The sequence below is a fragment of the Nocardioides salsibiostraticola genome (assembly GCF_054783655.1).
In genome coordinates, this window is sequence record NZ_BAAGQD010000006.1 from 281,944 (window position 1) to 338,241 (window position 56,298).

Genomic DNA, 56,298 nt, shown 5'->3' on the forward strand with positions numbered 1-56,298 from the left:
CCACTACGGCGGCGACGCCGGGGTCGCCGCGATCGAGGCCACCATCCCGTTGGGCCGGATGGCCCGACCCGAGGAGGTCGGCGCAGTGGTGGCCTTCCTGGCCAGTGATCTGGCCTCCTACGTCTCCGGTGCGCGCGTCGCCTGCCACGGCGGCGGCGAACCACCTGTTTTCCTTTCCGCTGTTACCTCAACCACCTAAGGATCGAACCGTGACTGGACTACTCGACGGACGCATCGCCATCGTGACCGGAGCCGGCCGAGGCATCGGCCGGGCCCACGCTCTCGAACTCGCCTCCCACGGCGCCAAGGTCGTGGTGAACGACTTCGGCGTCTCCCTGGCGGGGGAGGGGACCGGTGAGTCGCCGGCCGAGGAGGTCGTCGGGCTGATTCGTGAGCGCGGGGGAGACGCCGTGGTCAACGGCGCCGACGTGGCCGACTTCGCTCAGGCCGAGGCCATGGTGGCCCAAGCGATCGACACCTTCGGTGGCCTCGACATCCTGGTCAACAACGCCGGGTTCGTGCGGGACCGGATGCTGGTCAACACCTCCGAAGAGGAGTGGGACTCGGTGATCCGGGTTCACCTCAAGGGTCACTTCGCCCCGTTGCGGCACGCCGGCGCCTACTGGCGCGCCGAGGGCAAGGCGGGTCGCACCCGGGCCGCCCGGGTCATCAACACCTCCTCCGGCGCCGGACTGCAGGGGTCGGTGGGGCAGGCGACGTACTCCTCCGCGAAGGCTGGCATCGCTGGTCTGACGCTGGTCGCGGCCCAGGAGATGGGCCGCTACGGCGTGACCGTCAACGCCATCGCGCCGGTCGCCAAGACCCGGATGACCGACGGTGCCTTCGACACCTCCGCCATGGCCCTGCCCGAGGACAACTCGCCGGTGGTCGCGTGGCTGGCCTCGGAGGAATCGGGCGACGTCACCGGTCGCGTCATCGAGATCGACGGCAGCACGATCACCGTCGAGAATGGCTGGGCCCACGGCCCCTCACGCGACGCCGGTCAGCGCTGGAAGGCCGCCGACGTGGGCGCCGCCCTGCGCGACATGTTTGCCGAGGGTCCTGCTCCTGAGCCTGTCTACGGCGCCTGAGGCGCCAGTTTCACCGGCCGGCCGGTGAAACTGGACCTTGGACGAGGAAACTTTCTCGTCCAAGGTCCAGTTTTCTCGTCCAAGGTCGGACCGGCGGGCCGCGGTCAGGCGGCAGTGGTCATCAACCGACGGGCGCGAAGCGCGAGTTCGTGGGGGCGATCCAGGTCCGTCCAGACGACGCGCAACATGGCGAATCCAGTCAGCTCTCGGAGGAGATCCTCGCGCGCCTTCTCCCGCATCACTGTCTCGTGCACCGATTCGCCGGGCCTGCGTAGACGCTCGTACTTGATGCGTCCGTCGAATTCGAGCATGAGCCGGTACTGCGGCCAGCACATGTCGACTCGTCCGGCGATCTCGCCGGAGCGGTACCTCACGACGAACTGCAGAAGCGGCTCGGGCAGGTGCGCGTCGCGGCAGGCGAGGCGGGTGCGTGTTTCGCCCACGGACTCGGCCCCGTAGCGGCTGAGCTGCAGCGTGTGATGCAAGGACAGGCTGTCGGGCCACTCCTTCTTGGCGACGAACTGGGCGTCGTACTGCTCCTGCGTGGCCAGGCCCCGACTCAGGAAGTCGTCGAGCACGCAGACTGCCGCGTCGCGCTTCAACGTGCTCGCAGTGTCGAGGGCGGTGCGCGCCGGTGAGGTGATCCAGTGACCGCCGAGACGAGTCACATCGTCCACTCGGCAGGTGCCGCGATGATGACGCAACCTCGCTGCGGTGCGCTCACCCTTCCCCTGCAGGCTGGTGACGTGGGCGGTGCGCAGGTCCTGACCCCAGGACGGACCACCTTGAAGTAGTAAGGCGGACGTATGCGAGGCAGCCACGTCGTCGCCGTACTGCTGCATGACTGCCTTGATCAGAAGGAGATGACGATCAACGGGATCCGATTGTCGCCAGATGTCGCCCAGGACATAGGCGCCCTGCCGTAGTCGCTCGATGTCGCCGCGTTTGGCCATGCGGGCCAACGCGTTGTCATCGACGCCTTCGATCAGGGCGTTGCGCCGCAGGAGAATGCCGTCCGAATCCACGAGATGTTCGACCATGGCGGAGACTGTGCCGTTTTCGGGTCTTCAGGGGTAGGGCCTGCCGCCGTACCTGTGGATAACTCAGGCGGCGAGGAGCCCGAGGCGGTCGACCTGCGGAGGTTGGACGAGAAAACTCATGCTTGGACGAGAAAGTTTCCTCGTCCAAGCATGAGTTTCACCGGCCGGCCGGTGAAACTGGCGCGGCGGCTGGAAACCTTAGATGCGCTCGATGATGGTGCCGGTGGCCATGGCGCCGCCGGCGCACATGGAGATCAGGGCCGAGGACTGGTCGCGGCGCTCGAGCTCGTGCAGGGCGGTGGTGATCAGCCGAGTGCCGGTGGAGCCGACGGGGTGGCCCAGGGCGATCGCGCCGCCGTTGACGTTGACCTTGTCCATGTCGACGTGGTGCTGACCGGCCCAGGAGAGTACGACGGAGGCGAAGGCCTCGTTGACCTCGAACAGGTCGAAGTCGCTGATCGAGCGGCCCGTGCGGTCGAGGAGCCGCTGGGTGGCGGCGATGGGACCGTCGAGGTGGTAGTACGGGTCGGAGCCGACCAGGCAGTGGCTCGCGATCCGGGCCCTCGGGGTGAGCCCCAGGGCGCGGGCCTTGTCCTCGTCCATGATGAGTACGGCGGAGGCGCCGTCGGAGATCTGTGAGGACGTACCGGCGGTGTGCATGCCGTCGGGCAGGACGCTCCGGAGGCCGGCCAGCCCCTCGAGGGTGGTCTCGCGCATTCCCTGGTCGGTGTCGACCACGCGCATCTCGCCGGTCGGCTTGCCGTCGGCGTCCAGGACGGGGGCCTCCATGGCGGCGATCTCGCGCTTGAAGTGCCCGGCGTCGACGGCGGCGCGGGCCTTCTGCTGGGAGGCGAGGCCGAACACCTCGAGGTCGGCGCGGGTCAGTCCCCGGTTCTTGGCGATCCGGTCGGCCGCCTCGAACTGGTTGGGCATGTCGATCGTCCAGTCCTCCGGACGCGGATCCCCGAGTCCGGCCGGCACGTTGCCGCCCAGCGGGATGCGGGACATCGCCTCGATGCCGCACGCAATACCCACGTCGATGGTGCCCGCGGCGATCATGTCGTGGACGAGGTGGGCCGACTGCTGACCCGAGCCACACTGCGCGTCGATGACCGTGGCGCCGGTGTGCTGGGGCAGACCCGCGTGCAACCAGGCCCGGCGGACCATGTCGTTGGACTGCTCTCCGGCCTGGGTGACGCAGCCGCCGACCACCTGCTCGACCAGTTCCGGGTCGACCCCCGAGCGCGTCAGCACCTCACGCTGAACGAAGCCCAACAGGTTGGAGGGGTGTACGCCGGCCAGCCAGCCCTTCCTCTTGCCGAGGGGAGTGCGGACTGCGTCGATGATCACCGGGTTACCCATGAGGTCAAAACTAGAACACGTTCTCGTATTCAGCAAGGTGGGGTCGCGACACGTGTCGAGAAAGCAATACGAAACTCTTTCATGTTAAGTCGACAGTATGTAGTCTGCCATCTAGAACACGTTCCAGATCCTGCCTGGGACTCACCCCTAACCGCCGTACAGAGGGAGCACACCGTGACCGCCACCGACGTCATCCCCGAAGGGTTCGACTTCACCGACCCGGAGACCAATGAGAAGTCGATCCCCCACGAGGAGTTCCAGGCTCTGCGGGACGCGTCGCCCATCCATTGGATCGAGCAGCCCCAGAGTTCTCGTGACGGCATGTCCACTGAGTCCGGCAACGGCTACTGGGCCCTGAGCAAGCACGCCGACGTCTCGGCGGTCAGCAAGGACAGCAAGAACTTCTCCACCGAGGAGAACGGCGCCATCATCCGCTTCCAGGAGGGTATGGAGCGCGAGATGGTCGAGATGCAGAGCGTCATCCTGATCAACCAGGACGCTCCGCACCACACGGCCCACCGACGCATCATCAGCCGTGGCTTCACCCCGCGGGCGATCAGTGCGCTCGACGAGATCATGGAGAGCCGTGCCAACCAGATCGTGAAGGACGCCGTCGCGAAGGGAACCGGCAACTTCGTCGAGGATGTGGCGGCCGAGTTGCCGCTGCAGGCCATCGCCGACTTCATCGGCGTACCCCAGGAGGACCGGCGCAAGCTGTTCGACTGGTCCAACGCGATGCTCTCCTACGACGACCCGGAGATCGAGGTGGACCCGGATGTAGCGGCAGCCGAGATTCTGGGCTACTCCATGGCGCTGGCCGCGGATCGCAAGGTGAACCCCCAGGACGACATCGTCACCAAGCTGATCAACGCCGACGCGGACGGCCGCGGCCTGACCGACGACGAGTTCGGGTACTTCGTCATCCTGCTCACCGTGGCCGGCAACGAGACCACCCGCAACGCCATCACCCACGGGATGAACGCGTTCTTCCACAACCCCGAGCAGTGGGAGCTGTGGAAGAACGAACGGCCCGAGACGATGGTCGACGAGGTCATCCGCTACGCCACGCCGGTCAGCTCCTTCCAGCGCACCGCGCTGGCGGACGTGCAGGTGGGGAACACCCTGGTCACCAAGGGGCAGCGGGTCGGACTCTTCTACGCCAGCGCCAACTTCGACACCGACGTCTTCGAGGACCCGTTCCGCTTCGACATCACCCGCAACCCGAACCCGCACGTCGCCTTCGGCGGCCACGGCGCTCACTACTGCATCGGCGCCAACCTGGCCCGCCAGGAGGTCAAGTTGATGTTCAACGCCTTGGCCGACCACGCGCCGGACATCAACATGGTCGCCGAGCCCCGCCGCCTGCGTCACGCGTGGATCAACGGCATCAAGGACCTGCAGGTCAACTACTCCTGAGGTCGGCGGCGGAGTCCCCGGTGAACCGGGGACTCCTGCGCCGGCTCAGACGAGGTTGGGCCGCTTGGTCAAGATCAGCGGCCCGTCTGCGGTGATGGCCACGGTGTGCTCCATGTGGGCACCCCGTGAGCCATCGGCGCTGCGCAATGTCCACCCGTCGGGGTCGGTGAAGATCTCATCCGTGGTGTGCATGAACCAGGGCTCGATGGCGATGACCAGGCCCGGCTTCAGCTTCGGCCCACGCCCGGCACGCCCGTCGTTGGGGACGTGCGGCTCACCGTGCATGGTGCGGCCGACCCCGTGCCCGCCGAACTGCAGGTTCACGCCGAATCCGGCGCCTTGGGCGACCTCACCGATCGCGTGGGAGATGTCGTAGAGCCGGTTGCCCGGCTTCGCCTCGGCGATCCCGGCCGCCAGGGCGCGGTCGGTGACCTCGATCAGGTCGAGGTCCTCCTGGCGCGGCGTACCGACCACGACGGAGTACGCCGAGTCCGCGACCCAGTTGTCCACGCTGACGGCGAAGTCGACGCTGAGCAGGTCCCCGTCGACCAAGGTGTAGTCGTGGGGGAGGCCGTGCAGGACGGCGTCGTTCACCGACGTGCACAGCACCTTGCCGAACGGCGAGCCGCCGAAGGAGGGGTGGTAGTCGACGTAGCAGGACGTCGCTCCGCGGTCGGAGATCATCTTCTCGGCGAGCTCGTTGAGCTCGAGCAGGTTGACGCCGACGTCGGCCTTGTCGGCCAGGGCCTCGATCACGGAGGCGACGAACTCGCCGGCGGGTCGCATCTGCTCGATCTGGGTGGGCGTGCGGAACTCGATCATGGGTGAAGCCTACGGAGGGTAGGCGCCCATGCGCGAAACGGACTCAACTCGCGGGCTTGTCCGCACCGACGACCCACATCGCGAAGAACTGGGAGCCACCGCCGTAGGCGTGACCCAACGCGCGACGAGCGCCGTCGATCTGATGCTCACCGGCGGCCCCGCGGACCTGAAGGGCGGCCTCGCCGAAGCGCAGCATCCCCGAGGCGCCGATCGGGTTGGACGAGAGCACCCCGCCCGAGCAGTTGACCGGAAGGACCCCGGTCATGGAGGTGCCGCCGCTCTCGGTGAGTTTCCATCCCTCGCCCTCGGCGGCGAAACCCAGGTTCTCCAGCCACATCGGCTCGAACCAGGAGAACGGAACGTAGATCTCCGCGGCGTCGATCTGCTCCAGCGGGTTGGTGATGCCCGCCTGCTTCCACAGGTACGCCGCAGCGTCGCGGCCGGCCTGGGGGTTGACCTGGTCGCGTTCGGCGGCCGAGGTCGCCTCCGATCGCATCGCCGTACCGTGGATCCAGGCCGGGTTCGGTGAGGAGGCTGCGGTGTCCTCGTCGACGATGACCAGCGCGCAGGCTCCGTCGGAGGAGGGGCAGGTCTCGTCGTACCGGATCGGGTCCCACAGCATCTGGGAGGCCAGGACCGACTCGACGGTCGTGTCGGGGTTCTGCAGGTGCGCATAGGGGTTCTTCAGCGCGTTCTGTCGGTCCTTGGCGGCCACGACGGCACCGACGTGGGTGGGTGCCCCCGAGCGGCGGATGTAGGAGCGCACGTGCGGGGCGAAGTAGCCGCCCGCGCCGGCGTGCACCGGCATGTTGAACGGCACCGGAACCGACAGGGCCCACATGGCGTTCGACTCGGACTGCTTCTCATAGGCGACGGTCAGCACCCGCTTGTGGACTCCGGAGGAGACCAGGGATGAGGCCACGATCGCGGTCGAGCCACCCACGGATCCGGCGGTGTGCACCCGCAGCAGGGGCTTGCCCACGGCGCCGAGCGACTCGGCCAGGAACAACTCCGGCATCATCACGCCCTCGAAGAGGTCCGGAGCCTTGCCCACGACGATCGCGTCGATGTCGTCGAGGGTCATCCCCGCGTCCTCGAGAGCCCGGTCGATGGCTTCGCGGCACAGGCCGGCCATCGAGACGTCCTCCCGCTTGGCGCGGTGGTGGGTCTGGCCGATGCCGATCACGGCGGCTGGTTGCTTACCCATCAGGCGCGTCCTTCCAGGGTGCAGACGAGGTTCTGCTGAAGTGCCGGGCCCGAGGTGGCGTGGGCCAACGTCTTGGACGCCTCGCCGGACCAGATGGCGCGGGCGGCCTCGCCGATCCGGATGCCGCCGGCGGAGAACATCGGGTTACTGGCCAGCGCACCACCCGAGGGATTGATCCGTACGTCGTCGCGCAGGCCCAGCTCGCGACGCAGGATTAGTTCCTGGTGGCTGAAGGGAGCATGCAGTTCGGCGATCTCCACCCCATCGGTCGACAGCGAGGCCGCTGCTCGGCGGGTCGAGGGGGAGGTGGTCAGGTCGCGGCTGCCGAGGCTCTGGGCGTCGACGTTGTGGGCGATCCCGGAGATCCAGGCCGGGTTCTCCCGCACCTCACGGGCCTTGTCGCCGGCGGCGAGGACCAGGGCACTTGCCCCGTCGGTGACCGGTGCGCAGTCGTGCTTGCGCAGGGGGTCGGCGTACAAGGGCCGAGCGAGCAGTTCGGCCACCGAGGAACCACCCTTGCGGATGGCGTACTCGTTGGTCTCGGCGTCAGTGAGCGACCGTTGGACGACCTCGGCCATCGCTGTCTCATCCCACACGCCAGCGTCGAGGCCGGCGCGGGCCTGCAACCCCGCCAGCGACACGGTGTCGGGCCACAGGGGCATCAGCGTGTAGGGGTCGAGTTGCATCGACAGGGTTCGGCGCAGTTGACCGGCGGAGCTCTTGCCGAAGGCGTAGACCACGGCGGTGTCGACCTCACCGGTCTGGATCTTCAACCAGGCTTCGTACAACGCCCAGGCGACGTCCATCTCGACGTGGGACTCGTTGATCGGGGGGATGACCCCGATCGCGTCGACCGCCTGGACGAACGAGAACGACCGCCCGGCGAGGTAGTCAGAAGACCCCGAGCACCAGAACCCGACGTCGTGCCGGGTCCATCCGGTCTGCTCGTAGATCTCGGCGAACAGGGGAACGAGGAGTTCGACACAGGTCGGTGACCCGTCGAAGTCCGCCATTTGTCGCTGGGCAAAGCCCACGACCGCAACGTCACGCATCGGTGTCTCCGCTCAGAGGTGCTGGCTGTAGGTGGCGTACTCGGCGTCGGGTTCGCCGGTCGGTCGGAAGTGGCTGATGTTCTCGATCGTGGTGCCCCACTCGTCGCGGGGCTTCCACACCGCCTCGACCCGCATCCCCATCCGGACCTCCTCGGCCGGAACGTCGAGGATCAGGTGCAGGAAGGCGATGTCGGCACCGTCGAGCAGCACGTACGCCGAGACGTAAGGGGGCTTGATCTTCTGTCCCAAGAAGGGCACGTTCACGATGCAGAACGTGGTGATCGTGCCGGTGTGGGAGAGCTCGATCTCTTCGGCGGTGGCCACCCCGTCCACCGGGCAGGCGCTACGTGGGGGGACGTAGACCTTCCGGCAGACGGGGCAGCGCTGCCCGAGAATCTTCCCCTCGAGGAGCCCACGGTAGAACGCTGATTCTTCGGGGGAAGCGGCGTAGAGATAGTCGAGTTCGACGGGGGTGACGATGCCAGTGACGGGGCCAGTAGCGGGCTCGGTCTCACCGGCCTGCTCCACCGCGACGACCGCGACGACATCGCCGGCGGGCTCGAGACACGCGATGTCGTTGATGTGCCCGACCCGCTCGGCGGCCCAACGGACCTGCACCCGCATCCCGGTCGTGACGTCGGCGGGGGAGTCGACGTCCAGGGCGTGGAGCATCGGGGCGTCCGCCCCGTCGAAGGTGACCAGGACGAAGGCGAACGGCTTGTCCAACGGTTGTCCCGCCACCGGCTCGGAGACCCACGACCAGGACGTCACCGTCCCGGTGGTGGAGACCTCGACGAAGTCCTCGGTTGCTCGGTGCGTGTCCGGGTCGTACTCCGGTGGGGGTACGACGACCCGCCCGCTCGACGTACGAGCACCGATCAGCTGACCGTCGCGCAGACCGGTCATGAAGCGACCGAGGGCGGGCCCGGTCGAGCGGGTGTAGTCGAAGGCGACGGTGACCGGCGCGGAAAGAGTTCGGGACATGACGCAGAAGTGAAACATGTTCTAGAAATGTCGGCAAGGGTCTGTAAGGGTGTGTCCATGAAACTTGGACTGCAGCTCGGCTACTGGGGCGCCCAGCCGCCCTCCGGAACAGCGGAGCTCGTCGCCGCCGCGGAGGAGGCCGGATTCGACGCGATCTTCACCGCCGAAGCCTGGGGATCGGACGCCTTCACCCCCCTGGCCTGGTGGGGACGCGAAACCTCGCGGGTCCGCCTGGGCACCTCCATCGTCCAGATGTCGGGCCGGTCGCCCACCTCGATCGCCATGCACGCCTTGACCCTCGACCACCTCAGCGGCGGCCGTGTCGTGCTCGGCATGGGCGTCAGCGGGCCCCAGGTCGTGGAGGGGTGGTACGGCCAGCCCTTCTCCAAGCCGCTGGCCCGCACCCGCGAGGTCGTCGACATCATCCGCCAGGTCCTGGCCCGGGAGGGCAAGGTCACCAACGACGGGCCCCACTACCCGTTGCCGTTCAACGGCGAGAACTCCGTGGGCCTGGGTAAGCCGCTGAAGTCGATCGTCCACCCGCTGCGAGCAGACATCCCCATCTGGCTCGGGGCCGAGGGCCCCAAGAACGTCGCCCAGACCGCCGAGATCGCCGACGGCTGGATTCCGATCTTCTACACCCCGAAGTCGGCGGGGATGTATCAACCCTGGCTGGACGAGGGCTTCGCCCGCGAGGGGGCACGACGCACCCGCGACGACTTCGAGATCGCAGCGACCTGCCACGTCCAGATCGTCTCCGACGCCGCCGAGAAGCAGCAGGTCATCGACGGTATGAAGCCGATCGTCTCGCTCTACATGGGTGGGATGGGGGCCAAGGAGCAGAACTTCCACAAGCAGGTCTTCGAGCGGATGGGGTACGCCGAGCTCTCCGATCAGGTGCAGAGCCTCTACCTCGAGGGCAAGAAGGACGAGGCCACTGCCCTGATCCCCGACGAACTGGTCGACGACATGCACATGATCGGCACAGCTGCCGAGGTCCGCGATCGTGCCGCGCAGTGGGAGGAGACCGGTGTGACCACCCTGCTGCTGAGCTGCCGTTCGGTCGAGGAGCTGAGGACTATCGCCAGTGTCCTCGCCTGACCGACCAAACTGCCGTTTCAAGCTCCTCCAGGGCCCCGAGATGTGATGATGTCGGCGCCATGATTCTGCTCCGAACCGCGCCCGTGACACTTCGACGACTGGCAGGACTTCTGCTGGGACTGGTGGTGACGCTCTCCATGCTGAGCGTGGTGCCCCAGGCTGCCGCGGCCCAGGTCAAGCCCGAACGGGACTTCCCTCGGCTGCCGCGAGTGTGTGCCACGCCCAAGGAGCAGATCCCGCGCAAGTTCATCTTCTGCCAGCTCACCGAGATCGACCCCAGCCGACAAACCGTCTTCCTCTGGGGCGATTCGCATGCGTTCATGATGGTCCCGGCCCTCCTGGAGGCGACCCGCGGTCGGGACGTCAACGTGGTGGCGTTCCTCCTGGGGGGTTGCCCGCCCACCCTGCCCACAGGTCGCAACGGCAAGCGTCGCGCACCGCGCAACGGGTGCGAGGAGGCCGGGGAGCTGGTCCTGGCGAAGCTGCGACAGTTCCGCAAATCGGCTCCAGAACCCCAGGTGATCCTGGGTATCAACTGGGACTTCTACCTGACCGCCAACGAGGCTCGTCGGCAGGGGAAGCCTGCGTTCAACGGCTACGTCGCGCAGACCGCCGCATCGTTCTTCCGCGGCACTCCGCGCCTGTTCGATGTGCTGGGCCGGATGGGCGTCGATGCCGACGTCCTTGCCCCGGTCGGACAGGTCCCGCAGAGCAGGCGCAGTTGCGAGGCGGGGTCGAAGCCCTACCGCTGCTCATTGCCGCGTTCTCGGGTGTTGAACAAGGAGGGCCATCGAGCGTCCTACGCCCGTCGGATCACCCGAAGGCTCGCAGGGAGTCCACGGCTCATCGAGGTGAACGACGCGTTCTGTGGGGTTCGGCGATGCCAGGCCATCGTCGATGGCACCTTCACCTTCTACGACGATCTGCACATCAGCGCCACGATGGCGCGCACGCGGATGGCTGAGTACTTCGTCGAATCGGTGCCCTGACGCTCTAAGGGGTGGCACCAAACTGGAACACGTTCTAGTCTCTGCGCATGGTCGATGAGATGCGTACCGGAACCCACAACGGCAACCTGATGGTCGCCGCCCTCAAACGGCACCGTGACAAGCCGGTGATGTACCTCGGTGACACCACGCTGACCGGGGGCGAGGTCGCCGAGCAGATGAGCCGTTACGTGCAGGCCTTCGAGTCGCTCGGGGCTGGCTCGGAGACCTCCGGGGCGTTGTTGGCGCTCAATCGTCCCGAGGTGCTGTTCATCCTGGGTGCCGGACAGACGCAGGGCTTCCGGCGTACGTCGCTCCACCCGCTCGGCTCGGCCGACGATCACGCCTACGTCATCAACGACGCCGGCATCACCGTCCTGGTCGTCGACCCCTACTTCGTCGAGCGCGCGGTGGCGCTGTTGGAGAAGTGCCCGAACCTCACCCAGGTGCTCACCATCGGCCCGGTGCCGGCCGAACTGGCGCATGTCGGCACCGATCTGGTCGCCACCGCCGCCACCTTCGACGCCGTACCCCTCGAGGCCAAGACCCTGCCGCCGGATCACATCGTCTCGATCACCTACACCGGTGGCACCACCGGGAAGCCCAAGGGTGTCATCGGAACCTCCCAGGCGATGGCCACGATGGCCCAAGTGATGCTCGCCGAATGGGAATGGCCCGAGAACCCCCGGTTCCTGATGTGCACTCCGCTCTCGCACGCTGGCGCGGCCTTCTTCACCCCCACGGTGATCAAGGGCGGGTCGCTCTACGTGCTGGCGCGGTTCGATCCCGCCGAAGTGTTGCGGACCATCGAGGAGCAGAAGATCACCGCCACGATGCTGGTGCCCTCCATGCTCTACGCCCTGATGGACCACCCGGACTCACGCACCCGCGACCTGAGCTCGCTCGAGACCGTCTACTACGGCGCCTCGGCGATCAACCCGGTCCGGCTGAAGGAGGCCATCGACCGCTTCGGCCCGATCTTCGCCCAGTACTACGGCCAGTCCGAGGCCCCGATGGCGATCACCTACCTGCCCAAGGCCGACCACCTGACCGGTGGAGACGCGCGACTGTCCTCGTGCGGTCGTCCCTCCGCCTTCGTCCGCACCGCGCTGCTCGACGAGGACGGCCACGAGGTCGCGGTCGGGGAGCCCGGCGAGATCTGCGTCGCCGGAAGTCTGCTGGCCGGTGGCTATTGGAACCTGCCCGAGGAGACCGCCGCTACCTTCAGGGACGGGTGGATGCACACCGGAGACATCGCCCGCGAGGACGAGGACGGGTTCTGGTACATCGTGGACCGGACGAAGGACATGATCGTCACCGGCGGCTTCAACGTCTTCCCCCGTGAGGTCGAGGACGTCGTGGCCGAGCACCCGATGGTTGCCCAGGTCGGGGTCATCGGTACGCCGCACGAGAAGTTCGGCGAAGCGGTCACCGCCATCGTGGTGCTGCGTGAGGACGCCCCACGCGACGATGCCTCGATCACCGCCATGACCGCCGAGATCCAGGATTCGGTGAAGGAGCGCAAGGGGTCGGTGCAGGTGCCCAAGCAGGTCATCGTGGCCGACTCGCTGCCGCTGACCGGTCTCGGCAAGCCCGACAAGAAGGCCCTGCGGGCGACCTACTGGACCGGGGACCGCAGCGTCGGTTGAGCTGGGGTCGACGCCGAGGTGGGTGCGTCGGCGGTTGTGCCGCGTCGAGAGTCGAGCGACCGGCGTACGGCAGTATCCAGGCGCAGCCCGCCCCACAACAGCACGAGGGCGACCGCGCCGTCGAGCCACCAGTGATGACCGGTCGCCGACACCACGATCATCGTGATGACCACGTGGAGCAGGAAGAACCACCGCCATCGACTCCTGGTCGCCGCGAAGATCCCGAACGACACCACCGCGGCCCATCCGACGTGGATCGAGGGCATCGCGGTGAACTGATCGGACACGCCGGTGCCGACCTCGCCGTAGACCGAGGGGCCGAAGAGTTCCGAGAGGTCCTGATAGCCCAGATCGGTCAGGTAGCGCGGGGGAGCGACCCGCACCCAGCGGATGGCCAGGCAGCCGGCCGTGAGCAGGGCCAGCCCGTTGCGCCAGTGGGGGTAGTGCTCACGGTGCCGGACGAAGAGCCACACCATGAACGCGAGCAGCGCCGGGACATGCAGGATGCCGTAGTACGCCGAGACGAGCCGCCCGAGCCAGTCGTACTGAAGCACGAACTGCTGCACGGACAACTCCGTGGGCAGGTGGAGGTAGGTCTGGAACTCCACGATGCTGCGGGCTCGTTCGATGGCCCCCTCGTCGTTGCCCAGCGGGATCTGCTTGGCCAGGCGCCACGCGGTGTAGAGCCCTGAGACGAGCGCGAACTCGTAGGCGGCTGGAGCAAGACCTCGAGGATCGCGACCTCGGGAGAGCACGAAGCCGACCAGCACACTCACCAGGGCGCAGACGCCCGCTTGCTCCCAGGTCGGCCACGGCACGACGAAAGTGTCTCAGACGCCGGTGAAGTTCGGCTTCCGCTTCTCCGCGAAGGCGCGGGGGCCCTCCTTGGCGTCCGCTGAGGCGAACACCGCAGCCCCTACCCGGGCGTCGTCGGCCCAGCAGTCGTTCTCGTGCTTGCCTTCGGAGTCCCGCATCGTCTTCAAGATGGCCTGCACGGCGATGGGTCCGTTGGCCGCGATGGCGCTGGCGATCTCGTGCGCCTTGGCCAGGGCCTCACCGTCGGGGACCACGTGACCGATGAGACCGACCTCCTTGGCCTCGGGGGCCTTCATCTGGCGTCCGGTCAGCAACAACTCGGCGGCGACGGTGTAGGGCATCTGGCGAGGCAGGCGCACCGCCGACCCACCCATCGGGTAGAGGCTCCAGCGGGCCTCGGCCACCCCGAATCGAGCCGACTCGCCGGCCACTCGAATGTCGGTTCCCTGCAGGATCTCGGTCCCGCCGGCGATGGCGGGACCCTCGACAGCGGCGATGAGGGGTTTGATCAGTCGGAACCCCTTGAGGAGTCCCTTGATCGTCGAGGGGTCGTACTCCCCGGACTCGAAACTCTCCGACGGCGGCTTCTTCGACATCGACTTCAGGTCTGCGCCGGCGCAGAAGTACCCACCGGCTCCGGTCAGGATGCAGGCCCGTACGTCGTCGTCCTCGTTCACCCGGTCCCAGGCGTCGGACATGATCGCGAGCATCTCTCCGGAGAGCGCGTTGCGCGATTCCGGGCGGTTCATGGTCACCACGAGGGTGTGATCCACCATCTCCACGAGGCAGTGGGGGGCGTTGGGCGCCTCGTCGGAGGGGAGGCTCTGGGTCGACTCATCGTTGCTCATGGTGAGAACGCTAGCGAAAAACAAGAACGTGTTCTAGTCTCGCGTTGTGGCTATGAACATTGCTGACCTCTTCGAACACGCCGTCGATGCCGCCCCGGACAACCCTGCCTTGAAGGTGGGGGACCGGACGGTCACCTATACCTGGTTGGAGGCGGAGTCCAACAAGTTGGCTCACTTCCTCTCCAGTCGAGGGATCGGGTCGGGTGATCACGTGGGGCTGTACGCCAAGAACAGCATCGAGCACGTTGTCGCGCTGCTCGCGGTGCTCAAGGTGCGTGCGGTGAGCGTGAACGTGAACTTCCGCTACGTCGAGGGGGAGTTGAACTACCTCTTCGAGAACGCCGACCTGGTGGGCCTGATCCACGACCGGCCCTACGCGTCCCTGGTGGCCGCCTGCGCCCCGAAGCACGACGCCCTGCAGACCATCATCGCCATCCCCGACGCCATCGAGCCCGCCGACGCCAGCGATGTCTCCGCCTACGACGGGGTGTTGCTCGCCGACGCGCTCGAGGGACAGAGCGAGGCCCGGGACTTCGACGAACGCAGCCCCGATGACCTCCACATCATCTACACCGGTGGCACCACCGGCTTCCCCAAGGGCGTCATGTGGCGCCAGGAGGACTTCTGGCGGGTCCTGGGCGGCGGCATCGACTTCATGTCGGGCGAGGCGCTCGCTGAGTTCGACCAGTCCGAGCAGGCCAAGCAGGACGGCCGGATGACCACTTTCCCGTTGAGCCCGCTGATGCACGGTGGCGCCCAGGCCGGACTGCTCATGCACCTGTTCGCCGGGCACCTGACCATCCTCGAGCCGAAGTTCGACGCGGTCCGCACCTGGGAGATCATCGAGGCCGAGGGTGTGCAACTGATCTTCATGACCGGTGACGCGATGGCCCGCCCCCTGATCGAGGCCTTCGAGGCCAAGGCGGCCACCGGGACGCCGTACGACTGCCCGAACCTGATTGCGATCTCCAGCAGCGCCGCCATCTTCAGCGCCGCCGTCAAGGCTCGCTGGATGGAGGCGTTCCCGAACTCCTTCTTCACCGACTCGATCGGTGCCTCCGAGACCGGGTTCCAGGGCACGGGCCTCCAGGACAAGGACCACATCTCCACCGACGGTCCCGTCGTGGCGCTCGGACCGGCCAGCGTCGTGATCGACGAGAGCAACCAGGTCCTCGACCTGGCCACCAACGTGGGCGTGACCGGCCGGCTGGGCCGCGGCGGCTCGGTCCCCATGGGCTACTACAAGGACCCCGAGAAGTCCGCCCAGACCTTCATCGAGATCGACGGTCAGCGGTACGCCGTGCCCGGCGACTTCGCGCGCATCGAGACCGACGGCAAGGTCACCCTCCTGGGTCGCGGATCGAACTGCGTCAACACCGGCGGCGAGAAGGTCTATCCCGAAGAGGTCGAGATGGCCATCAAGGGCCACCCCGGCGTCTACGACTGTCTCGTGGTCGGGATCCCCGACGAGAAGTACGGCCAGGCCGTGGCCGCCGTGGTGCAGCCCCGTGAGGGCCACAACGTCGAGCTCGAGGACCTGAAGTCCTTCTTGCGGCAGCACTTGTCGGGCTACAAGCTGCCCAAGACGTTGACCCTGGTCACCGAGATCCCCCGCAACGCGACCGGCAAGGCGCAGTACCCCCGCGCCAAGGAGATGGCGCTCGGCAACGCGGAGAGCGTCAAGGCCTGATGCGCACCGACCTGTGCGAGCTGTTCGGGATCGAGTACCCGATCTTCGCGTTCACCCCGTCCGAGCACGTGGCCGCCGCGGTCTCGCGGGCCGGCGGGCTCGGCGTGCTGGGCTGCGTCCGATTCAACGTCGCTGACGAGCTCGACACGGTCCTGACCTGGCTGGACGACAACACCGACGGCAAGCCGTACGGCGCCGACATCGTGATGCCGATGAAGATCCCCACCGAGGGGACCTCGGTGGATCTCGACGCGCTGATCCCCGAGGACCACAAGCGGTTCGTGGACGAGACGCTGCTGAAGCTGGGGGTGCCACCCCTGCCCGAGGGCGAGGGTCGTGACGGGGTCCTGGGCTGGTTGCACTCGATCGCCCGGACCCACCTCGACGTTGCGCTGAAGCACCGTCCGGTGATGATCGCCAACGCCCTCGGCTCGCCGCCGCTCGACGTGATCGAGCAGTGCCACGCCGCGGGGATCCAGGTCGCGGCGCTGGCCGGTGCCGCGAAGCACGCGCTGAGCCACGTGGCCAACGGGGTCGACATCATCATCGCCCAGGGCTACGAGGCCGGGGGCCACACCGGCGAGATCGCCAGCATGGTCCTGACCCCCGACATCGTCGACGCGGTCGGCGCGGATGTCCCGGTGCTCGGAGCCGGAGGTATCGGTTCCGGCCGTCAGATCGCCGCCTCCCTGGCCCTGGGTGCTCAGGGCGTGTGGATGGGTTCGGTCTGGCTCGGCACGTCGGAGTACCGCGAACTCACCGGTGGCATGAGCAGTGACGCCTGGACCACGGCCTTCACGCGGGCCACCAGCAGCGACACCGTCCGGACCCGCGTCTACACCGGCAAACCGGCTCGGCTGCTCAAGACCAAGTGGACCGAGGCCTGGGCCGAGGACGGCGCGCCGGACCCGCTCCCCATGCCGCTGCAGAACTTGCTGGTCGCCAACGCTCACAGCAGGATCAGTGCGGCCAACGACCCCGACGTCATCTCGATGCCGATCGGTCAGATCGTGGGTCGGATGAACGAGGTCCGCCCCGTCGCCGAGGTGATGGCCGATCTGGTCTCCGAGTTCGAAGCGACGACGGAGCGGCTCAACACCTACCGCTGATCGTCAGGGACGCGAGCAGGGCCCCGAGGCAGGAAGTCAGACCGGTTCGGCGGCCAGCGCCTTCCCGATAGTGAGCGCCTGGTCGGTCGAAGAGCCGAAGAGGAACTCGAAGCGCTTGGCCGAGGTGAAGTAGCGGTGTGCCTCCCCGTCCATGTCGATGCCCACGCCGCCGTGGACGTGGACCGTGGTGTGAGCCAGTCGGTGGCCTGCGTCGGCGGCCCACAACTTCGCGGTGGCGACCTCGACCTCGGCCGGCAGCCCTTCGGAAAGACGCCAGAACGCCTGCCACAGGGTCAACCGCTGAGCCAGGACGTCGATGTAGCCGTCCGCGAGGCGTTGCGAGACGGCCTGGAAGGTGCCGATGGGACGACCGAACTGTTCGCGGACCTTGGCGTACGCCGCCGTCAGTTTGAGGGCACCCTCGGTGACGCCGAGCTGCTCCGCCGCCGCGCAGGCGAGGAGCAGGTGGTGCAGACGGGTGACGGTCTCGCCGTCCATGGTGCCCACCAGTTCGGCCGTGGCCGAGGTGAACTCGACCCGGGCCACGAGGTCGAGGTCGCTGCTGTGCTGCTGGACGACGTCGACGCCGGTGGTGGCGGGGTCGACCAGGAATACGCCCACCCCGTCCGGGCCGCTCGCGGTCACCAGGAACCGGTGGGCCACGGTGCCGGCCCGCACGATCGCCTTGGAACCGTTCAGGGCCCAGGCGCCGTCCGACTGCGTGGCGGTGACGGTGGGGCGCGCGGGGAGGTGGGAGCGCTCCTCGGACACGGCCGCGGTCAAGATGAGCTCGCCGGAGGCGACCTGGGGGAGTAGGGCTCGACGTTGCTCATCGGTGCCGCACTCGGCCACGAGGAGGGCGCAGGGCCCGCTGACGGCGAGGGGGACCGGTGCCACGTGGCGACCGATCTCGACCAGCACGCGGGCCAACTCGATGAGGCCGAGCCCGGCGCCGTCGTACTCCTCGGGGACGGCCAGCGAGACGAGACCGGCCGCGGACAGCTCGCGCCACAGGTCGGCGTCGAACCGGTCACCGTTCTGCTCGACCGCCTTGAGGCGATCGTTGGTGGCTTTGTCGGTGAGGATCTGGGTCGCCAGCGAGGCGGCCTCGTCCTGCTCGGAGGTAAAGGTGAAGTCCATGGGAATCTCTCTTCTCGCCGTCAGCGCTTCGCGGCCGGGAGGCCGAGACCGACGTAGCCGATGATGTCGCGTTGGATCTCGTTGGTGCCGCCGCCGAAGGTCATGACCAGCGAGGAGCGGTAGTACCGCTCGAGCCGACCGGCGAGGACCGATCCGTCCGAGGCTCCGGTGATGGTCGCGTTGGGTCCGACGATCTCCATCAGCGCCCGATAGACCTCGGTGGCCAGTTCGGAGCCGTAGATCTTGGTGGCCGAGGCCTCAGCGGGGGAGAGGTCCACCCCGGCGTCTGCGTCGGCGGCCAGCTTCCAGTTGATCAGGCTGAGCGCCTCGATCCGGGCGTGAGCACGGCCCAGGGCGATCTGCACCCACTCGGTGTCGATGACTCGCTGCCCGTCGGGGTTCTTGGTCTGCTGCGCCCACTCACGGACCAGCTTCAACGAATGGATCAGGGGAGCGGCCGAGGTGAGGGCGACACGCTCGTGGTTCAGCTGATTGGTCACCAGGGGCCAACCGCCGTTGAGCTCGCCCACCAGGTTGCTTGCCGGCACCCGGACGTCCTCGTAGTACGTCGCGGAGGTGCCAACACCCGCCACGGTGTGCACCGGGGTGAAGGAGACCCCTGGGGCCTGCGCCGGAACCATGATCATCGAGAGGCCCTTGTGGCGGGGGAGATCGGCATCGGTCCGGCACGCCAGCCAGATCCAGTCGGCGTACTGGATCAGCGAGGTCCACATCTTCTGCCCGTTGATCACCCACTCGTCGCCCTCGCGCACGGCGCGGGTCTTCAACGAGGCCAGATCGGTTCCCGAGTCGGGTTCGGAGTACCCGATGGAGAAGTGCAGGTCCCCGGCGAGGATCTTCGGGAGGAAGTACTCCTTCTGCTCATCGGTGCCGTAGCGCATGATGGTCGGGCCCACCGTGTTCAGCGTGAGGTAGGGGATGGGCACCCCCGCGACGGCCGCGACGTCGGTGAAGATCAACTGCTCGATCATCGAGCGGTTCTGTCCGCCCCACTCCACGGGCCAACCGATGCCCAGCCAGCCGTCCGTGCCGATCTGACGGATGACCTCGCGGTAGACCCCGGCCTCGCCGAACTCGCCGGTGGCCGAGGCCAGACCCGCTCGTCGCTCGGGGGTCACCAGGGCGGTGAAGTACTCGGTCAGCTCCTCGCGCAGTGCGACATGCTGAGGTTCCAGGGCGACGTGCATGCGTGAACTCCTTGAGATCGTTGACGCCAAAACTATAACGTGTTCTTGTTTTGGTCCATGCTTCGTCCACGCCCCGATCAGTCAGGTTCTCCCATGACCGCACCAGCCAGTCCCACTCCGACGACCCAGACCCGCGTGGCCGTGGTGATCGGCGGTGCCTCCGGCATCGGCGCAGCCGTCGCCGCCCGCCTCCGAGCGGAAGGGTTGAACGTGGTCGTGGCCGACGTAGCGCCCGGCCCGTCGAAGGGGGATCCTGCCGCAGACGACCTTGCGGTGGACGTCAGTGACGAGGATTCAGTGTCGCGTCTGTTCGATCGAGTCGTCAGCGATCACGGTCGACTCGATGTGGTGGTGAACAGCGCCGGGGTCAGCACCTTGGGCCTGATCGAGGAGTTGGACGTCGCCGAGTTCCGGCGTGTCGTCGACGTGAACCTGACCGGAGGGTTCCTGGTCCTCAAGCACGCCGGGCAGCGCATGGGTCAGGGTGGTTCCCTCGTGTCCTTGACCTCGCTCAACGCCCGTCAGCCAGGAACGGGTATGGCGGCGTACTGCGCAGCGAAGGCAGGCCTGGCCATGCTCACCGAGGTCGCAGCCCTCGAGTGGGGCGCACGAGGCATCCGCGTCAACGCGGTTTCGCCCGGCTTGGTCATCACCCCGCTGACCGCACCCGCTCTCGACATCCCCGGAATCGAGCAGGACTACTTGGAGAACATGCCCCTGGGCCGGGCCGGGACGGTGGAGGACGTCGCCAACGCGGTGTGGTTCCTCTGTTCTGGTGAGTCCACCTGGATGACCGGCGAGGTCCTGGACCTCAACGGAGGGGCCCACCTCCAGCGCTACCCCGACATCTACGGGCACGTGATGCGGTCCCTCTCCTGAGGGTGCCCACCCAGCGTGGGCGGTCAACGCCGCCCCCATGGGAGTGCCGTGGTCGTCGGGGGGTGCCTGTCACCAATCGGTGCAGCAGCCCTCGGCACAGGCCGACGCCGCGAGACATTGCGATGGGCGGGTCCGACCGTGACTGATTGGCTAGCCCGCGAGTTCGACCGCGTCGTCGAATCCCTGCTCGTAAGCGTCGTCACAGGCCTCACTGTCCGTTCCGGGTGGGCAGTTCACGATTGCTGCCGGCAGGTCCTGGTAATAATCCGTCCCGTCCACGGAGTATCGGACACGTAGGCCTGCGCGCGAACCGATGCCGTCACGGGTGACGCGTGTCCCGATGATCAACAACCCCCCGGCTTCGTCAAGGGTCAACTTGGCGCCTTCTCCGTCGACGAGAGGCCCAAGGGCCTTCAAGGTCGGCGGATAGCGAGGGGTGAGTTGGACGGAACCGAACTTCCGCTTCTTACCCGCGACTTTGAGGCCGGTCATTTCGAAGTACCCATCGCCCCCGATGACTTCGACACTGCGTAGTGTCCCGGCGGCTTGTCCGGTAAGGATCACGCGCACGAAGGCATCTGAGAAGACGCGGCCCTGCTTGAACTCCGTGAGATACACGGCAGGGCTCTGGATCTTGACCGGACCCCCTTGAGTTTCTGTCGACCCCGCAGACCTGTCCGGCCCAAAACAGCCCGCGAGGAGGGTCAGTAGCATCACCAGACCCACGGGCCTGAGCAGTCGTCTTGACCGCCAAGCGTGGAGCAGTGATCGACGTCTCGGACCGGGTGCGCTGCTCAATACCGCATCTCCTTGACCAGCTTCGCGTCTATGGGTGAGCTGTCGTAGCCGCAGATCTTTGCGGGACGCTTGACGACTTTGCCGACGGTGAGTGCCTGACATTCCGCGTCCTTCCGATGTGCGTTCAACGTCACGCCGCCCGTGCTAACGAAGCCGCGCGGGTTCACGGCAGACTCCCGCCCCACGGTCGGCTTCCTGGTGACCATGTCGATATCTCTAGAGCGTTCCCAGCGGCATTAGCGGCTGTCGGCATTGCATCGGCTCCCACCAACGCCGGAGTGGCCGCTAGAAGTGCTAGGACAGCGACGGTCATAGCCGCGCAAGACAAAAATCGGTGCCGTGAATTCGTTTCTCATGAGTGCTCCAGCGTTCGAACGACGGGTACCGGGAATCCCTGGCGCAGAGGCAGCCGTCGCCGAAAACTGAAACTGAAACCGAGAGTGACTCGAACGTATCCCCGAAACTTTGAGGCCCACAAGGGGTAGCACTCCAATTCGGGAAGCGATCGGCTCCACCGTCGTTGCCGTGGCCTCGATGGCCCGACGTGCGCGGCGTGAGAGCCCGGGCCGCGACGGTTTGATCTGTGTGATCGCGTCGGAGCTAGCCCCTGAGCCTGGTTGTCGCGCGTCGTTCAGCAGTCGGTTCGGATGAAGCACCAGGCATCATCAAAGCGGCAGCGCGTCAGATCGCTTCGTCTCATCCAGACCTGTAGGTGCCGTCCACCGTGGAACCAGTCCTCATCAGTAAACTGACGTGGGTTCAGGTCAGCGAGCAGGACGTGACGATCGCCGTCGTTTAAGGGCAGGACCTCACGCAATACCTGCTCGTAGTCGGGGTTCGTTTCGCAGTCGGGGAAGCCTCCGAGTCGCGAGGTGGGCTCCACAGCGACGAAGTCTGGGGACCAGGGATTGCCTTGAAGTCCGTCGTCGCCATCTGAGTCAACCGATGCCCGTTGAATATTCCTGATGTAGGGCCACCAGTTCAGCAGATCCTGAACGCGCTCGTAGCGTTCGAAGTCTTCATCGCTCAGAGAGTCGTTGTCCAAGGGCGACGCGATCGTCGGGGTCACGTCAGCGTTGATGGGCACCGCCGCGAACCGTCGGTCGCCAGGCATGTCGTCCGGCCATGAGAGGAGACCCACCTCTCCTCGCAGCTGTCCCTCGCCATCGTCAAGCCAGCGCAAGGTCCACGCACCTGCCGTCTTGTCGCCGGGGTCCCCTGGAGAGGTGAGATCGTGGAATATCTGCAACACCCCGGTGCCAGGTAGTTCGAGAGCCTCGAAGTCGGGGACATTCATGGCTTCTTCGCTAAGGGCGACTTGTAGTACGTGTGTCAGGACCTTCCCATCCGAGCGTCGTGGCCACTGCGCGTCCGGAGAGCCCACGGGCCTGCCCGCGAACCAAGTCCACGGGTAGTCCAGGAGATCGTCGGTCGCTCCGTATTGGACCAACTGGTGGGCTATCGGCAGGGTCAGCGCCGGCCTGATCGGCATCACGTCCGGAGTGAATTGAACCTCAATTTGCGAGCGGAAGGCATCTTCGTGCTGCAGGGCGAAGAAGGCGTGCGGAGCTAGAGTTTCGCGAACGAAGTCGACGAACCCCACCGAGACAGCGAAGGGCTCCGAAACTCCACGGACCATGTCGCGCAGAGCGTCAAGAACTTCGTCATCTTCTCGGAGTATCCGCTCCAAGTCACCGCTCAGGGCTGAGTAGCGAGATCCTTCCTCGTCATCGCTGAGCAGGCTCTCGAGTTGAACGTGTGCTTCCCAGGCCCCGCTTATTCGCCGAATCTCGTCCTGCACCCGCTACTGCCCTCTCCTTGGCGATCACGCGCGTCGGTCAGCCACCATCCACCACGACCCCACCTCTAGTGAGGATCACTGATCCAGCCGAGTGCGCGTTGCGGAAACTAGGACTGTTGATCCTAGTTGTTCGCCTGACCTTTGGCGCGCCGGCGGTCACGTGGCTCGAAGTTTCTCTTGGCTCTCTCCGCGGATCGACGTGACCTGACCACGTCGGCCTGACACAGTCGCGGCCACCGTGCTGCTGGGCGGGCGGTCAGCGAGACACCGATGGCCCTGCGTCGGATAAAACTGTAACCTGTTCTTGTTTTGCGATTCTTCTTCTTGAGAGGCACACCATGAGCGACGCCACCGGATCCGTCAGGACACTGGACCACGGCACCCCACCCGAGCGCTTCGCCCGTGGGTGGTACTGCCTCGGACTCGCCACCACCTTCTCGGACGGGAAGCCGCACGGCATCGAGGCGTTCGGCGGGAAGGTCGTGGTGTGGCAGGACACCGAGGGCGGACTCAACGTGTTGGACGGCTACTGCCGACACATGGGGGGAGACCTGACCCAGGGCACGGTCAAGGGCGACGAGATCGCCTGTCCCTTCCACGACTGGCGTTGGGGAGGCGACGGCAAGTGCAAGGCGATCCCCTACGCCCGCCGCGTCCCGCTGCGAGCCCGCACGCAGAAGTACCCCACCGCCGTACGCAACGGTCAGCTCATGATCTGGCATGACGTCGAAGGCTCCGTGGCGGATCACGACCTGCTGCCCCCCGAACTGCCCGGCATCGAGACCGAGTACACCGACTGGACCTGGGAGGTCGTGCCGATCGAGAACTCCCACTGCCGCGAGTTGATCGACAACGTCGTGGACATGGCGCACTTCTACTACGTGCACCTGTCCTTCCCCACCGACTTCCGCAACGTGTTCGAGGGCCATATCGCGACCCAGTTCATGGAGTCCAAGGGCCGCCCCGACGTCGCCGGCGGGTACGGCGACGCGGAGATGTTCCTCAAGTCCGAGGCGACCTACTACGGGCCGAGCTACATGATCAACTGGCTCCTGGTCGACTACAAGGGCTTCGAGACCGAGGTCGTGCTCATCAACTGCCACATCCCCACCGGGCCCGACTCCTTCACCCTGCAGTACGGCATCGCGGTGAAGAAGCCCGAAGGACTCGACGAAGCCACCACGAAGTTCATCAGCGACAAGTACGCCGAGATGTTCGGCAGCGGCTTCTTGCAGGACGTGGCGATCTGGAAGAACAAGGTGCCCGTGCAGAACCCGTTGCTGTGCGAGGAAGACGGACCGGTCTACCAACTGCGTCGGTGGTACGAGCAGTTCTACGTCGACGCGGCCGACGTGAGTCCCGACATGACCGACCGTTTCGAGTTCGAGGTCGACACGACCAAGGCCAACGAGTACTGGCGCGAAGAGGTGGCACAGAATCTCGCTCGCAAGGCCGAGGAGGACGCGGCCGCCGCCGCGTCGACTTCCGCCTGATGGCGTCGTTCGTCCCGACCGACGAGGAGACTCTCGAGGATCAGCGGCTCTACACCCGGGCGCGGCTCACCGACGTGGCCTGCCTGGATTGTCTGGTCACAGTCGGGGTCAAGAAGAACAGCGAACAGCACACCTCCATCCAGTGGAGCGACGCTGCGCGACAGGGTTGTCCCGAGTTCGCGCGGATGGACCAGGCGCCCGGTGGGCGTGCGGTCCGCGCGGCCTGTTCTCGCCTCGCAGCCAGCATCGACGCCGCAGTTCGGGACGGCGCTCTCGCCATCGGAGCCCAGGACGGATACTGACCCCACCATGACTACTTCCTCCTTCGAACTCACCGTCCGTGAGGTCACCAAAGAGACCGCGGACGCGCACTCGATCACCTTCGACGTCCCGGACGGACATGCAGCGGACTTCGCCTTCAAGGCGGGCCAGTTCCTGACTGTGGCCGTGCCCAGTGACCAGACCGGGGTGGCTGCGCGGTGCTACTCATTGTCCAGTTCGCCCCTGGACACCGAGGCGCTGACCATCACCGTCAAGCGGACCGTCGAGGGGTATGCGTCGAACTGGATCTGTGACGGGGTCCAGCCCGGCGACCGCCTGCGGGTGCTTCCCCCCAGCGGCATCTTCACCCCCGCCTCGCTGGACGCCGACCTGCTGCTCTTCGCAGGAGGGAGCGGCATCACGCCCATGCTCTCCATCACGCGCACCGCGCTGGCGCAGGGCACCGGCCGAATCGTGTTGTTCTACGCCAACCGCGACGAGAACTCCGTCATCTTCGCTGACGCCCTGAAGGAACTCGCTGCCGAGCACCCCGAGCGACTGCGCGTGGTGCACTGGCTGGAATCGGTGCAGGGCCTTCCGAACGCCGCGCAGATGTCGGCCTTCGCGGCCGATCACCTCTCCTACGACGCGTTCGTTTGTGGACCGGCGCCGTTCATGAAGATGACGACGACGGCGTTGAAGGGCCTGGAGTTCCCACGGGAGCGACGTCACCAGGAGAAGTTCGTGTCGTTGGGCGGCAACCCGTTCGGCGATGACGTGGCCGTCGTGGAGGCGGAGACCGAGGCCGCCCCAGAAGCCGATCGAGAAGCAGGTCCACCGGCCCGTCTCGAGGTTGAACTCGACGGAGAGCACCACAGTTTTGACGACTGGGATCCCACCAGCACCATGCTGGACTTCCTGGAGTCGAAGGGGGTCAAGGCCCCCTACTCCTGTCGCGCGGGGGAGTGCTCGGCATGCGCTATCCGCCTGATCGAGGGCGAGGTGACGATGCAGTTCAACGACGTACTCGATGACGAGGACCTCGCCGATGGCATCCGCTTGGGCTGCCAGTCCCTTCCTGCCGCCGAGGTCGTCAAGGTCAGCTATTCCTAGGTCCGACCGGCGCGCCGAACGGGACTGATCGAATTACTTTGGTGTAGTTCATCGATGTCTGTTGTGTTACGGGTGTGACTGGTGTGATTCTGGTGCCGGCTTCGCGGGTCCTTGCCCCCACTTCCCCGAACGGCGCGCGGCCATCCCCCGTCGACCGACTTCGAAGGAGACCGCCGTGGCTTCCCCCACGACAGGCCCACGCACGTCTCGCCTCCTGTCCCACCTGACGACCCTGCTGCTCCCCATCGCGCTCGCGGTGGCGATGTTCGGTGCGCCCGTCGGTGGGTCGCTTGTCGGCTCCACGGAACCGGGATCGGTCGGCGCCACTGCAGCGCCCCTGCGACTCGTCGCTGGGACGAACCCGTCCCCGACCCTGCGCACCTTCACGCTGAACATCTGCTTCTGTCTGAACAAGACCAAGGCCCGCGACGACCTGCAGAAGGCGATGCGCACCCTGGGCGACGTCGGAGGCTTCCAAGAGATGTCGCAGCCCGAGGACCGCGCGTCGTTGATGGAGGTCGCCAATGCCGAGGACTGGGGCTGGTACATGCCCACCGACGGGGGAGAAGCCATCCCGATCGTCTGGGATCGTCAGCGCTTCCGCCTGATCGAGGGCAAGACCGTCAAGGTTCACGGCCCGGAGAACGGGGTGACCCCCAGCCGCTACATCAACTCGGTGCGGTTGCGTGAGTTGTCGAGCGGGAAGGTGTTCGGCTTCATCAACACCCACGTGATCTCCGGCGCCTCGCGGGATGCCCAGCTGTCCAACATGAAGCGGATCCCACGGCTACGCCTGCACCTGGAGCTCCTGCGCGGTGAGATCAAGCGACTGTTCACGCAGACCGAGCATGTCTTCATCAGTGGCGACCTCAACGTGAACTATCTCGCCGACCGGCGACGCAAGAACCCCGGACTTCCCACCGACCGCCTCGGTGATCTGGTGAACTTCGATATGCCGAACGAGGGGTCGTGGAAGCCGACCTCACTGCTGGACTACGGGATGACGATGAAGAACGACGGTGGGCTCCAACGCACCGGCGCCGCCATCGTCAAGGGGTTCAACTCCGACCACAGCGCCATCGCCTTCACCTACCGGGTGCTCGACCTCTTCGAAACCGGTCCGGTCCTCAACCGTCCCGACGGCAACGGGTACGACAAGCGCCGGGTCCTGGACCGCGTCGTACGGGCGGTTCAGGGAGCCGAGGGTGGCGCCACGATCAGGGTGGCCACTGCCCGGTTGGGTTACACGCCGCTCTTCCGGGCGTTGCGTGACGCCCACGCACGGGGGGTCAACGTACAGATCGTGCTCGGTGACGCAGAGTCCAGCCGTCAAGAGGTGTCGTTGCTCGAGATCCTCGGCGCCGACCGGTCCAGTTCCTCGTGGATCATGCGGTGCGCCGGCAGTTGTCTCGGCGGTAACGGCGAGACCTCGACGAACTTCGTCACCGTGGACGCCACCAACGGGACCCCCGATCTGACCCTGGTGTCCTCCACCGCCTTCACCGGCTCCAGCAAGAGGCGGTGGACCGACGTCTACCGCAACTCCTCGAGCAAGTACTACGCCGGTTTGAACCGCATCTTCACCCGCCTCGCGGCCGACACCACCGACAACGCACCCCGGCGCCGGGTCCGGTGGGGCAATCACCGCACCCAGCTCTACCCCGTACCGAACGTCGAACGCCGCGACCCGGTCCTGATGGCGCTCGAAGAGGTCGGCTGCACGCGGGCGCGTGGTCTGCGCACCGGGGACGGCCGCACCAACGTCCGCGCGGTGGTCGGACAGTGGGCCAACGGTCGTGGCCGACGGATCGCCACCGCTCTCGCCGACCTGAAGCAGGATGGTTGCGACGTGGCGATCGTGGCTGGACCCAACGTCAAGAACGGCATTCGCAGGATCCTGGAGCGGGCCGGAGTGCCCGTTCGCACCGCCTCGGTGGAGCAGAACCTGCTCGTCATCGACGGGCGGATCGGCAAGCGTCGCGGTTCGCGTCTGGCCCAGGTCGGGGGACCGGCGTGGACCACGCGGGGACTGGGCAGCGACGGCGCCGAGGTGATGAGCCGCGACAAGGGTGCGGTGAGCGCCTACCTCGACGGTTTCAGCTCGGCCTTCCAACACGGCTGATCCCATCTGCGAGGGTCGGTCGATCGGTCGGGAATGTCTGACCGATCGGGTGATGTTGGCTCGAGTCCGAGACTTCGGCCTGCTGGTCGTGCTTGGATTTGGTTGAAGCCAACCCCCAGGTGGTTCGGAACACCCCCCCACGTCACATCAGGTGACGCCGGTTCCGATGCCACCGTGTGGAGAGGAGGGGTCATGCTTTCCGTCCTCATCGTCATCGGACTGTTCGTGCTCGCCTGGCCGGTCGCCCGCGGAGCCTCACGCCCCGCATCCCGCACCAACCACCGGCGCAAGGCGGAGCGACGGGCACGCTATGTCGCCCGGAACCCCCACGAGGTTGACCTCGGCGACATCCGCCTGATGTTGCGTCGCGGCGGGCTCAACGCGGATCAGATCGACTTCGTGGCCACCCGTGCCACCGAGATGGGGATCGGACCGTTCACCATGTTGGTGTGGCTCAAGCGTTTCGACGCCCCGGCGTTGGCCACGGTGATCGCAGCCGACCTGTCGCACGACACGCTGATCGCCCACGTCTCGAACGGCACTGTTCCGGACCTGGACGGGTTGGAGGTCTTCGCCGAACTGAACGGGTTCGGGTTGGTGCCGGCCCCGACGAAGTGGGCCATGGAGAACGGCGTACCGGTCACCATGGAGACCCTCGGGATGTTCGACGAGATCGTGCCGAACGACGAACGCCCCCCGGGCAGAGACGACTTCGGTGCTGCTTGATGGGCCTGTTCGGCGCCCTGCTCGATGCGGTCCTTCCCCCACGGGAGAGCGCCCGACGACTGCGTGCCGTGGCGGACGATCCTGCCTCGGCCACGGCCGACGACATCGCGATGCTGCTGCTGGCTCACGGCGTGGGGGAGATCAAGGTGCTTGCGGTCTGTGACTACCTTGCCCTGACCGATATCGCCCCCAGCGTGGTGTGGGTCTGGGTCCTGGAGTTCGACGGGACCGAACTGTCGAAACTGCTGGCGTCCGACCTCACCCAGGCAGCGATCGTCGAACACCTCGAGCGTCGTACCCGCGCGTGCTACCGTGCGGCGTGAAATCGGACACACCTGACCACGTGGCTATCACCGCGTCCGTCACCGTTCGCGCCCGGAGCGTGGCCCTCTTCTTGGCCGGCTTCGCCGTCGCGTTGACCGTGAGCAGCTACGCCATGCACCTGGTCACCCGGGCGGCCGACATCGACACCATTGCCGCGCTGGACGTGGGCGACGAGGTGAGCGTCTCCACGTGGTTCCAGAGTCTGTTGTTCCTCGCCTCGGCCGTGGTGCTACTGATCGGTCGAAGCCGGGCCGCGGCATCGGGGACCCGGACCTGGGGCTGGTCGAACCTGGCGGCCGTCATGGTCCTGCTCTCGATCGACGAGGCCGTATCCCTGCACGAGCGGGCCGGGTCCGCGTTGCGCGAACTCCTGGACACCGGCGGTGTCCTCTATTATATCTGGGTGCTTCCCGCTCTCGCATTCGTGGCCCTGGTCTCGGCGGTCCAGTTCCGCTGGTGGACCGACTTTCCCTCGCGGACCCGCATGTGGTTGGGCCTGGCTGCGGTGATCTTCGTCGCCGGTGCCGCCGGGCTCGAGCTCGCTGCCGGCGTGGGCGACGAGGTCGACGGCACCGCCAACATGCGGTCCATCACCTTCAGTGCCGCCGAGGAGTTCATGGAGATGGTCGGCCTCTCCATCTTCGTGTGGGCCATCCTCGACCACCTACGTGGCCACGTCACCGAACTACGAGTGGCCCGCACCTAGTCGGATCCCCTCGAGGTCAGAGGCGGCTCACCAGCCCCGTTCGCGCCACTGCGGCAGGGAGTCTCGTTCCGCGCCGAGGGTCGAGTCGCCGCCGTGACCGGGGTAGAACCAGGTGTCGTCGGGAAGGCGGTCGAAGACCTTGCCCTCAACCTCATCGAGCAACTGCACAAAGGCCTTGTCGTCTCCGAAGGTGTTGCCGACTCCGCCTGGGAAGAGGGAGTCGCCGGTGAACAGGTGCGGATGGCCATGGGGTGAGGGGTCATCGAACAGGAGTGCGATGGAGCCGGGTGTGTGGCCGGCCAAAGCGATGACCTCGAGTTCGGTGTCGCCCACGGTGATGGTGTCGCCGTGGTCGACCCGCCGAGTCACCTCGACCCCCGTCTGCTCGGTGATCGCGCCCGCGTCGGGGGTCCCGGCGATCACCTGCGCCCCGGTGGCCGCGACGACCTCGGCGAGGGCCCGGTGGTGGTCCCAGTGTTGGTGAGTGGTGATCACCTGGGTCAACCCGGCGTCCCCGATGAGAGCGAGCAGGGTCTCGGGTGCCGCGGCCGCGTCGATGAGGACCTGTTCACCGCTGGTGCGGCAGGTCAACAGGTAGGCGTTGTTGGCCATGTCCGGGTCGACGGACACCTTGGTGATGCGTACAGAGGTCAACTCGCGCACATGCGGCTCGCCGCCGACCTGCACATCGCCGGTATAGGTCTTCGTCTCTCGATCCATGGCTGAAGTCTGCCGGATCACAGTCAAGCGCTGCGCATATGGTCCGGGAAGTCCCGATCACCGGCCCCCTGACACACTGGTGGCTGCGCGCGTCCCCCCGCCCCTCGGATCTTGTCAAGGGTTAGCATGGGGAACACATGTTCGAATGTGGCCGCAAGAACCAGCATCGAGCGAATCAGGACCGAACGAGGGATAGTAGGAATTGTCGTGATCGAAGAACTCATCGTCCGAGGGGCTCGGGAGCACAACCTCAAGGACGTCTCCATCGATCTGCCGCGGGACTCGCTGATCGTGTTCACCGGGCTGTCGGGTTCCGGGAAGTCCTCGCTGGCCTTCGACACGATCTTCGCCGAGGGTCAACGCCGCTACGTCGAGTCACTCTCCGCCTACGCCCGACAGTTCCTCGGGCAGATGGACAAGCCGGACGTCGATTTCATCGAAGGTCTCTCCCCAGCGGTGTCGATCGACCAGAAGTCGACGTCGAAGAACCCTCGATCGACCGTCGGCACCATCACCGAGGTCTACGACTACCTCCGGCTGCTCTACGCCCGCGCCGGCCGGCCGCACTGCCCGACCTGCGGGGCACCCATCGAACGGCAGACCCCTCAGCAGATCGTCGACAAGATGATGGCCTTCGAGGAGGGCACCCGTTTCCAGGTGCTCGCCCCGGTCATCCGCGGACGCAAGGGCGAGTACGTCGAGCTCTTCCGTCAGCTCCAGACCCAGGGCTTCAGCCGTGCCCGGGTCGATGGGGAGACCAACACCCTCGACGCGATCCTCGACGGGGAGAAGCTCGACAAGCAGAAGAAGCACACCATCGAGGTGGTGGTGGATCGGCTGGCCGTCAAGGAGTCCGCGAAGCGGCGGCTGACCGACTCGGTGGAGACGGCGCTCAACCTGGCTGGGGGCCTGGTCCTCTTCGACTTTGTCGATCTGCCGGCCAAGGACCGGGATCGCGAACTGCGGTTCAGCGAGAAGATGGCCTGTCCCAACGAGCACTCCATCGACACCGACGAGCTGGAACCACGCTCGTTCTCCTTCAACTCACCCTTCGGTGCGTGCACGGTCTGTAGCGGCCTGGGCACCCGGATGGAGGTCGACCCCGAACTGGTGGTTCCCGATCAGACGGCGACGCTGGGGGAGGGGGCGATCCAGCCGTGGAGCCAGGCTCACGTGGCCGACTACTTCCTGAAGTTGATGTCCGCCCTCGGAGAGGAACTGGGCTTCGACCTCAACACCCCCTGGGAGAACATCACTCCGGCCGCCCAACGGTCCCTGCTGGACGGTCACAGCACCAAGGTCCACGTGGTCACCCGCAACCGCTACGGCCGCGAACGCGCCTACGACGCCCAGTTCGAAGGGGTCCGCCGCTACGTCGAACGCCGCCACCGCGAGGCCGAGTCGGACACCAGCCGGGATCGTTTCGAAGGCTTCATGCGTCAGGTCCCCTGCCCCGCCTGCCGGGGAAGCCGGTTGAAGCCGGTCTCCATGGCCGTGCTGATCGGTGGCAAAAACATCGCCGAGGTCTGCGCGATGCCGATCAACGAAACGGCCGACTTCCTGAACAACCTGGAGCTGACCGATCGTGAGAAGCAGATCGGTGAACGCGTCCTCAAGGAGATCCAGGAGCGGCTCAACTTCCTGCTCGACGTCGGCCTCGACTACCTCTCGCTGAACCGGCCCTCGGGGTCGTTGTCCGGTGGTGAGGCGCAACGCATCCGCTTGGCCACCCAGATCGGTGCCGGCCTCGTGGGGGTCCTCTACGTCCTCGACGAGCCGTCGATCGGGCTGCACCAGCGCGACAACCACCGACTGATCGAGACCCTGGTGCGGCTCAAGGATCTGGGCAACACCCTGATCGTCGTCGAGCACGACGAGGACACCATCCGTCAGGCCGACTGGGTGGTCGACATCGGACCCGGCGCCGGCGAGCACGGCGGCCAGGTGGTCCACTCGGGGTCGGTCCAAGGACTGCTCGATCACCCCGACTCCCTGACCGGCCAGTACCTCTCCGGTCGCCGGGAGATCCCGGTTCCCGAGAGCCGGCGCCCCCGCACCAAGGGTCGGGAGCTCACCGTCCACGGCGCCCGGGAACACAACCTGGACAACGTCGACGTGTCCTTCCCCCTCGGCCTGTTCGTCGCAGTCACCGGGGTGTCCGGGTCCGGCAAGTCGACCCTGGTCAACGACATCCTCTACACCTCCCTGGCCAAGCAGCTCTACCGCTCCCGAGTGGTCCCCGGACGGCACCAGAAGATCACCGGCCTGGAGCACGTCGACAAGGTCATTCACGTCGACCAGTCCCCGATCGGTCGTACGCCGCGCTCGAACCCCGCGACGTACACCGGCGTCTTCGACCACGTCCGCAAACTCTTCGCGGCCACCCCCGAGGCCAAGATGCGGGGTTACCTCCAGGGCCGGTTCTCCTTCAACGTCAAGGGCGGCCGCTGCGAGGCGTGCTCGGGTGACGGGACGCTGAAGATCGAGATGAACTTCCTGCCGGACGTCTACGTGCCGTGCGAGGTCTGTCACGGGGCCCGCTACAACCGCGAGACGCTCGAGGTCCACTACAAGGGCAAGACCATCGCCGAGGTCCTCGACATGCCGATCGAGGAGGCCGTCGACTTCTTCGCCGCCGTGCCCGCGATCGCGCGCCACATGAAGACCCTGGTCGAGGTCGGGCTGGGCTACGTGCGCCTCGGTCAGCCGGCCACGACCCTCTCCGGTGGGGAGGCGCAGCGCGTCAAGCTCTCTGCGGAACTCCAGAAGCGGTCGACGGGACGCACGGTCTACGTGCTCGACGAGCCCACCACCGGCCTGCACTTCGAGGACATCCGCAAGTTGCTGCTGGTCCTGGGGCGTTTGGTCGACCAGGGCAACAGCGTCCTGGTGATCGAGCACAACCTCGACGTCATCAAGACCGCGGACTGGCTGGTCGACATGGGGCCCGAGGGCGGTTCGCGCGGTGGCCTGGTGGTCGCCGAGGGGACTCCCGAAACGGTTGCCGCACACCCCGACAGCTTCACCGGTCAGTTCCTGGCCCCACTGCTGAAGGGACGCGAGGCCAAGCAGCCGACCCGGATGCGGCCCGCGGCCGAGGCCCCTGTCGGACGGTTCTCACCGCTGAAGGCCGCGCCGAAGCCCGTCAAGAAGCCCGCGAAGAAGCGCCCGGCGAAGAAGACGGCGAAGACGTAGGCACCCGAGCCGACCGGTGCCCCCGTAGGCTCGAATCTCGAGTACCTCACGACCAGAGGAGTCCACCGGTGACCGCTCAACCGTTGAGTCGACGGCGCGCCTTAGGCGCAGCGGCCGGCGTCGGTGTCGGCCTGCCCGCGTTGGCCGCGTGTGCCGGAGAGGACCCGGCTCCGTCCGGGGACACCCAGGACACCCAGGACACCCCGGACGCCCCGGTCGAGGGCGGCGCGCTGACCACCGTGGGGGATGTGCCGATCGGCGGGGGAGTCATCCTGGGCGAGACCGAGATCGTGGTCACCCAACCCACCAAGGGCGACTTTCGGGGGTTCTCGGCGATCTGCACGCATCAGGGCTGCATCGTGCGGGAGGTCACTGAGACCATCGACTGCTTCTGTCACGGGGCGAAGTACTCCCTCGAGAGTGGGGAGCCCGTGTCGGGACCCGCCAACGTCGCCCTGGCCCCTCGCGATCTACGCATCGAGGGCGACGACATCCTGCTCGTCTGAGTCCGTTCGTCCCACCCACCCATCCGACCAACCCGGAGCGCCCATGACCCACCCCATCAATCCGCTGACCTCCCGTCGCATCGTCTTCCAGGGACTCGGCGCGCTGGGCGTCGCCGCTGCCCTGGCCGGCTGCGGGGGAGGCGGGGAGAGCGCGCCTGCTCCCTCGGCCGGGACGTCGTTGGCGTCCACCAGTGAGGTGCCCGTGGGCGGCGGCGTCATCTTGTCGGACCAGAAGATCGTGCTCACCCAGGCCATCGAGGGGGAATTCAAAGCCTTCACCGCCGTGTGCACGCACTCGGGCAACACCGTGACCGGGGTCAACGACTCGACGATCGAGTGCGACTTCCACGGGAGTCGTTTCGATGCGGCGACCGGCGCGGTCCTTAAGGGCCCGGCGAACGATGCCTTGGCGGAGATCGCCATCACCGTCGACGGCGACCAGATCCTGTCCGCATGACCGTCGGCGCCCCCTCGTAGGCTGCGCAGGTGCCTGTTGCCCGACCACCTCGCTCAGCGCGGGGCCCCCTGAGTTACCGCCCGGAGCCGGGGTCCATCCCGACCCAACCGGGCGTCTACCGGTTCCGTGACCCCCGCGGCCGGGTGATCTACGTCGGCAAGGCGAAGAACCTGCGGTCCCGGTTGTCGTCGTACTTCCAGGACATCGGCAACCTGCATCAGCGGACCGCCTCGATGGTGACCACCGCGGCCAGTGTCGAGTGGACGGTGGTCAACACCGAGGTCGAGGCCCTCCAGCTGGAGTACTCCTGGATCAAGGAGTTCGACCCGCGCTTCAACGTCAAGTACCGCGACGACAAGTCCTACCCCTGGCTGGCGGTGACGATCGGAGACGAGTTCCCCCGAGTGATGGTGGGCCGGGGGGCCAAACGCAAGGGCACCCGTTACTTCGGTCCCTACAGCCACGCCTGGGCGATCCGGGAAACCGTCGACGTGCTGCTCCGGGTGTTTCCCATGCGTTCGTGCAGCAACGGGGTCTTCACCCGGTCACGGCAGATCGGGCGCGCCTGTCTGCTGGGCTACATCGGCAAGTGCAGCGCGCCGTGCGTGGGGGAGGTCAGCGCGGAGGAGCATCGAGAGATCGTCGACGACTTCTGCGCCTTCATGGGTGGCCAGACCCGACCGTTCACCCGTCGCATCGAGAAGGAGATGTACGCCGCCTCCGACGCCCTCGACTTCGAGAAGGCTGCTCGTCTACGTGATGACCTCGGTGCCTTGGAGAAGGCCCTGGAGAAGCAGGCCGTCGTCCTGGGCGACGGTGCCGACGTCGACATCATCGCGATCGCCGAGGACCCGCTCGAGGTCGCCGTCCAGATCTTCTACGTCCGCGGGGGCCGGATCCGCGGTCAGCGGGGTTGGGTCGCCGATCGGGTCGAGGAGGGTGGACCCGACGTGCTCGTCGAGAACTTCCTCCTGCAACTCTACGCCGGCGACCCGGACACCATCCCGCGGGAGATCCTCGTCCCGACGCTGCCGACCGACGTCGAAACCTTCGAGGCGCTCCTGAGCGACCTGCGGGGCAGCCGCGTCGAGATCCGGGTTCCGCAGCGGGGAGACAAGAAGACCCTGCAGGAGACCGTCGCCCGCAACGCCGCACAGGCGTTGGTGTTGCACAAGACCAAACGGGCCAGCGACCTGACCACCCGCAACCAGGCGCTGGAGGAGATCCAACAGGCCCTCGAACTGGACGAGATCCCGCTGCGCATCGAGTGCTACGACGTGTCGAATCTCCAGGGCACCGAGGTCGTCGCCTCGATGGTCGTCTTCGAGGACGGATTGGCCCGCAAGAGCGAGTACCGCCGCTTCGTCATCAAGGGCGACGAGCAGCAGGAGGGTCCCCATGTGGGTCAGAACGACGTGGCCCACATGCATCAGGTGATCACCCGACGGTTCCGACGGCTCCTCGACGAACAGGCTCGCAGCCAGGAGATCGCCACCGAGAGCGGACCCATGCTCGTGGACCCCGAGACCGGACGGCCCCGCAAGTTCGCCTACGCCCCGGGTCTCGTGGTGGTCGACGGTGGCGCGCCCCAGGTGGCGGCGGCCGCCGCCGCGCTCCGCGAACTCGGCATCGACGACATCCCGGTCTGCGGTCTGGCCAAGCGTCTCGAAGAGGTCTGGGTGCCGCAGGAGGAGGATCCGGTGATCCTGGCCCGCTCCTCCGAGGGTCTCTACCTCCTGCAGCGCATCCGCGACGAGGCTCATCGCTTCGCGATCACCCACCACCGGTCCCGGCGATCCAAGACGATGGTCGAGAGCGTCCTGGACGACGTCCCCGGACTGGGGGAGGTGCGGCGCAGGACCCTGATCAAGCACTTCGGTTCGTTGAAGAAACTCCGAGGCGCCACGGTGGAGCAGATCGCGGAGGTGCCCGGGATCGGACCGCGCACGGCAACCGCGATCAGCGAAGCGGTCGCCAAGGCCGCCACAACCCGCAAGACTGTCAGCATCAACACCGCGACCGGGGAGATAGAGGAATCATGAGTGAGAGTGGACCCTTGGTCATTGTCACCGGGATGACGGGCGCCGGGCGCAGCACGGCCGCCAAGGAGTTGGAGGACCTCGGCTTCTACGTCATCGACAACCTGCCTCCGGGGTTGCTGCCCGAGACGGTGCGGATGGTCGACGATGCGCTCGGCAAGGATCTGCCGATGGCGGTCGTCATCGACGTTCGTTCCAGTTCCTTCTTCGGCACCCTGAACGAGCAACTCGCCAAGGGGGCCACCGACCGCGAGGTCACGTTGCTCTTCCTCGACGCGGCCGACGAGGTCCTCGTACGCCGCCAGGAGGCGGCCCGTCGACCGCACCCTCTCCAGGGTGATGGCCGACTGTTGGACGGACTTCAACGCGAGCGCGTGGTCCTGGCCGATCTGCTCGGGGACGCCGACCTGCTCATCGACACCAGCGCACTGAACGTGCACCAACTCACGGACCGGATCACCGAGGCCTTCGGCACCCCGACCTCCACGGCTCTGAAGGTCACCGTGATCAGTTTCGGTTTCAAGTACGGCATCCCGGTCGACGCCGACTTCATGGTGGACATGCGGTTCCTGCCCAACCCCTTTTGGATCCCCGAGCTGCGTGAGTTCAACGGTCGCGACGAACGGGTCGCCGACTATGTCCGCTCCCGGCCCGGTGCGGAGTCCTTCCTGGACGGCTACCTCCCAGTGCTGACGGGGGTCGCCGACGGCTACCTGCGTGAGGGCAAGCGCTTCATGCGCGTCGCCATCGGCTGCACCGGCGGCAAGCACCGCAGCGTCGCGATGACCGAGGAGATCACCCGACGCTTGGTCGAGCAGGGCTTCGACGCCAAGGCGGCCCACCGTGATCTGGGACGCGAATGAAGCAACAGCGGGCTCAGGCCGTGGTGGCCCTGGGCGGTGGACACGGACTGTCGGCGACGCTGTCGGGGCTGCGGCTTTTGGTGGACGACCTCACGGTCGACGAGCTCACCGCGATCGTCACCGTCGCGGACAACGGAGGTTCCTCGGGGCGCCTCCGGGGTGAGTTCGGGGTCCTTCCGCCCGGCGATCTGCGGATGGCGCTGGCCGCCCTGTGTGGGGACGATGACTGGGGTGATACCTGGGCCAGGGTGCTGCAGCACCGGTTCGCGGGTGACGGTGACATGAACGGCCACGTGGTGGGCAACCTGCTGATCGTGGGGTTGTGGGAACTGCTCGGCGACCATGTCGACGCCCTGGACCGGGTGGGTCGGCTGCTCGGTGCCAAGGGGCGGGTGTTGCCGATGGCGCTGGAGCCGATGGACATCTCGGCCAAGGTGCGCGGCGCGGGAGGCAACCCGCTGGAGCTGTCCTGGGTCCGCGGGCAGGTCGAGGTCGCGATCACCGACGGTCAGATCGTCGAGATCAGCCTGGACCCGCCGGACCCGGTGGTCAGTTCCGATGCCGTCTCAGCCATCCGCGGCGCGGACTGGGTGGTCCTCGGTCCGGGCTCCTGGTTCACCTCGGTGATCCCGCACCTCCTGGTGCCTGCCCTGCGCGAAGCGATCGTCCAGACCGACGCACGGGTCATCGTCGTACTCAACCTCTCCGAGCAGATCGGCGAGACGGGCGGATTCGGTCCTGCCGACCACCTCGCCGCGCTGGCCGAGCACGCCCCCGACCTGAAGGTGCACGCCGTACTCGCCGACCGGGGCCATGTGGGCGCCGATCTCGGCGACCTGCGCGAGATGGTGGCCGGGTACGCCGACCACCTGATCCTCGACGACCTCGCCATGGAGGACGGGACCGCGCGCCACGATCCGGTCCGGCTCGCGGGTGCCTTCGCCCGGCTCTTCGACGAAGACCTCACCGACAGCGTGGTTCGTTGACGCACGTGGCAGGATCAGCATCATGGCGATGACAGCACAAGTGAAGGCAGAGCTGTCGAGCATCTCGATCACCAAGGCGTGCTGCCGCAAGGCCGAAGTCGCCACCATGCTGCGATTCGCGGGTGGCCTGCACATCGTCAGCGGACACATCGTGGTCGAAGCCGAGCTCGACACCGGCGCGGCCGCAAGACGACTGCGCACCGACATCGCGGAGATCTACGGACACCAGTCCGATGTGGTGATGGTGCAGGGCAACGGCATCCGCAAGGGCAGCCGCTACATCGTCCGGGTCACCAAGGACGGCGAGGCGCTGGCCCGTCAGACCGGTCTGGTCGACCAACGGGGACGGCCGGTGCGGGGACTACCGCCCGCCGTGGTCTCCGGCGGCGCGTGTGACGCGGTGGCCGCGTGGCGCGGAGCCTTCTTGGCCCACGGTTCGCTGACCGAGCCCGGCCGATCCTCCTCACTCGAAGTCACCTGCCCCGGCTCCGAGGCGGCACTCGCCCTGGTCGGGGTGGCCCGACGTCTGGGCATCCAGAGCAAGGCCCGCGAGGTGCGTGGCGTCGAACGCGTGGTCATCCGCGACGGTGACGCGATCGGTCAACTCCTGACCCGACTCGGTGCCCACGAGGCGTTGATGGCGTGGGAGGAACGACGCATGCGCCGCGAGGTCCGGGCCACCGCGAACCGGCTGGCCAACTTCGACGACGCCAACCTGCGCCGATCGGCCCGAGCGGCCGTGGCAGCCGGGGCCCGGGTCGACCGGGCGATGGAGATTCTGGGCGACGAGATCCCCGACCACCTGAAGCTGGCCGGGACCCTGCGTCTCGAGCACAAGCAGGCCTCCTTGGAGGAGCTCGGGCAACTGCACGACCCGGTGCTGACCAAGGATGCGATCGCCGGTCGCATCCGTCGCCTGCTCGCGATGGCGGACAAACGCGCGGAGGATCTGGGTGTGCCGGACACCGAGTCCTCGCTTACCCCGGACATGCTCGCCGAGGACCACTGAGAATCTGAACGGTATGCACCAGTGGTCTGTTCGCGCTCTTCAGGGATATGGTCAACCCATCCTTCGTCATCGATCAGCAGGAGCACCCCAGTGACCGTTCGTGTAGGTATCAACGGATTTGGCCGTATCGGCCGCAACTTCTTCCGGGCCGTCCGCGTCCTGCAACAGCAGGGCGAGGCCGACATCGAGATCGTGGGGGTCAATGACCTCACCGACAACGCCGTTCTGGCTCACTTGTTGAAGTACGACTCGATCCTGGGTCGTCTCGACGCCGAGGTGAGTTCCACCGACGACGCGATCGTGGTGGGCGACCAGCACATCCGCGCCTTCGCCGAGCGCGACCCGGCCAACCTGGCCTGGGGCGACCTCGACGTCGACATCGTCGTGGAGTCGACCGGCTTCTTCACCGACGCCACCAAGGCCAAGGCCCACATCGACGCCGGCGCCAAGAAGGTCATCATCTCCGCGCCCGCGAAGAACGAGGACCTCACCGTCGTGATGGGGGTCAACCATGACCTCTACGACGGTTCGCAGCACCACGTCATCTCCAACGCCTCCTGCACCACGAACTGCCTGGCGCCGATGGCCAAGGCACTTCACGAGGAGTTCGGTCTGGTGAAGGGTCTGATGACCACGATCCACGCCTACACCGCCGACCAGAACCTGCAGGACAACATCCACTCGGACCTGCGCCGGGCCCGCGCGGCGGCGATCAACATCGTCCCGACCTCCACCGGTGCCGCCAAGGCGATCGGTCTGGTCATGCCTGAGCTCAAGGGCAAGCTCGATGGTTACGCCCTGCGCGTCCCGACCCCGACCGGCTCGGCCACCGACCTCACCTTCGAGGCCGGTCGCGAGACGACCGTCGAAGAGGTCAACGCGGTGGTCAAGGCCGCCGCCGACGGCCGCTACCTGCGCTACTCCGAGGCGCCCATCGTCTCCTCGGACATCGTGACCGACCCCGCGTCGTGCATCTTCGACGCACCGCTGACCAAGGTCCTGGGCAACCAGGTCAAGGTCGTGGGTTGGTACGACAACGAATGGGGTTACTCCAACCGCCTCGCGGACCTCATCACGCACATCAGCAAAACCCTCTGACCTGATGGGTGACTACCCCGGCCTCGGCGAGGTCGCCGGTCGACGAATCCTGGTCCGATCAGATCTGAACGTCCCCCTCGACGGGCAGACCATCACCGATGACGGCCGCATCAAGGCCAGCGCTCCCACCATCTCGGCGTTGGCCGGGGCCGGGGCACGTGTCATCGTGATGGCTCACCTGGGCCGTCCGAAGGGTGCACCGGATCCGGCGTACTCCCTGGCCCCGGTGGCTCGCCGCCTGGGCGAGGTGCTCGACCGTGGGGTCGGCTTCGCCGCGGACACCGTGGGTCCCGCCGCACGCGCCGCGGTGGACGCCCTGGGCGACGGTGACATCGTCGTCCTGGAGAACGTCCGCTTCAACGAGGGCGAGACCAGTAAGGACGAGTCGGTTCGTGGAGCCTTCGCCGACGAGTTGGCCAGCCTGGGCGATGCGTTCGTCTCGGACGGGTTCGGGGTCGTGCACCGCAAGCAGGCCAGCGTCTACGACCTGGCTCAGCGCCTGCCCCACACCAAGGGGGCGTTGGTGGCTGCGGAGATCGAGGTCCTGCGTCGCCTCACCGAGACCCCCGAGCGGCCGTACGTCGTGGTGCTCGGTGGGTCCAAGGTGTCCGACAAACTCGGAGTCATCGACAACCTGCTGGGCAAGGCCGACCGTCTGCTGATCGGCGGGGGCATGGTGTTCACCTTCCTCAAGGCTCAGGGTCACGAGGTGGGCGCCAGCCTGCTGGAGGACGACCAGCTCGACGTGTGCCGGGAGTACCTCACCCGGGCCGAGCAGTCCGGGGTCGAACTCGTGCTGCCGACCGACATCGTGGTCGACACCGTGTTCCCCTCGGGGGACCGGACCCCGCAACCACGGGTCGTCGCTGCCTCCGAGATCCCCTCTGACGCACTGGGTCTCGACATCGGGCCCGAGTCCGCGGCGGCCTTCGCCGCGGCGCTGGCCGACGCGAACACCGTCTTCTGGAACGGGCCCATGGGCGTGTTCGAGGTCGAGGCGTTCGCCGAGGGGACCCGAGCCGTCGCGCAGGCGCTCACCCAGATCCCAGGCATGTCGGTGGTCGGTGGTGGCGACTCCGCGGCCGCCGTACGCGCCCTGGGGTTCGAAGACGATCAGTTCGGTCATATCTCCACCGGTGGTGGAGCAAGTCTGGAATACCTCGAGGGCAAGGAACTGCCCGGCATATCGGTCTTGGAGGACTGAACCATGGCAACGAAGAAGCAAGGCCGCACGCCGCTGATGGCGGGCAACTGGAAGATGAACCTCAACCACGCCGAAGCCGTCGTGTTCGTGCAGAAGTTGGCGTGGACGCTGTCCGACAAGCGACACGACTTCTCGCAGGTCGAGGTCGTGGTCTGCCCACCGTTCACGGACCTGCGTTCGGTGCAGACCCTGGTCGACGGTGATCGCCTGTCGGTGAAGTACGCCGCCCAGGACGTCTCGACTCAGGACAGCGGCGCGTTCACCGGGGAGGTCTCGGCGGGCATGCTCGCCAAGCTCGGCTGCTCGTACGTCGTGGTCGGGCACTCGGAGCGTCGCGAGCACCACTCCGAGACCGACGAGATCGTCAACCAGAAGGCCCGCAAAGCCCTGGCCGCTGGCATGACCCCCATCGTGTGTGTCGGTGAGGGCCTCGAGATCCGTCAGGCCGGGGGACACGTCCCGCACTGCACCTCGCAGGTGGACGGTTCGCTGGTCGGCTTCACCGCCGAGGAGATCGCCGGCCTCGTGGTGGCCTACGAACCGGTTTGGGCCATCGGTACCGGTGAGGTGGCCACGCCCGAGGACGCTCAAGAGGTCACCCAGGCCATCCGGGCGCAGATCCGGGAGACCCACGGCGACGCTGCCGCGGAGGGTCTGCGGATCCTCTACGGCGGATCGGTGAAGGCCTCCAACGTCGCCGGCATCATGGCGCAGAACGACGTAGACGGCGCACTGGTGGGCGGAGCGAGCCTGCAGGTGGACGAGTTCGGCGGCATCTGCCGCTTCTACGACATGCCGGTCCTGTAGTAATCACCCCTCTGACGTAGGATTCCTCTTCGTGGACACTCTCTTCACCATCCTGTTGATCGCCTCGAGCCTGATCATGATTCTGCTCGTGCTCCTACACAAGGGGCGCGGCGGTGGCATGTCAGACATGTTCGGTGGCGGTGTTTCCAGCTCTCTCGGGGGTTCCTCGGTCGCCGAGCGCAACCTGGACCGCTTCACCATCGGTGTTGGCGTGATCTGGTTCGCCTGCGTTATCGCCTTGGGCCTGCTTCTTGCCTACTGATCTTGTGAGAAATCCCCCCGTGAGCACCAACGAAAGGACCGTTTGATATGGCTGGTGGAGGAAGCGCCATTCGCGGAAGTCGGGTCGGTGCCGGACCCATGGGCGAGGCCGAACGGGGTGATGCCGCGCCGCGTCAGGCGGTCACCTACTTCTGCTCCCACGAGCACCGCTCGGTGATCACGTTCGCCGTCGAGGCGACTGCCCCCGAGGCCTGGGACTGTCCCAAGTGTGGTCTGCCCGCCTCGATGGACTCGGACAACCCGCCGCCGGCTCCCAAGATCGAGCCGTACAAGACGCACCTCGCCTACGTGAAGGAGCGCCGCTCCGACAAGGAGGCCCAGGTCATCCTGGACGAGGCCCTACAGCTCCTGCGTCGTCGTCGTAAGTCCGGCGACATCATCTTCTGACGAGTCGGCGCAAGTTGACGCCGTTTCGGGCCTGAGTCGGCGCGTCTTTTTCAACTAGCGACGACTCGGCCGTTCGTCGGTTGGGAAAAGCGGCGACGGGACTCGGCTATCCCGTTCTTCAAGGTCTCATCGACGGTACGGCGTTGGCCGTAGACGTGGTCTCGTCGGAAACGTCAAGGAGCCAGCCGTCGTCGGCGACCAACGAGCGGCGCTCGGTGTCGTGCCGAACCTGCTCGGGGGATGAGTGCCACTGCTCGCCGTCGTACTCCGCGGCGTAGCGCAGCTCCTCGTGCCCCAGATCCAGAACCGCGATGAGTACGCCGTCCTGCCACACCTCGATCTGGAGTTGCGGCCACGGCAGCCCACAGTCGATCCAGCGCAACCGGAGGACCGACTCGCCCGGCGAGCCGGACCGACCGTCGGCGATCGGAGCCAACTCGCGCAGGCGGGTTATCCACCGCATGCCCTTGAAGCGCTCGACGCTCCAAACCAGTTCCGAGGACGAGAAGATCCCTAGCGCCAGCATGGAGTCCAAGCCGGAGATCGCTTGGTCACGACTGCGGACGCGCCCCAGGTCGCACGCCGTCCTGAGGGGAGAAGTGACAGGCAGGCCGTGCACCTCGACGATGTCGCTGGCGATCAGGTTCCGCTCGCCGCTGTCACACAGGTCGTTGCGCAGTCTGCCGTGTCCGGAGGGCCGGAAGACCGAGATCGGTCGCAGATCGAGATGCTCGCCGGGAGCGAGGATCATGTTGGCGCCGAGTAACCATCCCGCATGTCGGTCGCACACGACGTAGTCGCTGGGCACGACCAGGCCGAGGCAGCGGGCACGCAGTTCGGGGGAGTCCCTGACCTGACTGGCGACGTACACACCTCGGATCGGCCTGCGGAGCAGTCCCCGATCCACCAGTCGGCGAAGCCGAGCATCCGGGACCCCTTCGGCGCGGGCCTGCAGCCGGGTGAAAGGTCCATCGAGAGGCAAGCAGGAAGAGTCATCGAGGAAGGGTTGTTGTTCGTAGAATTCCGAGATCGTCATCTCGCGAGCATCACCCGCGAACGATGCTCACGCCACCGCCCGAACCGCCACCTGTGGATAAGGGCCCGCTTGTGGATAAGGGGTTGCCGAGTCGGCGCGTCTTTTCAAACTAGCGCCGAGTCAGGCCGTTTTCAGCGTCAATTAGCGCCGACTCGCGGTCAGAGGAGGGAGGCAGCAGGCTTGTCGAGGAACCAGGTGGTTTCGGACAGGCCCTCGACGCCTCGGGCTGGAGTGTCGATGACCTCACCCTCGAGAGCCAGCGCGGCCTCGACGGCCTCGGCCTTCTCCTCGCCGCTGACCAGGAACCACACGGCGGTGGCCCGGTTGAGGGTCGGGAAGGTCAGGCTGATCCGCTCCGGGGGTGGTTTGGGGGAGTCGGTGACGCCGACCGCGATCCGGTCGGACACCTCGAGCGCCAGGTAGTCCGGGAAGAGGGAGGCGACATGGCCGTCGGGGCCCACGCCGAGCATGACGATGTCGAACGGTTCATCACCCCGGCTCCGCAACTCGTCGGAGTACGCCGCAGCCCCGGCGTCGACGTCGACGGACGACACGGTGTCGGGCATGGGGTGGACCTGGGTCGCCCCGACCACGTCGAGAAGGTCGGCCCCGGCCTGGGTCTCGTTGCGGTCGTGCGAACCCGCCTCGACGAACCGTTCGTCACCCCACCAGATCACCACTCGCGACCAGTCGACGCCGGAGCCCGGCGAGAGCCGCGCGACCTCGGTGTGGATCGCCCGAGCGATGGTGCCGCCGGTCAGCGCGATGTGGGGGTCCCGACCGGTCCCCTGGATCTGGGCGATGCGGGACAGAAGTTCACCGGCCACCGAGGTGGCCAGGGTTTCCGGGTCGCGGTGCACCTCGACCCGGTGTGCGGGGTTGGTCATCGTTTCCTTCCGAGAGCGCGAATGGTGGCGGCGTACACGTCGTCCTCGTCCAGGCGACGCAACTCCTCAGCCAGGAGCGCGGGGCGGGTGCGACGCTTGAGGGCAATGGGCCTGTCCGGCCGATTCGGTGAGCTGAAGGTGGCCAAACGGCCGTCGCTGCGCGCGATCCGGATATCGCCCTCGGCCGTGTGCATCACCACCTCCGTGATCCCGGGCCCGGCCGAGCCGTGGCGTTCCACCTTGACCTTCAGCCGGTCACCCAGCCAGGCGCCGAGGAGGTCCGCGCTCGGGCTGACCCGTTCGGCGGTGACCGAGGCTCCGATCACCTTCAGCGGGTGCTGGTCCAGCGCAGCGGCGAGGAGGGCGCGCCACGGGGTCAGTCGGGTCCAGGCCAGGTCGGTGTTGCCAGCGACGTACGACGCGCACTGGACCGACAACGCCTTCGTCTTGCCCTTGGTGACCTCGGCGGCGTCGGTGATCCGGCGCCGGGCCAGGGCCCCCAACGGATCGTTCGCAGGATCCCTGGGTGGTTCGTGGGGCCACCAGATTGCGACGGGGGAGTCGGGCAGCAGCAACGGAAGCACGACCGATTCGGCGTGCTCGGCCACCTCGCCGGACAACCGGACGACGGCGTTCTCCCCGCCCGATCCCTGGCCTCCGCCGACCTGGGCGTTGACCACGGACTGCCCGCGACTGCTGCCGAGCACCACACCGATCAGTCGGGCGGGGTGTTCGTGGGTGGCCTTCCGGGCGATCCGCATCGACTCCTGAGCGGCGCCCTCGGAGACCACGATCACCAGGGTCATCACCATGCCCATTGCGGGGCTGCCCGCGCGGGTGCGCGACCGGACGAACTCGGCGGCGATCTCCGAGGCGTCGGTGTCGGTCAGCTCGATCATGGTCGCTTCCACGCCCGGCCCGAACGGGCCAGCATCGCATCGGCTCCCGTTGGCCCCCACGTCCCAGGGCCGTACTTCTCCGGCTTCCCCTTGCGCTCCCAGTGATCCAGGATCGGGTCAAGGATCTTCCAGGAGAGCTCGACTTCCTCGTGACGCGGGAACAGCGGGGGATCGCCGAGCAGTACGTCGAGGATCAGCCGTTCGTAGGCCTCCGGCGAGGACTCGGTGAACGTGCCACCGTAGGCGAAGTCCATGTTGACGTCCCGGATCTCCATCTGGGTGCCGGGGACCTTGGAGCCGAACCGCATGGTCAGCCCCTCGTCGGGTTGGATTCGGATCACCAGTGCGTTCTGCGTCAGGTCCTCGGTGGAGTTGGCCGAGAACGGCTGGTGAGCCGAGCGTTTGAACGTGACCGCGACCTCGGTGACCCGACGTCCCAGACGCTTGCCGGTGCGCAGATAGAACGGTACGCCGGCCCAGCGGCGGTTCTCGATCTCCAGGGTGATCGCGGCGTACGTCTCGGTGGTCGAGGTGCGCTTGATGCCCTCCTCCTCGACGAAACCCAGGACCTTGCGCCCGCCGGCCCACCCCGCGTCGTACTGGCCGCGGGAGGTGGTGAGATCAAGCCGTTTCGGGAGGCGGACACTGGCCAGGACCTTCTGCTTCTCGATCCGAAGGCTCTGGGCGTCGAAGGCGGTGGGCTCCTCCATCGCCACCAGCGACATGAGTTGGAGCAGGTGGTTCTGGATGACGTCGCGGGCGGCGCCGATGCCGTCGTAGTAGCCGGCGCGCCCGCCGATGCCGATGTCCTCGGCCATGGTGATCTGCACGTGGTCGACGTAGTTGGCGTTCCACAACGGCTCGAACATGGTGTTGGCGAATCGCATGGCCAGGATGTTCTGGACCGTCTCCTTGCCGAGGTAGTGGTCGATCCGGAAGATCGAACCCGGGACGAAGACGTCGTCGAGGATCCCGTTCAGTTCGCGGGCCGACTCCAGGTCGTGGCCGAAGGGCTTCTCCACGACCACGCGACGCCAGGTGCCCTCGGGACCCTCGGTCAGCCCATGCTCCTTGAGCTGTCCTGCGACGTCACCGAAGTAGCTGGGCGGGATGGCGAAGTAGAAGGCGTGGTTGCCGTCGGTCCCTCGGACCTGGTCCAGCTCCTCGATGGTCCGCCGGAGCTCTCCGAAGGCGGCGTCGTCGTCGAAGGTTCCCGAGACGAAGCGGAACCCCTCGGCCAGTTGGCTCCACACCTCCTCGCGGAACTCGGTGCGGGCGTACTGCTTGACCGAGTCGTGCACGATCTGGGCGAAGTCCTGTTGTGCCCAGTCACGACGCGCGAAGCCGGTCAGGCTGAACCCGGGAGGCAGCAGCCCCCGGTTGGCCAGGTCGTAGATGGCCGGCATGATCTTCTTGCGCGACAGGTCACCGGTGACCCCGAAGAGGACCATCCCGCAGGGCCCGGCGATGCGGGGCAGCCGCCGGTCCTGCTCGTCCCGCAGCGGATTCATGACAAGAGCTCGAACACCTGGTGGATCTCGTCGATGCTGCTCAGGTGGAGACGCAGGACGGGGCGACCACGATCGGCCAGCACCCGGCCGTCGCCGACCGCTTGCGCGGTGAGGAACTCGTCGAAGGTGAACGGACGATCCGGGACGGCCAGATCGGCGACCGGTGCCGCGGTGATCTGCACGTAGACCCCGGTGGTCGGGCCACCCTTGTGGTACTGCCCGGTCGAGTGGAGGAAGCGCGGCCCCCACCCGAACGTCACGGGTCGCTCGACCCGCTCGGCCAGGCTGTCGCGTACGTCGATCAGGTCGGTGTGGCGGTGGCGATCGAGGTAGGCCTGGACGGAGACGTAGCCGTGTCCGGCGTCGGTCTGGTCCAGCAGGGCGCTGATCGCGGCGTCGACCGAGTCGGTGCCGGCGGGGAGCCACCCGTCGTTGGCGTAGACCGTGAACGAACCGTCGGTGAAGAGGGCCTCCGGAGAGGTGCCGCCACCGTCGAGCATGTCGCGGGCCGCTGACTTGGCGCTTTCGACGTCGGGTTGGTCGAACGGATTGATGCCCATCACTCGGCCGGCGATGGCGGTGGCGTACTCCCAGAGGAGGATCTGTCCACCCAGGTCACCGCCGAGGACCGCCGACCATCCGCTGGGCGCGGTCTCGGGCGGCTTCGACGCGGAGGGATCGGCACCGAAGACGACCTGCACGGAGTCGGGGCTACCGGCGGCGACGTTCGGGTCCTCGGTGGAGGGTACGACGACCGGCAGGATCCCGAGCCCGTCCTTGCCGGTGGATTCCGCCACCAACTGCTCGACCCAGTCGCCGAAGCTGAAGAACTGAGCGTTCTCGTGCGGGGCGATCACCAGCTTGTCGACGCCGGCCCGGTGGGCTGCCCCCATCAGGGCGCCGAGGCGCAGGGCCGGGTTGTCGGTCGAGTCCTCCTCGACCTCCGAGCGCATGGCTTCGGCGTCGAGCAGGATCTGGGCGATGTCGACGCCGGCGAGGCCGCTGGGGACCAGCCCGAATGCGGTCAGCGCGGAGAAACGTCCGCCGACCTCGGGGTCGGAGAGGAAGACCCGGTAGCCGGCTTCGCGGGCAGACGATTCGAGCGGTGAGCCCGGGTCGGTGACCACGACGATGCGCTCGGCGGGGTCGATGCCAGCATCGGTGAAGGCCTTCTCGAAGGCGCGTCGTTGGCTGTCGGTCTCGACGGTTCCGCCGGACTTGCTGGAGACCACCACGACGGCGGCGTCGAGACGATCCTCCAGGGCTCCCCGGACGAAGTCGGGTTGGGAGGAGTCGACGACGGTCAACTCCATGCCGAGCCCGGCACAGATTACCTCGGGGCCCAACGAGGATCCGCCCATGCCGCACAGGACGACGTGGGTCAGTCCTTTCTCGGCGAACTCCGCGCGCAGGGTCTCGATATCGGAGACCAGGTCACGCGACGCGGCGGGGGACTGCACCCAGGAAAGCCGCTTGCCGGCCTCTTCCTCGGCTTCGGGCCCCCACAGGGTCGGGTCCTGAGCAGCGATCCTGCTGGCGACTCGATCGTCGTTGAGTTCTTGCAGGATGGCGTCGTACCCATCACCGTGTCGAAGTTCCACGCGGTACGACGAGGTCATGAGGCAGCCTGTTCCATCTGGGTTTCCACCGTTTCGACGAGTTCGTCCCATGACTTCATGAACTTGGAGACGCCTTCCTCTTCGAGGACCCGGAGCACGTCAGCGAAGTCTATCCCCACCTCGCCCAACTTATCCATCACCTTCTGGGCGTCCGCGGCGGTCCCGGTGACCTCATCGCCGGTCACCTCGCCGTGGTCTCCGAACGCGTCCATCGTCTTCTCGGGCATGGTGTTCACGGTGTCGGCGACGACCAGTTCGCTGACGTAGAGGGTGTCGGGGTAGTCCGGGTTCTTCACCCCGGTGGAGGCCCACAACGGGCGTTGGGCCTGGGCTCCCGACTTCTCCAGGGTCTTCCAGCGGTCGCTGTCGAGGACCTCGAGGAAGGCACCGTAGGCGATCCGGGCGTTGGCCAGGGCGGCCTTGCCCATCAGGGCCTTGGCGTCGTCGGTGCCGAGGTCCTCGAGGCGCTGATCGACCTCGCCGTCGACGCGGGACACGAAGAAGGACGCGACGGAGGCGATGGAACCGAGGTCTAGACCGTTGTCCCGAGCAGACTCCAGACCAGTCAGGTAGGCGTCCATGACCTCGCGGTAGCGGTCCACGCCGAAGATCAGGGTGACGTTGACGCTGATGCCCTGGGAGATCGCCGCGGTGATGGCGGCCAGTCCGGCCTGGGTGGCGGGGATCTTGATCAGGACGTTGGGGCGGTCCACGGCCTGCCACAGCTTCTGGGCCGAGGCGATGGTGGCCTCGGTGTCGTGGGCCAGATCGGGTTCCACCTCGATGGAGACCCGGCCGTCGGCGGGGGAGGAGTGGAAGGCCGGGGCCAGGATGTCGCAGGCGTTGCGGACGTCCTCGGTGGTGAGCTCGAAGATGACGCGGTCGGTGGTGGCACCCTCGGCGACCAGGCTCTTGACCTGGTCGTCGTAGCGCTCCCCATCAGCGATGGCACCCGCGAAGATCGTCGGGTTGGTCGTAACGCCGACCACCGACTTCTCCTGCATCACGTCGGCGAGGTTGCCGGTTTCGATGCGTTCGCGGGACAGGTCGTCGAGCCAGATCGACACCCCTGCTTGGGCCAGTTTCTTGAGGCGTTCGTTCATTGGTCGTCCTCTCGAGTGATCGTTGATGGGGAGTGCTTGGGGCTGGTTCAGTTGCCGGCCTTGACCGATTCCAGGCTGGCCTGAGCGGCCGCGACGACCGCTTCGGTGGTGATGCCGAACTCGGTGTAGAGCGTCTCGTAGTCCGCCGAACCACCGAAGTGGTCCAGGGACACGATGCGTCCGTGGTCGCCGACGATCTCGCGCCAGCCCTGGGCCACGCCGGCCTCGACGCTGACCCGAGCGCGTACGTCGGGGGCCAGGACGGAGGCGCGGTAGTCGGCGCTCTGGGCGTCGAACCACTCACGACACGGCATGGACACCACGCGGGCGTTGATGCCCTGCTCGCCGAGGGTGTCGCGGGCCTCGACGGCCAGTTGCACCTCGGAGCCGGTGCCGACCAGGATCACATCGGGGCGGCCGACGGTGTCGAGCAGGACGTAGCCGCCACGCTCGGCGTCGGAGGCGTTGCCCCAGCTCTGGCCGTCGACGTACCCGCGCGGGAAGGTGGGGACGTTCTGGCGGGTCAGCGCCAGACCGGTGGGACCGGAGTTGTTGGCGATGATGGTGCGCCAGACCGCGGCGGTCTCGTTGGCGTCCGCGGGACGGACGATGTCCAGGCCGGGGATCGCGCGCAGGGCGGCGAGGTGCTCCACCGGCTGGTGGGTGGGGCCGTCCTCGCCGAGCCCGATGGAGTCGTGGGTCCAGACGTAGGTGACCGGCAGCTGCATCAGGGCAGCGAGGCGTACGGCGCCGCGCATGTAGTCGGAGAACGTGAGGAACGTCCCACCAAACACACGGGTGTTCCAGTGCAGGGCGATGCCGTTCATGATCGCGCCCATGGCGTGCTCGCGGATGCCGAAGTGCAGCACGCGACCGGCGTACGGGTCACCGGTCCAGCTGTCCGTGGACCGAATCTCGGGGACGAAGGACGCGGCCTTCTCGATGGTCGTGTTGTTCGAGCCGGCCAGGTCCGCGGAGCCGCCCCACAACTCGGGGAGCTTCTCGGCCAAGGCGTTGATGACGGCGCCGGAGGCCTTGCGGGTGGCGACACCCTTCGGGTCGGCGTCGTACGACGGCAGGTCGGCGTCCCAGCCGCTGGGCAGGTCGCGGTCGTTGATCCGGCGCAGCAGCATGGTGCGACGGGGGTTCGCCTCGGACCATGCGGAGTACTGCTCGTTCCAGGCGGCGCTGGCTGCGGCGCCGCGCTCGAGGAGGCCGCGGGTGTGGGCCAGGACGTCGTCGGCGACCTCGAAGTTCTTGTCGGGGTCGAAGCCGAGGATCTTCTTGGTGGCCGCGACCTCCTCCTCGCCGAGCGCGGAGCCGTGGGAGGCGCCGGTGCCCTGGGCGGTGGGGGCGGGCCAGGCGATGATCGTCTCGAGCTTGATGAAGCTGGGTCGGTCGGTGACGGCCTTGGCCGCCTGGATGGCGTCCCACAGGGCGGGGACGTCCTCGCGGTAGCTGTCGTCCTCACCGCGCATGCCGTGGGTCCAGTCGACGGTCTGCACGTGCCAGCCGTAGGCCTCGTAGCGGGCAGCGACGTCCTCGGTGAAGGCGATGTCGGTGTCGTCCTCGATGGAGATCTTGTTGGCGTCGTAGATCACCGTCAGGTTGCCCAGCTGCTGGGTGCCCGCGATCGAGGAGGCCTCGGAACTGACGCCCTCCTGGAGGTCGCCGTCGCTGGCGATGACGAAGATGTTGTGGTCGAAGAGCGACTCTCCGGCCGGGGCCTCGGGGTCGAGCATGCCGCGTTGGCGGCGGGCGCCCATGGCCATGCCGACCGCGTTGGCGATGCCCTGACCCAGGGGACCGGTGGTGGTCTCGACACCGGCGGTGTGGTGGTACTCGGGGTGACCGGGGGTCTTGCTGTCCCAGGTGCGCAGCGCCTTGAGGTCGTCGAGCTCGAGACCCCATCCGCCGAGGAAGAGCTGGTTGTAGAGCGTGATGGAGGAGTGTCCACAGGAGAGGACGAAACGGTCGCGGGCGGTCCAGTTCGGGTCGGCGGGGTTGTGCCGCATGACCTTCTGGAACAGCAGGTACGCCGCCGGGGCGAGGCTCATGGCGGTGCCGGGGTGGCCGTTGCCGACCTTCTGCACGGCATCCATCGCCAGAGTGCGGGCGGTGTCCACGGCCTTGTCGTCCAGGTCGGTCCACTCCAGCCCTTCGGGCTGGTTCATTTCAGAAGTCACGCGATTCCTCTCAGTGCTTACGGGCGATCACGAGACTACTCAGGTGGACGGCTAGACTCATAAGTGCCAGTCCAGAGCCGCTTAGACATTGAGGTACCCGTGACCCATGTAGACGAAACGAGCCCTGCGCTCGAACCGTCCGGGGCCCCAGAGTCTTCCCTGCGTGACGTCGTTTCGGCGTACGTGGGGCTGACCAAGCCGCGTGTGATCGAACTCCTACTGCTGACCACGGTGCCGGTGATGTTCTTCGCCGCCCGGGGCGTCCCGGATCTTGGTCTGGTGGTGGCCACCGTGGTGGGTGGAGCCTTCTCCGCGGGGTCGGCCTCGGCCTATAACTGCGTCTACGACCAGGACATCGACGAGCAGATGCGGCGTACGCGCCGTCGGGCGCTTCCGCGCCACATCGTGACCACCCGGGCTGCACTGGTCTTCGCGACCGCTCTCGCGGTGCTGTCCACGGTGGTGTTGTTGGTCTTCGTCAACGTGCTGTCGGCCGGGTTGGCGTTGGTGGCCAACGCCTTCTACGTTTTCGTCTACACGATGCTGTTGAAGCGTCGGACCACGCAGAACATCGTGTGGGGTGGGATCGCAGGATGTTTCCCGGCCCTGATCGGTTGGACCGCGGTGACCAACGAGTTGTCGTGGATCCCGATCATCCTGTTCGCCGTGGTGTTCTTCTGGACGCCCCCGCACACCTGGGCATTGGCCCTTCGCTACCGCGAGGACTACGCCAACGTAGACGTCCCGATGCTGCCGGTGGTGAAGTCCGCCGAGGAGGTCGGGCGTCAGATCGTGGCCTACAGCTGGGTCATGGTTTTCGTCTCGCTGCTGCTGTGGCCGGTGGCCGACACAGGGTTGCTCTACCCGGTCGTCGCGGCCGTTCTAGGCGCGGTGTTCCTGGTGGAGGCCCACAAACTGTGGGCCCGGTCCAAGGGGACCGAGGACCTCAGCGTGATCCAGCCGATGCGGTTGTTCCACTCCTCGAATCTCTATCTGTCGCTGCTGTTCGTTGCGGTGGCGTTGGATCCGTTGCTGAAGATCTGACCGACTCGCGCACCTCCAGCAGGGCCCACGTGAGGGCCGCGGAGGTGAGGGCGGCGCCGAGCATGTGGAACCCGACGAGGATCTCGGGCAGGTCGGTGAAGTACTGCACGAAGCCGATGGTGCCCTGCCCGAGCTCGACGCCGAGCAGGACGAGTACGGCGCGGCGGGCGTGCGGTGCGGCGGCCAGGAGACCGATGGTCAGGCCGACGAAGAGGAACACCGCGTCGGTGTGGAGTTGGCTCATCTGCAGCGGGTCGAGGCCGTTACGGGGCGACTCCGCATCCCCGGCGTGGGGGCCCGAGCCGGTGACGACGGTGCCGAGGTAGAGCACGACCCAGCCGGCGGCGAACGTCCCCCAGGCCAGCGAGAGCGCGGCTCCCCGGTTTGCGGTCGTGGCCGGGTGGTCCAAGCGGCGCAGGAACAGTACGGCGACCCCCACGATGGCCATCGACACCAGCAGGTGTCCGCTGACGATCCAGGGGTTGAGGTCGGTGAGCACGGTGATGCCGCCGATGAGGGCCTGGGCGGGGATACCGAGGGCCATCAGGACGGACAGGCGGCGCAGGTCGCGGCGGCGGGTCTGGACGGCGGAGATGAAGGTGGCGATGGCCACGGCGACCAGGACGAAGGTCAGCATCCGGTTGCCGAACTCGATGGCGTTGTGGAAGCCGAGTTCACCGCGTGGGGTGAAGGCGTCGTCGGTGCAGCGGGGCCAGGTGGGGCATCCGAGGCCGGAGCCGGTGAGGCGTACGGCGCCGCCGGTGACCACGATGCCGATGTTGGCGACCAGGCTGGCCCAGCCGAGTTGGCGCACCCAGGGTGCGAGATTCACTCCCACTTGAAGGTCCTTGCCGTGAGAAGGGTGCCGGCAACCGCCCAGCCGGCGAGGACGAGCAGATCGCGGCCAGCGATCTGGCTGTCGATCAGGGCGTGCCGCATGGCGTCGCCGAGGGCCGCGGACGGGAGCCACTGCAGGACGTCACCGAGGCCGCCGTACGCACTGAGGGGCAGGACCACGGCGCCACCGGCCAGGAGCAGGAGGTAGACGAGGTTGGCCGCGGCCAGGGTGGCTTCGGCGCGCAGGGAACCGGCGAGAGCCAGGCCGAGGGAGGCGAAGGCGGCGGTGCCGAGGACGAGGGCGGCGAGGAAGCCGAGGATGTTGGGGTCGGGGTTCCAGCCGAGGATCAGGGCGACCAGGCCGATCACCACGACCTGGGCGACCTCGATGAGCAGCAGGGCGAGGACCTTGCCGATCAGGAGACCGGAGCGGGACAGCGGGGAGGAGCCGAGGCGCTTGATGACGCCGTACCGGCGCTCGAACCCGGTGGCGATGGCCAGGGAGGTGAACGCAGTGGACATGATCGCCAGGGCCAGGACGCCGGGGGCGATGGTGTCGACCGCGGGGCCGTCGAGGGCGATGCCCACCCGGTCGGCGCCGGCGACGCCACCGATCAGGACGATCACGGGGATGACCACGGCGAGGAGGAGTTGTTCGCCGTTGCGCACCATGAGACGGGCTTCCATGCCGGCCTGGGCGAGGACCTGGCGGTGGAGCGGGGCGGCTCCGGGGGCCGGGGTGAAGATGCTGGGGGAGGGGTGGGTACTCACGTGAGTTCCTGACCGGTGAGGGCGAGGAAGACATCCTCGAGGTTGCGTTGGCCCAGGGAGAGGGACTCGGGGACAACGCCCTGCTCGTCGCACCAACGGGAGACCTTGGACAGGGTGGAGGCGTCGGCGGGGCCGGTGACCAGCAGGCTCAGGGAGTCGAGCTGGCGGACCTGGGTGTCGGGGCCGAGGGCTGCCTTGAGGGATTCGGGGGCACCGACGGGGAAGGGTTTGGTCACGACGAGGCGGATCGTGGAGACCGAGCCCCCGCGCGTGAGTTCCAGCGGCGTACCGGAGGCGACCAGGCGGCCGCGGTCGATGATGTGGATCTGGTCGGCGAGGCGCTCGGCCTCCTCCATGTAGTGCGTGGTCAGCACGACGGTGACGCCGGCTTCCTTGACCTCCTCGAGCAACTCCCACGTCGTACGCCGGATCGCGGGGTCCATCCCGGCGGTCGGTTCGTCGACGAAGACGATCTCGGGGCGACCGACCAGGGCCATGGCGAGGCCGAGGCGCTGTTGTTGCCCGCCGGAGAGGCGCCGGTAGGGGGTCTTGCCGCAGTCGCCCAGTCCGAGGCGCTCGGAGAGGTCGTCGACATTGAGAGGGTGGGCGTGGAGTTTGGCGATGTGGGCGAGCATCTCGGTCGCGCGTACGCCGCTCCAGGCGCCGCCGGCCTGCAGCATGACGCCGATCCGGGGGAGGAGGTCGCGGCGTTGCCGGATGGGGTCGAGTCCGAGGACCCGGACGGTGCCCTGCTGGGGCTTGCGGTAGCCCTCGCAGGTCTCCAGCGTGGTGGTCTTGCCGGCCCCGTTGGGGCCGAGGACGGCGGTGATGGTGTGGCGGTCGACCTCGAGGCTGAGCCCGTCGACTGCGACTTTGTCGCCGTAGGCCATACGCAGCCCGTCGACGCGGACAGCGGGTTCGTCGGGCACGTGCTGATTCTAGGCGGTGCACCCGTACCCTCCGACTCATGGCTGCCCCGACGCGTATGACGGACCGCATCGAGCAGCGCCGTGGGGAGTACTTCGCCGCCGACGAGAAGATCCTGGCGCTGACCGTGGCCAATCCGGCGCGGACCAACACGATCGCGTTGGCTGCGTTCCTGGGGAGC

General features: G+C 67.1%; 54 protein-coding genes (2 of these 54 cut by a window edge). 30 read left to right on the forward strand and 24 right to left on the reverse strand.

From position 1 onward, the window contains the following. A protein-coding gene (locus ACYVLV_RS05530) for an SDR family oxidoreductase (RefSeq protein ID WP_460808320.1) crosses the window boundary here: on the forward strand, positions 1–199 show its end. Its footprint begins 557 nt before the window's first position; the window shows 199 of its 756 coding nt (coding positions 558–756); its start codon lies beyond the left edge, outside the window; its stop codon occupies positions 197–199. Positions 200–209: 10 nt separating this feature from the next. Further along, positions 210–1,091 carry an SDR family oxidoreductase gene (locus tag ACYVLV_RS05535; protein ID WP_460808322.1) on the forward strand — a complete coding sequence of 294 codons (882 nt, stop codon included), beginning with the start codon at positions 210–212 and terminating at the stop codon, positions 1,089–1,091. Between the two features lie 104 nt (positions 1,092–1,195). On the opposite strand, the gene ACYVLV_RS05540 is transcribed toward ACYVLV_RS05535, so the two are convergent. Next, positions 1,196–2,131, reverse strand: a complete 936-nt coding sequence (locus ACYVLV_RS05540) for a type IV toxin-antitoxin system AbiEi family antitoxin domain-containing protein (RefSeq protein ID WP_460808323.1) — start codon at positions 2,129–2,131, stop codon at positions 1,196–1,198. Positions 2,132–2,329: 198 nt separating this feature from the next. Continuing rightward, the gene (locus ACYVLV_RS05545; RefSeq protein ID WP_460808324.1) at positions 2,330–3,493 is read right to left on the reverse strand and encodes a steroid 3-ketoacyl-CoA thiolase; all 1,164 of its coding nucleotides are present in this window, start codon (positions 3,491–3,493) and stop codon (positions 2,330–2,332) included. A 174-nt stretch (positions 3,494–3,667) separates the two neighbouring features. On the opposite strand from ACYVLV_RS05545, the gene ACYVLV_RS05550 reads away from it, so the two are divergent. After that, entirely contained in the window at positions 3,668–4,909 is a 1,242-nt protein-coding gene (locus tag ACYVLV_RS05550; protein WP_460808325.1) for a cytochrome P450, read from the forward strand. 45 nt (positions 4,910–4,954) lie between these two features. Here the strand turns inward: ACYVLV_RS05550 and map are convergent, their stop codons facing one another. Genes map through ACYVLV_RS05570 form a run of 4 tightly spaced genes read right to left on the reverse strand, consistent with a single transcriptional unit; the run spans position 4,955 to position 8,974 of the window. Then, on the reverse strand, positions 4,955–5,731 hold the full coding sequence (gene map, locus ACYVLV_RS05555; protein ID WP_460808326.1) for a type I methionyl aminopeptidase: 777 nt from the start codon (positions 5,729–5,731) through the stop codon (positions 4,955–4,957). 43 nt (positions 5,732–5,774) lie between these two features. Further along, the gene (locus ACYVLV_RS05560; RefSeq protein WP_460808327.1) at positions 5,775–6,938 is read right to left on the reverse strand and encodes a thiolase domain-containing protein; all 1,164 of its coding nucleotides are present in this window, start codon (positions 6,936–6,938) and stop codon (positions 5,775–5,777) included. Next, positions 6,938–7,990: a thiolase domain-containing protein gene (locus tag ACYVLV_RS05565; RefSeq protein ID WP_460808328.1), complete on the reverse strand. Its 1,053-nt coding sequence runs from the start codon at positions 7,988–7,990 to the stop codon at positions 6,938–6,940. Before ACYVLV_RS05565 ends, ACYVLV_RS05560 begins: the two co-directional genes overlap by 1 nt. A gap of 12 nt (positions 7,991–8,002) precedes the next feature. Then, positions 8,003–8,974 (reverse strand): Zn-ribbon domain-containing OB-fold protein, encoded by a 972-nt coding sequence (locus ACYVLV_RS05570; protein WP_460808329.1) that lies wholly within the window; start codon positions 8,972–8,974, stop codon positions 8,003–8,005. Between the two features lie 57 nt (positions 8,975–9,031). Between ACYVLV_RS05570 and ACYVLV_RS05575 the strand changes: the two genes are divergently transcribed. From ACYVLV_RS05575 to fadD8, 3 genes are read left to right on the forward strand one after another with little or no spacing between them, the layout of a single operon-like run. Next, positions 9,032–10,075, forward strand: a complete 1,044-nt coding sequence (locus ACYVLV_RS05575) for an LLM class F420-dependent oxidoreductase (RefSeq protein WP_460808330.1) — start codon at positions 9,032–9,034, stop codon at positions 10,073–10,075. A gap of 59 nt (positions 10,076–10,134) precedes the next feature. Beyond that, complete coding sequence (locus ACYVLV_RS05580) at positions 10,135–11,064, forward strand: SGNH hydrolase domain-containing protein (RefSeq protein ID WP_460808331.1); 930 nt, start codon at positions 10,135–10,137, stop codon at positions 11,062–11,064. A gap of 47 nt (positions 11,065–11,111) precedes the next feature. Continuing rightward, positions 11,112–12,710: a fatty-acid--CoA ligase FadD8 gene (fadD8, locus tag ACYVLV_RS05585; RefSeq protein WP_460808332.1), complete on the forward strand. Its 1,599-nt coding sequence runs from the start codon at positions 11,112–11,114 to the stop codon at positions 12,708–12,710. On the opposite strand, the gene ACYVLV_RS05590 is transcribed toward fadD8, so the two are convergent. Together ACYVLV_RS05590 and ACYVLV_RS05595 are read right to left on the reverse strand one after the other, a co-directional pair. Further along, positions 12,680–13,528 (reverse strand): phosphatase PAP2 family protein, encoded by an 849-nt coding sequence (locus tag ACYVLV_RS05590; protein WP_460808333.1) that lies wholly within the window; start codon positions 13,526–13,528, stop codon positions 12,680–12,682. The two genes, fadD8 and ACYVLV_RS05590, sit on opposite strands and share 31 nt — an antisense overlap. Positions 13,529–13,540: 12 nt before the next feature. Continuing rightward, the gene (locus ACYVLV_RS05595) at positions 13,541–14,374 is read right to left on the reverse strand and encodes a crotonase/enoyl-CoA hydratase family protein (protein ID WP_460808335.1); all 834 of its coding nucleotides are present in this window, start codon (positions 14,372–14,374) and stop codon (positions 13,541–13,543) included. A 52-nt stretch (positions 14,375–14,426) separates the two neighbouring features. On the opposite strand from ACYVLV_RS05595, the gene ACYVLV_RS05600 reads away from it, so the two are divergent. Both ACYVLV_RS05600 and ACYVLV_RS05605 read left to right on the forward strand, forming a co-directional pair. Continuing rightward, a complete protein-coding gene (locus ACYVLV_RS05600; RefSeq protein WP_460808398.1) occupies positions 14,427–16,064 on the forward strand; it encodes an acyl-CoA synthetase in 1,638 nt (545 codons plus the stop codon). Next, positions 16,064–17,173: an NAD(P)H-dependent flavin oxidoreductase gene (locus ACYVLV_RS05605; RefSeq protein ID WP_460808337.1), complete on the forward strand. Its 1,110-nt coding sequence runs from the start codon at positions 16,064–16,066 to the stop codon at positions 17,171–17,173. The genes ACYVLV_RS05600 and ACYVLV_RS05605 overlap by 1 nt, the downstream gene beginning before the upstream one ends. A 36-nt stretch (positions 17,174–17,209) precedes the next feature. On the opposite strand, the gene ACYVLV_RS05610 is transcribed toward ACYVLV_RS05605, so the two are convergent. Next, complete coding sequence (locus ACYVLV_RS05610; RefSeq protein WP_460808338.1) at positions 17,210–18,313, reverse strand: acyl-CoA dehydrogenase family protein; 1,104 nt, start codon at positions 18,311–18,313, stop codon at positions 17,210–17,212. Positions 18,314–18,333: 20 nt separating this feature from the next. Then, positions 18,334–19,521, reverse strand: a complete 1,188-nt coding sequence (locus ACYVLV_RS05615) for an acyl-CoA dehydrogenase family protein (protein ID WP_460808339.1) — start codon at positions 19,519–19,521, stop codon at positions 18,334–18,336. Positions 19,522–19,614: 93 nt separating this feature from the next. On the opposite strand from ACYVLV_RS05615, the gene ACYVLV_RS05620 reads away from it, so the two are divergent. After that, the gene (locus ACYVLV_RS05620; protein ID WP_460808340.1) at positions 19,615–20,400 is read left to right on the forward strand and encodes an SDR family NAD(P)-dependent oxidoreductase; all 786 of its coding nucleotides are present in this window, start codon (positions 19,615–19,617) and stop codon (positions 20,398–20,400) included. A 150-nt stretch (positions 20,401–20,550) separates the two neighbouring features. Here ACYVLV_RS05620 and ACYVLV_RS05625 read toward each other — a convergent pair whose 3' ends face one another. The 3 genes from ACYVLV_RS05625 to ACYVLV_RS05635 all read right to left on the reverse strand — a co-directional run bounded on the left by ACYVLV_RS05625 (position 20,551) and on the right by ACYVLV_RS05635 (position 22,999). Beyond that, positions 20,551–21,018 (reverse strand): hypothetical protein, encoded by a 468-nt coding sequence (locus ACYVLV_RS05625; protein WP_460808341.1) that lies wholly within the window; start codon positions 21,016–21,018, stop codon positions 20,551–20,553. Between the two features lie 176 nt (positions 21,019–21,194). Continuing rightward, positions 21,195–21,404 carry a hypothetical protein gene (locus ACYVLV_RS05630; RefSeq protein ID WP_460808342.1) on the reverse strand — a complete coding sequence of 70 codons (210 nt, stop codon included), beginning with the start codon at positions 21,402–21,404 and terminating at the stop codon, positions 21,195–21,197. Positions 21,405–21,829: 425 nt separating this feature from the next. After that, positions 21,830–22,999 (reverse strand): DUF1963 domain-containing protein, encoded by a 1,170-nt coding sequence (locus ACYVLV_RS05635; protein WP_460808343.1) that lies wholly within the window; start codon positions 22,997–22,999, stop codon positions 21,830–21,832. 338 nt (positions 23,000–23,337) lie between these two features. Here ACYVLV_RS05635 and ACYVLV_RS05640 point away from each other — a divergent pair, with 338 nt between their 5' ends. The 7 genes from ACYVLV_RS05640 (at position 23,338) to ACYVLV_RS05670 (ending at position 29,744) form a co-directional block, all read left to right on the forward strand. Further along, on the forward strand, positions 23,338–24,492 hold the full coding sequence (locus ACYVLV_RS05640; RefSeq protein WP_460808344.1) for a Rieske 2Fe-2S domain-containing protein: 1,155 nt from the start codon (positions 23,338–23,340) through the stop codon (positions 24,490–24,492). Then, complete coding sequence (locus tag ACYVLV_RS05645; protein ID WP_460808345.1) at positions 24,492–24,794, forward strand: hypothetical protein; 303 nt, start codon at positions 24,492–24,494, stop codon at positions 24,792–24,794. The genes ACYVLV_RS05640 and ACYVLV_RS05645 overlap by 1 nt, the downstream gene beginning before the upstream one ends. Before the next feature lie 7 nt (positions 24,795–24,801). Beyond that, positions 24,802–25,866, forward strand: coding sequence for a 2Fe-2S iron-sulfur cluster-binding protein (locus ACYVLV_RS05650; RefSeq protein ID WP_460808347.1), 1,065 nt, complete (start codon positions 24,802–24,804; stop codon positions 25,864–25,866). A 175-nt stretch (positions 25,867–26,041) separates the two neighbouring features. Beyond that, the gene (locus tag ACYVLV_RS05655; protein ID WP_460808349.1) at positions 26,042–27,988 is read left to right on the forward strand and encodes a hypothetical protein; all 1,947 of its coding nucleotides are present in this window, start codon (positions 26,042–26,044) and stop codon (positions 27,986–27,988) included. A 192-nt stretch (positions 27,989–28,180) separates the two neighbouring features. Then, positions 28,181–28,714 carry a hypothetical protein gene (locus ACYVLV_RS05660; protein ID WP_460808351.1) on the forward strand — a complete coding sequence of 178 codons (534 nt, stop codon included), beginning with the start codon at positions 28,181–28,183 and terminating at the stop codon, positions 28,712–28,714. Beyond that, a complete protein-coding gene (locus ACYVLV_RS05665; RefSeq protein ID WP_460808352.1) occupies positions 28,714–29,037 on the forward strand; it encodes a hypothetical protein in 324 nt (107 codons plus the stop codon). Before ACYVLV_RS05660 ends, ACYVLV_RS05665 begins: the two co-directional genes overlap by 1 nt. Before the next feature lie 20 nt (positions 29,038–29,057). Beyond that, complete coding sequence (locus ACYVLV_RS05670) at positions 29,058–29,744, forward strand: hypothetical protein (RefSeq protein WP_460808353.1); 687 nt, start codon at positions 29,058–29,060, stop codon at positions 29,742–29,744. 27 nt (positions 29,745–29,771) lie between these two features. Here ACYVLV_RS05670 and ACYVLV_RS05675 read toward each other — a convergent pair whose 3' ends face one another. Then, positions 29,772–30,464 (reverse strand): MBL fold metallo-hydrolase, encoded by a 693-nt coding sequence (locus ACYVLV_RS05675; protein WP_460808354.1) that lies wholly within the window; start codon positions 30,462–30,464, stop codon positions 29,772–29,774. 207 nt (positions 30,465–30,671) lie between these two features. Between ACYVLV_RS05675 and uvrA the strand changes: the two genes are divergently transcribed. The 12 genes from uvrA (at position 30,672) to ACYVLV_RS05735 (ending at position 43,297) form a co-directional block, all read left to right on the forward strand. Next, on the forward strand, positions 30,672–33,659 hold the full coding sequence (gene uvrA / locus ACYVLV_RS05680; protein ID WP_460808355.1) for an excinuclease ABC subunit UvrA: 2,988 nt from the start codon (positions 30,672–30,674) through the stop codon (positions 33,657–33,659). A 68-nt stretch (positions 33,660–33,727) separates the two neighbouring features. Continuing rightward, complete coding sequence (locus ACYVLV_RS05685) at positions 33,728–34,165, forward strand: Rieske (2Fe-2S) protein (protein ID WP_460808356.1); 438 nt, start codon at positions 33,728–33,730, stop codon at positions 34,163–34,165. A 43-nt stretch (positions 34,166–34,208) separates the two neighbouring features. After that, entirely contained in the window at positions 34,209–34,622 is a 414-nt protein-coding gene (locus ACYVLV_RS05690; RefSeq protein WP_460808358.1) for a Rieske (2Fe-2S) protein, read from the forward strand. A gap of 29 nt (positions 34,623–34,651) precedes the next feature. After that, positions 34,652–36,664: an excinuclease ABC subunit UvrC gene (uvrC, locus tag ACYVLV_RS05695; RefSeq protein ID WP_460808360.1), complete on the forward strand. Its 2,013-nt coding sequence runs from the start codon at positions 34,652–34,654 to the stop codon at positions 36,662–36,664. Then, complete coding sequence (gene rapZ / locus ACYVLV_RS05700) at positions 36,661–37,524, forward strand: RNase adapter RapZ (RefSeq protein ID WP_460808362.1); 864 nt, start codon at positions 36,661–36,663, stop codon at positions 37,522–37,524. Before uvrC ends, rapZ begins: the two co-directional genes overlap by 4 nt. Beyond that, positions 37,521–38,510 (forward strand): gluconeogenesis factor YvcK family protein, encoded by a 990-nt coding sequence (locus ACYVLV_RS05705; protein ID WP_460808364.1) that lies wholly within the window; start codon positions 37,521–37,523, stop codon positions 38,508–38,510. Before rapZ ends, ACYVLV_RS05705 begins: the two co-directional genes overlap by 4 nt. Positions 38,511–38,532: 22 nt before the next feature. Beyond that, positions 38,533–39,519 (forward strand): DNA-binding protein WhiA, encoded by a 987-nt coding sequence (gene whiA / locus ACYVLV_RS05710; protein WP_460808366.1) that lies wholly within the window; start codon positions 38,533–38,535, stop codon positions 39,517–39,519. A gap of 90 nt (positions 39,520–39,609) precedes the next feature. Further along, positions 39,610–40,617 carry a type I glyceraldehyde-3-phosphate dehydrogenase gene (gene gap / locus ACYVLV_RS05715; RefSeq protein ID WP_460808367.1) on the forward strand — a complete coding sequence of 336 codons (1,008 nt, stop codon included), beginning with the start codon at positions 39,610–39,612 and terminating at the stop codon, positions 40,615–40,617. Positions 40,618–40,621: 4 nt separating this feature from the next. After that, complete coding sequence (locus ACYVLV_RS05720) at positions 40,622–41,821, forward strand: phosphoglycerate kinase (protein WP_460808368.1); 1,200 nt, start codon at positions 40,622–40,624, stop codon at positions 41,819–41,821. 3 nt (positions 41,822–41,824) lie between these two features. Continuing rightward, entirely contained in the window at positions 41,825–42,628 is an 804-nt protein-coding gene (tpiA, locus tag ACYVLV_RS05725; protein WP_460808369.1) for a triose-phosphate isomerase, read from the forward strand. Positions 42,629–42,659: 31 nt separating this feature from the next. Continuing rightward, positions 42,660–42,890 (forward strand): preprotein translocase subunit SecG, encoded by a 231-nt coding sequence (secG, locus tag ACYVLV_RS05730; RefSeq protein ID WP_460808370.1) that lies wholly within the window; start codon positions 42,660–42,662, stop codon positions 42,888–42,890. Positions 42,891–42,937: 47 nt separating this feature from the next. After that, positions 42,938–43,297, forward strand: a complete 360-nt coding sequence (locus ACYVLV_RS05735; RefSeq protein WP_460808371.1) for an RNA polymerase-binding protein RbpA — start codon at positions 42,938–42,940, stop codon at positions 43,295–43,297. Between the two features lie 118 nt (positions 43,298–43,415). On the opposite strand, the gene ACYVLV_RS05740 is transcribed toward ACYVLV_RS05735, so the two are convergent. The 7 genes from ACYVLV_RS05740 to tkt all read right to left on the reverse strand — a co-directional run bounded on the left by ACYVLV_RS05740 (position 43,416) and on the right by tkt (position 52,526). Then, on the reverse strand, positions 43,416–44,333 hold the full coding sequence (locus ACYVLV_RS05740) for a type IV toxin-antitoxin system AbiEi family antitoxin domain-containing protein (RefSeq protein WP_460808372.1): 918 nt from the start codon (positions 44,331–44,333) through the stop codon (positions 43,416–43,418). Positions 44,334–44,491: 158 nt separating this feature from the next. Continuing rightward, positions 44,492–45,220, reverse strand: a complete 729-nt coding sequence (gene pgl / locus ACYVLV_RS05745) for a 6-phosphogluconolactonase (protein WP_460808374.1) — start codon at positions 45,218–45,220, stop codon at positions 44,492–44,494. Continuing rightward, the gene (locus ACYVLV_RS05750; RefSeq protein ID WP_460808376.1) at positions 45,217–46,119 is read right to left on the reverse strand and encodes a glucose-6-phosphate dehydrogenase assembly protein OpcA; all 903 of its coding nucleotides are present in this window, start codon (positions 46,117–46,119) and stop codon (positions 45,217–45,219) included. Before ACYVLV_RS05750 ends, pgl begins: the two co-directional genes overlap by 4 nt. Further along, entirely contained in the window at positions 46,116–47,630 is a 1,515-nt protein-coding gene (gene zwf, locus ACYVLV_RS05755) for a glucose-6-phosphate dehydrogenase (RefSeq protein ID WP_460808377.1), read from the reverse strand. The genes ACYVLV_RS05750 and zwf overlap by 4 nt, the downstream gene beginning before the upstream one ends. After that, positions 47,627–49,249, reverse strand: coding sequence for a glucose-6-phosphate isomerase (locus ACYVLV_RS05760; RefSeq protein ID WP_460808378.1), 1,623 nt, complete (start codon positions 49,247–49,249; stop codon positions 47,627–47,629). The genes zwf and ACYVLV_RS05760 overlap by 4 nt, the downstream gene beginning before the upstream one ends. Further along, positions 49,246–50,352, reverse strand: a complete 1,107-nt coding sequence (gene tal, locus ACYVLV_RS05765; protein ID WP_460808379.1) for a transaldolase — start codon at positions 50,350–50,352, stop codon at positions 49,246–49,248. The genes ACYVLV_RS05760 and tal overlap by 4 nt, the downstream gene beginning before the upstream one ends. Positions 50,353–50,399: 47 nt before the next feature. After that, complete coding sequence (tkt, locus tag ACYVLV_RS05770; RefSeq protein ID WP_460808400.1) at positions 50,400–52,526, reverse strand: transketolase; 2,127 nt, start codon at positions 52,524–52,526, stop codon at positions 50,400–50,402. Between the two features lie 111 nt (positions 52,527–52,637). Between tkt and ACYVLV_RS05775 the strand changes: the two genes are divergently transcribed. Continuing rightward, positions 52,638–53,582 (forward strand): heme o synthase, encoded by a 945-nt coding sequence (locus ACYVLV_RS05775; RefSeq protein WP_460808380.1) that lies wholly within the window; start codon positions 52,638–52,640, stop codon positions 53,580–53,582. Here the strand turns inward: ACYVLV_RS05775 and ACYVLV_RS05780 are convergent. From ACYVLV_RS05780 to ACYVLV_RS05790, 3 genes are read right to left on the reverse strand one after another with little or no spacing between them, the layout of a single operon-like run. Continuing rightward, positions 53,485–54,414: a COX15/CtaA family protein gene (locus ACYVLV_RS05780; protein ID WP_460808382.1), complete on the reverse strand. Its 930-nt coding sequence runs from the start codon at positions 54,412–54,414 to the stop codon at positions 53,485–53,487. The two genes, ACYVLV_RS05775 and ACYVLV_RS05780, sit on opposite strands and share 98 nt — an antisense overlap. Next, positions 54,411–55,190: an ABC transporter permease gene (locus ACYVLV_RS05785; RefSeq protein ID WP_460808384.1), complete on the reverse strand. Its 780-nt coding sequence runs from the start codon at positions 55,188–55,190 to the stop codon at positions 54,411–54,413. Before ACYVLV_RS05785 ends, ACYVLV_RS05780 begins: the two co-directional genes overlap by 4 nt. Beyond that, complete coding sequence (locus ACYVLV_RS05790) at positions 55,187–56,119, reverse strand: ABC transporter ATP-binding protein (RefSeq protein WP_460808385.1); 933 nt, start codon at positions 56,117–56,119, stop codon at positions 55,187–55,189. The genes ACYVLV_RS05785 and ACYVLV_RS05790 overlap by 4 nt, the downstream gene beginning before the upstream one ends. Before the next feature lie 38 nt (positions 56,120–56,157). Between ACYVLV_RS05790 and ACYVLV_RS05795 the strand changes: the two genes are divergently transcribed. Further along, positions 56,158–56,298, forward strand: the 5' end (the start) of a protein-coding gene (locus ACYVLV_RS05795) for a hypothetical protein (protein WP_460808387.1). It continues 399 nt past the right edge of the window; only the first 141 of its 540 coding nucleotides appear in the window; its start codon is at positions 56,158–56,160; its stop codon lies beyond the right edge, outside the window.

Excerpts from the sequence above, each read along its gene's own strand:
- tkt (WP_460808400.1), bottom strand. The coding sequence starts at position 52,526 with ATGAACCAGCCCGAAGGGCTGGAGTGGACCGACCTGGACGACAAGGCC.
- ACYVLV_RS05660 (WP_460808351.1), top strand. The coding sequence starts at position 28,181 with ATGCTTTCCGTCCTCATCGTCATCGGACTGTTCGTGCTCGCCTGGCCG.
- ACYVLV_RS05665 (WP_460808352.1), top strand. The coding sequence starts at position 28,714 with ATGGGCCTGTTCGGCGCCCTGCTCGATGCGGTCCTTCCCCCACGGGAG.
- ACYVLV_RS05720 (WP_460808368.1), top strand. The coding sequence starts at position 40,622 with ATGGGTGACTACCCCGGCCTCGGCGAGGTCGCCGGTCGACGAATCCTG.
- ACYVLV_RS05580 (WP_460808331.1), top strand. The coding sequence starts at position 10,135 with ATGATTCTGCTCCGAACCGCGCCCGTGACACTTCGACGACTGGCAGGA.
- map (WP_460808326.1), bottom strand. The coding sequence starts at position 5,731 with ATGATCGAGTTCCGCACGCCCACCCAGATCGAGCAGATGCGACCCGCC.
- tal (WP_460808379.1), bottom strand. The coding sequence starts at position 50,352 with ATGAACGAACGCCTCAAGAAACTGGCCCAAGCAGGGGTGTCGATCTGG.
- ACYVLV_RS05750 (WP_460808376.1), bottom strand. The coding sequence starts at position 46,119 with ATGATCGAGCTGACCGACACCGACGCCTCGGAGATCGCCGCCGAGTTC.
- ACYVLV_RS05540 (WP_460808323.1), bottom strand. The coding sequence starts at position 2,131 with ATGGTCGAACATCTCGTGGATTCGGACGGCATTCTCCTGCGGCGCAAC.
- ACYVLV_RS05705 (WP_460808364.1), top strand. The coding sequence starts at position 37,521 with ATGAAGCAACAGCGGGCTCAGGCCGTGGTGGCCCTGGGCGGTGGACAC.
- ACYVLV_RS05630 (WP_460808342.1), bottom strand. The coding sequence starts at position 21,404 with ATGGTCACCAGGAAGCCGACCGTGGGGCGGGAGTCTGCCGTGAACCCG.
- ACYVLV_RS05645 (WP_460808345.1), top strand. The coding sequence starts at position 24,492 with ATGGCGTCGTTCGTCCCGACCGACGAGGAGACTCTCGAGGATCAGCGG.
- ACYVLV_RS05740 (WP_460808372.1), bottom strand. The coding sequence starts at position 44,333 with ATGACGATCTCGGAATTCTACGAACAACAACCCTTCCTCGATGACTCT.
- pgl (WP_460808374.1), bottom strand. The coding sequence starts at position 45,220 with ATGACCAACCCCGCACACCGGGTCGAGGTGCACCGCGACCCGGAAACC.
- ACYVLV_RS05690 (WP_460808358.1), top strand. The coding sequence starts at position 34,209 with ATGACCCACCCCATCAATCCGCTGACCTCCCGTCGCATCGTCTTCCAG.
- ACYVLV_RS05545 (WP_460808324.1), bottom strand. The coding sequence starts at position 3,493 with ATGGGTAACCCGGTGATCATCGACGCAGTCCGCACTCCCCTCGGCAAG.
- ACYVLV_RS05760 (WP_460808378.1), bottom strand. The coding sequence starts at position 49,249 with ATGACCTCGTCGTACCGCGTGGAACTTCGACACGGTGATGGGTACGAC.
- ACYVLV_RS05620 (WP_460808340.1), top strand. The coding sequence starts at position 19,615 with ATGACCGCACCAGCCAGTCCCACTCCGACGACCCAGACCCGCGTGGCC.
- ACYVLV_RS05675 (WP_460808354.1), bottom strand. The coding sequence starts at position 30,464 with ATGGATCGAGAGACGAAGACCTATACCGGCGATGTGCAGGTCGGCGGC.
- ACYVLV_RS05600 (WP_460808398.1), top strand. The coding sequence starts at position 14,427 with ATGAACATTGCTGACCTCTTCGAACACGCCGTCGATGCCGCCCCGGAC.
- ACYVLV_RS05615 (WP_460808339.1), bottom strand. The coding sequence starts at position 19,521 with ATGCACGTCGCCCTGGAACCTCAGCATGTCGCACTGCGCGAGGAGCTG.
- rapZ (WP_460808362.1), top strand. The coding sequence starts at position 36,661 with ATGAGTGAGAGTGGACCCTTGGTCATTGTCACCGGGATGACGGGCGCC.
- ACYVLV_RS05565 (WP_460808328.1), bottom strand. The coding sequence starts at position 7,990 with ATGCGTGACGTTGCGGTCGTGGGCTTTGCCCAGCGACAAATGGCGGAC.
- zwf (WP_460808377.1), bottom strand. The coding sequence starts at position 47,630 with ATGAATCCGCTGCGGGACGAGCAGGACCGGCGGCTGCCCCGCATCGCC.
- ACYVLV_RS05650 (WP_460808347.1), top strand. The coding sequence starts at position 24,802 with ATGACTACTTCCTCCTTCGAACTCACCGTCCGTGAGGTCACCAAAGAG.
- ACYVLV_RS05595 (WP_460808335.1), bottom strand. The coding sequence starts at position 14,374 with ATGAGCAACGATGAGTCGACCCAGAGCCTCCCCTCCGACGAGGCGCCC.
- fadD8 (WP_460808332.1), top strand. The coding sequence starts at position 11,112 with ATGGTCGATGAGATGCGTACCGGAACCCACAACGGCAACCTGATGGTC.
- ACYVLV_RS05610 (WP_460808338.1), bottom strand. The coding sequence starts at position 18,313 with ATGGACTTCACCTTTACCTCCGAGCAGGACGAGGCCGCCTCGCTGGCG.
- ACYVLV_RS05560 (WP_460808327.1), bottom strand. The coding sequence starts at position 6,938 with ATGGGTAAGCAACCAGCCGCCGTGATCGGCATCGGCCAGACCCACCAC.
- tpiA (WP_460808369.1), top strand. The coding sequence starts at position 41,825 with ATGGCAACGAAGAAGCAAGGCCGCACGCCGCTGATGGCGGGCAACTGG.
- whiA (WP_460808366.1), top strand. The coding sequence starts at position 38,533 with ATGGCGATGACAGCACAAGTGAAGGCAGAGCTGTCGAGCATCTCGATC.
- ACYVLV_RS05640 (WP_460808344.1), top strand. The coding sequence starts at position 23,338 with ATGAGCGACGCCACCGGATCCGTCAGGACACTGGACCACGGCACCCCA.
- ACYVLV_RS05570 (WP_460808329.1), bottom strand. The coding sequence starts at position 8,974 with ATGTCCCGAACTCTTTCCGCGCCGGTCACCGTCGCCTTCGACTACACC.
- ACYVLV_RS05605 (WP_460808337.1), top strand. The coding sequence starts at position 16,064 with ATGCGCACCGACCTGTGCGAGCTGTTCGGGATCGAGTACCCGATCTTC.
- ACYVLV_RS05735 (WP_460808371.1), top strand. The coding sequence starts at position 42,938 with ATGGCTGGTGGAGGAAGCGCCATTCGCGGAAGTCGGGTCGGTGCCGGA.
- ACYVLV_RS05575 (WP_460808330.1), top strand. The coding sequence starts at position 9,032 with ATGAAACTTGGACTGCAGCTCGGCTACTGGGGCGCCCAGCCGCCCTCC.